Source organism: Pantoea sp. X-Soil-TKNS-1211, from assembly GCF_059730495.1.
In genome coordinates this window covers 288,358-346,028 of the sequence record NZ_AP035955.1, presented here as the reverse complement: position 1 = coordinate 346,028, position 57,671 = coordinate 288,358, and the positions used below count along the sequence as shown (strand labels likewise).

Genomic DNA, 57,671 nt, shown 5'->3' with positions numbered 1-57,671 from the left:
GCGTTTTGGTGAGATCTTTTCGTATAACGATCAAACCGCCTCGTTCAGCCTGGAGGATGTGGAGGGGTGATCCGGCAAGAGCACTGGTGCTGGTGTTCAAAAAAGTTTTGCTATAATATCAGTATGTCTTTTATAAAAGACATACTGATATCGACTAAGGAAAGTAACGGTGAGGTATACAGCAAAGCAATATCAGGACAGTGAGGGTAATTTGCCTTTTTCTCAATGGATGGGGGCGCTTAAGAAGAAGGATAAGCAAGCGGCATCCAGGATTGATATCAGGGTCGACCGGGCTGAAAATGGCAATTTTGGTGATCATAAATTTGAAAGGGAAGGGGTATGGGAAATGCGACTGGATTTTGGTCCTGGTTACCGTATTTACTATGCTCTTGATGGCAAAGATTTGATTATTCTGCTGATTGGTGGAAACAAATCCAGCCAAAACAAAGATCTGAACAAGGCTATCGGGTATTGGAAGGATTATCTGGAGAGAAAAGAAAATGATCGATAAGCAGCGAGACAACCCGGCTGTCGCCAGCGCAGTCAGCCACGATGAATTAATGATCGCAGCACTGAAAGACGATCCAGAATATGCCGAGATTTACCTGCAAACCGCGTTAGAAGAAATTTATGAGGAAGGTGGGATTGCCGCGTTTCTGACCGCATTACGTCGTGTTGTTGAGGCGCGTGGCGGGATTGGTGTGATAGCGTCTAAATCGGGTCTTTCACGCCAGCAGCTTTATAAAACGCTTTCCGAAAATGGTAATCCGACACTGACCACGCTGACACAGATTACACGTGCTGCGGGTGTAAGACTGGCACACCCGCGTTAAAAGAGTCGTTCAGCCTGGAGGATGTGGAGGGGTGATCCCGGTGGCTGATTTGTGCTGTCCGCCAGGCCAGTTAACGGTTTATACCGCTACCCGATGCCACCGGTTCTTCCATCTCCATTGGCTCGGTTTTTATATTAAGTTGGTCCTTATTAAAGAAGTATGATCCATACGAAGTGAGTAGCATATCGTTAGGGTAAATATCTTTCACAGAAACATAAAATATTATTTTTTTATCATATCCCACTGCGACCATATTATTTTCGCTAATTGCCGCTGCCTCGCCCAATTTTCCGGTATTGATATTGACTATAATATTTCTACTCTTGAATCCACTAATGACCCTGTTGTGGCTGGCACCCCAGGAATAAGTGTATTCCCGCTCATGCCCTAACTGACGTAATGATGTACGCACTTGTTGCGGCGTTTTTAACCCGATGCCCGCATAGGGTCCCACAACCTTAAATTTCGGGAATGGGTCTTTGCCTTTATAGTAGACACCTTTGCCGACATTAATAATCTCTCCGACTTCATTTTCAACAGAAACTTCTTCTAATATAAATTTATTATCCAAGTCACTCCCCAGATTCATCTCATTTACAATCATCCAATCCATTTCCTTCTTCAACTTACCTTTTATTTTCTCCACCAAAGCCTTCGGCATATCGTTAAAATAGCGATGGAGTTCGGACCACCAGACTTTTTTGGTTTGTAACTCCCGGTAATGGGTAATACCCAGCCACTCCTTGGTGATGCTTACGGCATAATTATTTTCAGCTCGGATGATCGGCAGGTGATTGTCAAAGTTACCCATGGTGTCCAGTGCCGGGGTCGGTGAATCCTGTTCCGCCGTGATATTGCCTTGTTCATCAAGAACGAGTAATTTCACCGACCCCTTCGACGGTACAGCCTCGGTTTTCACCTCCAGCAGATCTATCGCGATGCTCAGATCGACCGGATCGATGCCATAATGTTGCGCCAGCTGCGGAGGGGTGATATCCAGCCAGTCTGGCTGATGTTTATTAATGCGATACAGCATCGCCACTTTGTTCACCGTCAGGGTGTCATCAAGTGGCAGTTCACTCACGCGGTCAACCTGTTCCGGCGTCAGATTAGCCGTGAGCCGCGTCTTTTCCTTGCGCAGATCGCCATAGTTAAGCTTATGGCGCACCGCCAGCTGTTTCAGGCTGATCTTCGGCCATTCCGGCAGATAACGCTTTTCCAGATAAAACTTCGCCACCTCCGTCCCGGTAATGTCTTGCCTTTCCAGCAACCGGGGCGTGAGATAATCAGCTTGCACCTTGCTCAGGTCGGAGGTGTCTGACAACAGAATGGCGTCAAACACATCGGCCAGTAGCACATTTTTCTCCCTGGCTAACTGCCCCACGCTGATATAGGGCCATTCTTTCGTCTTACACCAGTCGAGGTAAAACTTCGCCAGCGCTTGTGGATTGGCATCCAGGGTAAACCGCGCAATAAATTGGCGTTGAACCGGGCTCAGCTGCGGGGTCTGTCGCCAAAATAGGTCATGACCTAGCTGGTAGGGATCGAGGTTAAACTTATGCACCAGATGCCGCTGGAAAATACCGATATCGTTCAATGCCAGCAGGTTGTCGTGATAAATCTTCGCTGCTCTTGACGTTGTCATTGGTGTGGTCAGGGGAATGCCGCCAATCTCGGTCTCTCGCTGGATGACGTCATTCAGCACCTTTACCTGCTCAGTATTGAGGGACAAATCCGTGGGCTCCAGCGCTGCCTGCAATTTTGCCGGTGATTTATTGAAATATTTTCCCAACACGCTCATCGGAATATCCGGCCAGTCTGGTAGATAGAAATTTTCCTGTATCTGATGTTGGACCATTTGCAGCGACTCGTAGCGAAAGGTTGAAGGTATAACTCGATTAAAATAGACCTTTTCATAATGTGTAAATTGTGCGGGCCGGAAACGTTGTTTGGCATCTTGTAATGTCTTCAGATCATAGCCATAGAAACGCGCCTGCATGGCTTCATCGATTTTTTTCTCATTCAGGAATGCACCTTGTTTATAAGAGAACTCTGCCAGATCATCAATATGCGCCCCCTTTAGAGGCAACCTGTTATTCAGCATGGCTTTTAAATTTGATTCATCTTTTACCAGGGCGATGGTAACTTTCAGCGCGCTATTCGTCATGCCGTAATAATTCGCCAGCATTGGTCTGGAAATATGGCGATTTCTCAATTCTTTATCTTCCGTTTCCGCCAGTGTTGCCACGTCCCAGGGATCAATCTTCGTTTCTTCATTGAGCGGTTTTGGCAGCTTACTATTGATCCAGATTATATCCTTCTCAGCCCACTCGATTATTTTGCCTCTTTCCGCTACCCGTGCGTTAGTTAAAACACGAAGCGAATAACCGTAATGCTTGGCCAGACTTGCATTGGAGATTTGGTTATCTTTTAATAGTTTCTCGTTATTCAGTGAGAATTTCGCGACTGACAGCGCCGTCCTTGGCTTACCTTTGTCGAGTAATGGCAGCATATCCTCCACCAACGCTTTTTGCGCCGCCGACAGGTTGGGTACGGCAGCCATCTTTGCCGCCTGGTCCATCTCTTTTTCTGTTAAATTAAAATATTCCAGCACCTTTTCCCGCGTCATTCCTTCCGGGAAAGGGCTATTTATTAATGCCAACAGCGCTTCAGCGCGTCCTTTACCTTCTGGTATGTTTTGCAACTCGAACCATCGTATCTCTTCAGGCGGAAAGACCCGCATTTTTTTCACCCGTACGCCACCGAGTAGCCTGAACCTTTGGCTCTCGGGACCAATCAACTGCGCGGTCTGAATAAAGCCCCGGGTCTGGCTGTCATAGCGATAGGTGTTTCTGCCGCTATTACGCTGTGCGGCGCTGCCAATCGGCAGGTACGCGGTGACAAGCTGGTTATCCTTGTCATCGCTGAGGTAGATTTTCTCGAAGGTTTCTCCCGCGTCGGGTTGACGTGCGTTGAGTTCGGAGACCGACAACCTGACCAGTTTCCCGGCATCCAGTATGAAACCCTGGTCAACCCGCAGCCGCGGTTTACCGGTGATGGCATCAAACTTCGGCACTTCATACCAGTCATCGTTTTTAATGACGGGGATATCAGCGATGCGAATACCCTGATCATCGGTCAGACGCACGTACAGCCAGTCATTGTTAATATCGCGGTAGAGATTGTCGGGCGTACCTTCCTTCACCACCTTCTCCAGTCGCGCATTGAGACTACGCTCAGCAGGTGTCATCAGCCGTAGCCTGCCGCCGTCGCTGAGGTAGTATTCTGGCGCATTGCCGGACGGAATCTTGCGGGCGTAGAGATCCGCCACCTGACGCACCGGCAGTGGCGGATCGTTCTCCGCGTTCTTGATCCACAACGCTTTGGTATCGCTGCGCGCAAACAGGTTTTTTAAGCCGGGTTGCGGCGTAGTTTCCAGATTTTTTTCAATGAATAGCTGTTCCATCGCGCGCTGAAAATGTTCTACCTCCGGTGGTTTCTCCAGGTGGGAGGTGGACCTGCGCATATTGGTTATCGCCTGACCCAGCATATCGGTGTCTTGCTGGGTTAAATTCTGTTGAATCAGATGCTTCGCACCCAGCGACATGGTTGTTTGCATGAAGGTAATAAATTCCACAAATTCCGGGCCTTTGCTGCTGAAAGCAAACTGGAGCGCGATATCCGCCAATTTGGCAAACCACGCGCGTGCCGTGTGGGGTGTAGGAAAGTCCCCGGTGAGGAGAAAATGCCCCAGCATCTGCTGCGCGTCAGCGTCGCCGACGGTGGCGCGCACGGTTAAATTAATCGTTTCAAAAGGGTTGCCCATCGCGTGGACGAGGTACCTTAAAATCATACCTAACTGCTCACGCGCGGTCAGTGAGGGGCGGTCTGCCGGGTCTGGTTTGGAAGAGAGCACCGCATAATGGGCGGGTAACGCCTCGCGGGTATTTTTAACGGGTAACGCCGCTTGCTGTTGCCGCCATACCACCGGCACCGGTGGCAACATGCCTTGTGGGTCGATAATCGCTGGCCACATGGTCACCCGGAAAGCAGCGACATGGCGTTGGAAGGGGACTTTTTGACCGGCGATCCACAGGGTGTCCGGCGTCAGGTTGTCACTGTCACCGGCAGCCAACGGGGTTACACCAAACAGCCCCAACTGACCACACCATCTGAAAAACTCCTGCTGATGGAAATCGTTGGGGTCGAGTCGCCACTGCCCATCTTGCCCGCGCACCAGTTCCAGTTCCGACAGGTGCAGCGGTTTATAGCGCTGGGCGGGGCGGGGTGTCGCCGTCATAGGTAGTTTCTGCGGATGGGCATCCGCGTAGTATTTTCCGTTCCTCTCGCGGACCGGATAAGGGATGCCCGCCACCGGCGCCCATATTTTGTCGCCGTTGCGAATCAGACCATCTCCGTTGCTTTGGGAGTAACCGGTCATCCTGCCGGTTGCCGCAAAATGTTTTTCCAGAAATTGCAGCAGCATGGGGTCATCCTTTGCCAGCCGGAACTTACCATTTGCATCTTTTTTGATTTCCAACGGCTCCTCTCCCTCCTGGGTCAGCGCCATCGGCAGGATTTCTTTTAACACCAGCGGTTGATAGCGCACCTCGTAGCGCAGGCTGCCGGAGGCGTTGGCCGCCCGGATATTGAACACGCCGGATGTCGCGCCCGGTGCCAGCGGTTGGTACTGTGTACCGTTAATCGGCAACAGCGGCGTTTTCAGGGCATAGTTTTCCAGGCGCACGCTGTCATGCTGTTCAAAACTGATGCCGTCTTTTTGCCAGGTCAGGTGGTAAGGCGGTGTTGCTGTCGGAGCGGGTGTGGTTACGGTGGTGCGCCGGTTTTCCTGCTGCAACGCCCACGCGATGCGCATGGCTTCTCGCTCGGCGCTATCAATCTCCCCGCCTGCGGTTGGCAGCGTGGTGTCTTCGTTACCCATCACGCCAAACCATGTTTGCGGCTGTCGCAGCAGGGTGTCAAATGCCTGATCAGCGGAATGCAACCAATCCGGCCAACTCAGCGCCGACGGCTCGGCGATGATCTCCTGCACGTTATGGTCCGGCGGGATCGGGGCAGCGGTTTCTGGTTCCACCGCCTGCGGGCTGGCAACCGGTCGCAGTGGACACATATCCTGTCCGCTGGCTCCGGGCATCGGTGTCGGCGCGCTGACGGGGCGGGTAAAAAGGACCACCTGGGGAAGGTTCGTGGCGGTTTCCCGTTTATCGAGGCTGATAATGACATTGGGTTTCCCGGCGGGGCGTTCATTGCTGAACCACGCCAGTTGATCCCCGTTGCGGGTTTCCACCTGCCACCCCTTCACGCCAGGAGCAATAAACGTGTGATTCCCGGCGGTCAGCGATACCGGCAGATCTCTGGGGCAGGTGAGCAGCAACACGGTAATCTCCTGGTTGGCACCCAGGCTCAGTTTATCCCCTGGGAAGGGTGTCAGCTTCAGCCCGCCGGGTAAGTGAATGTGAGCTGGTGGGGCAAAATCCATGTAGCTGTCATCCTCCACCGGTTCATGGTGATCATCACTTTGCCACGTAGGTGTGGCGTTTGCGCCGCGTGGGAAGGGCTGCCATTGCTGCACCTTTTCGTCTGCCGCCTGGCTGAGCCAGGGCAGGGTGTCCTGTAACAACACCAGCACCGCGTTATGTTGCGGCAGTTGTGCGACGCCGCCCTCGCGGCTGAGCATGATCTGAGCGAATCTGGCGATGGCATAAAACAGGGAACTGGTGGTACCAGCCAGCTCGGTTTGCAGTAGCGCGATGCTGGAGGCATGGGCGGTATTCAGAACACGAATGCGTGCATCCTGCCATGAATGCGGCAGGCTGAGCTGCTGTAACGTATCAATCGCTGGTGCGAAGACCAGCGTAAAGGGGGAGGCAATGCTGTTTCCCAGGCGAACAATTGCGGCTGTTATCTGTGATGTCGCACCGCTGGCCGTACGCATGAGCTGAATAGCCAATGCCGCCTGGCTGCCCAGGGTTGAAATACCGTGCATGGGAACTCCTTTCCCTGAAAATTAAATTTAATCCGTTAAATCGTTTGATCGCGCCCGACATATCTCCAGGAGAGAGCGCAAATCGCGCCGCTACACCATTTTGTTTGCTGCACGGAGTAACTCCTGTCCGGTTTTAATCACCAGCGGGCAGCGTTCAAATAGGGTCGTCAGTTCATGTGTGAAACGCTGATACAGCGTGGTATTTAAATTCTCGGCCAGAGCTATATTCGCTTTACACCTTGCCACATCTTTCAGCAAGCCGGGTATCGGTGTTTCCCAATCAGGATTTGCATCAAGGGTTAAAAATCCCTCGCCCGGAACAGGCACGCCAGAATTATTGATTTCTCCCACCGCAACATTAACCTCGCCCGCAAAAATATTTCGCTTGTTCTCCATTTTTATTTGATGGTTGACATTGATGATATTGTTATAAGTAATCTCAGCCGTTAGCTCCGCTTCTTCGGAGGTGGTGCATTTTTCGCTATTTAACGGGATCTCCAGTCCCAATTGACAATCCACATCCGCCGCACGTTCTAATTGATAATACGTTTCCAGGTTTTGTGCAGTATTTTCAGGTGATATATTTTTTACCTCAGGTGAGTTGATCATGTTTGCCATTTTTTTTAAGTCAGTCACCTTATTGATGCATTTTCTTGCATGGTCAGATTTTTCCTTCCTGGCATTTTTTTGTTTCATTCTCTTGCGCTGTTCTTGTTTAGCTGTTCTTAAATTCTCCCTAAAAACAGGTCCGCTGGTATCTTTCATTTTCGCCACAAAATCGGGTGTGTTTCCCAGTGATTCAATATTTGTGGCTGAATTAGCCGCATAGGTTGGCTGCATTGGGCTGCCTATGACGGGATGGCTGAACGGATTATGTTGGATTGATGGAGCGATGAAAGAGGTTTGAAAACCTACAGCGGGCATATCGCATTCTCCTGAGTGATGTACCTGATAAATTATAGATTATCAAGAAGATAAGCCACCTGACTTTTCCCTGACATTTAATCATTAAGAGTGATTAAATGTCAGGGATGAGGTCGACCCATCGCGGATATACCGCCCCTCAGATCAGATTCCTGAGATTATTGTCAGTCTCTATAATCTTATAACAATGATTAATGATTTTGTTAAAAGCACTGTGTAATGATTCAGGCAGTGATGCCATTGCTTTTCGGGCTGCGGTGATGTTTTTCGCGCAGAGCAATTTGTCATTATCTAAATGTTGCGATATATTTTTGTCGGAAATATGCATCTCAAGATTGTCAAAGTCTTTGGCCCATATTTTCAGGCCAGAGGTTTCCAATTGAGTGATTAATTTTTTGATTTCTTTAACCGATCTTTTCCTGTTACCGAACTCATTATTTTTGTCGAAACAATGTTGTATAGCATCACGATTCTTTGCCGTCAGCGTTACGGCCTGTTGTGTATCGCTGAGGGGGGTAAGTTGCACGGTTTCCGGGCAGACAACATCGCAGTTGGTTTTGGTAATCAGCATGTCAACACTTAAATCAAACAACTGTCGCTCAGTTTGTTCCGTTGCCTGGCCATTTTTCGCTGCCTTAGCGATTTTATTTGCATGGTTATGGTCTTTTCTCGCATCATGTCGGCAATTTTTTTTACTCTGTTTTAGAAAGTCGCTTTTTTCTTTCCTCATTTTTTCAGCTGATTTGATAAATGCAGGCCCGGTTTTATCATCATAATGCAGGGTAAATGCGGAAGGGGTGAAAGCCGTTGTTATGTTGGCAAGCGTTGCAGGATTATTCGTTACGTTAGCCAGAAGATTAACGGGGAGTGTGGCTTGAATTTCAGGAAGTAGCCAACTGGTGTTGGCGATGGGAGTCGAATTGGCCAATGCTGAGACGGATAGCATAATATATTTCCTTTATCAGATTTATTGACGTATCGCGGCAAAGCATAAGTCAACAACCTGATCGCTTTCGTGAGTTTTCCCTGAAATTTACTGCGCCTTGCGCTCTCGCAATGCGCGGATAATCGCCGCCTGCATCACCTGGGCTGATACCGCGCTGATAAACACCGTGGTGTTTTCCATTGTCGCGCCTTGCACGGGTAGCACAATCACGGTGGGCAGATTGCTCAGGGGTAACTTCTCTGCCAACTGCGCATTGCTGCGCAGTACTCGCCGGGCTTTGGCGATCGCCTGCTGCCCCGGTACGACCACACGCAATGCTTTCACCACCCGCGCAATATCTTCTACCGTGATCTTGCTTTGGTCCTGCGCCACATTAAACATCGCCTGATGGTAACGCCGCCACAGCGCTTCACCCTGTTGTTGCCACAACGCCACGCCAATTGCCGAGGCAGTTTCCGAGACTGACCAATCCGCACCGGCCATTGGCCAGTCGCGAAAAACAAAACGTACCTGCGGGTAATCGTGCATCATTTGCGCCAGTACCGCGTCCATTTTACCGCAGGGCAGGCAGCGATAATCATAAAATGCCATCACCACCACTGCTGCGTCATCCGGGCCGGAGCGGGGGGCGCTGTTGCCCGCCAGCAGGGTCTTACGCTGGGCGATCACGCTGCGGGTTAAGGTGACGATTTTTTCGTTTTGCAGCTGCATCTGCCATGCCTGCCGTTTCTGCTCCATCTGGTCAAGAATTTCCGGGTGGGCGAGCAGGTAATCGCGGGCGATTTTGCCAATTTGTTCCTGCTGCTGCGGGCTGAAGGCGGCCTTGTTGGCGGCGAGGGCAGGTAGCAGCATCAGCGCCGACAACACCACCAGCAGCAGCACCCGGAGTTTATTTATTTGCTGCGACGGGCGCGTTGGTTTTGAGATACACCGCATAACGTGTCCCCATCACTTTTCCGTCACCCAACCAGACATCGTCATACAGGTTTAACCGTGCGTTGCCATTGACGAAGGTATAAAAGAAACCATTGGCCTTGCCGTTGGCGACATAATCACTCAACACGAAATTGCCTTTGAACGTCTGGCTAACAAAACTCGCCGCCTGACGTTCAAAATCCTGGCGCAAGGCCTTTTGGACACTGTCGAGGTTGCTGAACACCTCGCCCTGATGGAGAGCCAGCAAACCCGCCAGCATATTGACCGTCACCACCGCCAGCGGGGTCAAACGCAGCAGTTTGTCACCGGGCTGCGGATCGTTGGCCTGAATCCCGGCCCCCTCCACCAGTGCCCCTTCGGTAAAAAACGTGGAGGCGATAAAGGCGGCACAGGCGGTCGTCAACGCCTGCTGATTGGCGCTGGCGAGAAAACGAAATCCACTGTCCTTTGCCGCCAGTTGATCTACCTGAATACCTTTGTCAGTAAAAAAGGTGTTTAACTGCGCCTGACTTTGTTGACCGCTGGCAAACAAGCAGACCTGATCCATGATGGTTTTATTGCGTTTGCCATCAAACAGCGGCACCAGTGAGCTGATGATTTGTTGCATCACCGGCAGAGAGGAGAGTTCAATATTATGCGCATCCGCACCCGTCGTCTGCGGGTTACACCCCAACATGCTTAGGGCGAGGGCGCTGCTACACAGCCATTTGTTCATCGCGTTACCATTGATAGCCGACACCCAGCGAAATACCGAAATCGCTTTCATTGTTGCCTGAACCCTGCAATTTGGTGATCCATCTGCCGCTACCGGAAATCGCTGAGACGCCCACGGCGATAGCGGATTTGTCTTCATAGCCGCCTACCGCCACGCTCACCAGGCTGGAGGCAGGTTCCCAGGCTTGTGGCAAACCGGCCATCGCCATCGCCGACGCCACGCCTGCCGTCAGTTTGTCGTCCAGTTGATCGACACGTTTATTGATGTTGCGGAACGACTGATTATTCGCCGCCTGCACCTGATTTAACTGGTAAACATTGACGGCATCGGTGTCATTCACCCCGGAAGCGACATTGGTGATACGACGTTCATTGCCCGGCGCGCCCACCGACACGGTGTTGACTTCACTGGCGATGGAGTTAGCGCCTAACGCGACCGAATTGCTGGCGGTCACGCTACTGAAGGCACCGAGTGCGGTGCTGTTATCACCCGAGGCTGCCGCGCCATTGCCCACCACCGTGCTGTTGGCCCCGCTGGCGAGAGTATCGTTGCCCAACGTGGTGCTGTTGAGGCCGGTACTGCGCGCATTGCTGCCCACGGCGGCGGCGTTGCTGCCGCTGGCGGTGGCAACGCCGGAAGCATTGACCGCCAGTTGATCGATATTTTGCGGTTCAATTTGCAATGCCTTGATTTGCCGTACCGTCACCGCATCGTCATCGCTGACCCCATCGCTCAGTCCGGTCAGGGTACGCGTGCCCTCGTCGCCGGTAATATCCACGGTGTGGCCGCCGGTTTCACTGGCGACATCCACGGTGCCTTCGTCAGTCGCCTGCCTGACCAGGCTTTCGCCGAGGTTGTTGATGTTCTGGTAGATATCATTGATGTTGGTGGTGTTCTGCTCCACCTGTTGATTGGTGACAAACAATTGGCTGCCATTAACGGCTTCACTGCTGCTGGCCGTCACCGCCCCGTTCGCCACGCCGGTCAGCCGCCGATTGCCGTCACTGCCGACAAAGGCTACCTCGCTGCCGCCGCTGGTGGCCGCGACAGTCACTACGCTGCTACTGGATGCCTGGCGCACCAGACCCAGCGATCCGGTGTTCACATTGTTGATCAGGTTAGTGATATTGGAGGTATTGCTGGTGGTGGCGGTATCGAGCGCGCTGAGGGCGTCACCGACATTATTTCTCACGCTGCCCTGAATGTTATAGCCTGGCTGTACCAGATTGCCGTTGACATCCACTGTCGATCCGCCTCCCAGCGCACTGGCGACACTCTGATTCGCAGTATAGAGCTGGGAGCCATTAATCGCCTGATTACTGGTTTCACTGACTTCACCAGCGGCGACCCCGATTAGGGTGCGCGAGCCATTACTACCGGCAAAGGAAACGCTGGTGCCACCGGTAAAGGCGGCGACGGTGACCAGGCCGTTGGCATCCGGCTGCTGTACCAGGCCGATTCCGCCCCCACTGATCGAATCTGACAGGCTGTTAATCGCCTCGTTACTGGCGAACAACTGAGAACCGTTAACTGCGTCGGTACTGTCGGTGCTGAGACGTCCGGCGGCGAGGTTGGTCAGGGTGCGTTCGCTACCCGGTGCACCGATGCTGACGGTGCTGGTTGGGTTAGCCCCCGCGAAGTTGCGATTGACGTTGGCAATGATGGCAGAGGGCGTAGCGACCGCCGTTTCGGTCACGGCCCCGGCACCCAGCGCCACATCGTTATCATGGTTGGCGATGGCTGCGGGGCCAATAGCCACGGCATCAATGCCCGTGGCGGTGGAGTCAGTGGCGGTTGAGTTAGCATGGAAATAGCGGGTGCCGGTGGTGGTCAGGTTAGCAAGATCGTTGGCGGTTTCCGCCAGAATCTCATTGGTGGTGAACAGTTGACCACCATTGACAGCATCGGTACTGGCCGATGCGACCAGACCGGCGGAGACGTTGGTGAGACTGCGGGTGCCTTCGGTACCTGCAAAGTTGATTTCTGTACCACCGGTGTCTTTGCCTACCGTAATCGAGTCGCCAAAATCCCCCTGCTGCACCAGACCCTTATCACCGTTATCGAGGGTGTTAGAGAGGCTGGTTATCGCCAGATTGCTGGCAAACAGCTGGGAGCCGTTGACGGCGTCGGTACTGGTGTCCATCAGCCGACCGGCGGCCACGTTGGTGATGGTTCGCTTTATGGATGCCGAGCCAACGCTAAAGTTGCTGCTCGGGATGTCTCCGGCGAAATTGTAATGCTGATTATTTATCTCGACCGAAGGCGTGCCGATCACCGGGCTGTTCACGGCACCATACCCGATCGCCACATCTCCTGCGCTGCTGGCGACCGCCCCGGCGCCAATCGCGATGGCATTAGTGCCGGTCGCTACTGAGTCGGTGCCCGTCGTGCCGGAGTTGACGTGGAAATAACGGATGCTGCCAGAATTAATGTTAGTGGAGAGGGCATTGATCGCCTCATTGCTGGCAAACAGCTGGGAGCCGTTCACCGCATCGGTGCTGCTGTCGCCGAGGCGTCCGGCGGCGACATTGGTGAGGGTGCGTTCGCTGCCCGCCGCACCGATGCTGACGGTGCTGACCGGCGCGTTCCCGGCGAAATTATGGTTCACCCCGGCAATCTGGGCGGAAGGGGTCGCCACCGCAGCGGCGGTGACGGAATTCGCGCCGAGCGCCACATCCCCGTCGTTGCCTGCGGTGGCGGCGGTGCCGATGGCGACGGCATCAGCACCGGACGCGCTGGAGTCGGTGCCTGTGGTGCCGGAGTTGGCGTGGAAGTAGCGGGTGCCGCCGGTGGTCAGGTTATTCACGGTGCTGCCGAGATTGGTAACGTTGGTGTTGGTGGCAAACAGCTGACTCCCGTTGACCGCCTCATTGCTGCCTGCGGTGAGGGCACCGGCGGCCACGCCGATCAGGGTGCGGTTAACGCCCTGACCGGCAAAGTTCACCTGGCTGCCGTCGGTATCTTTGCCGACAGTGATCGGCTCACCGGCAGCAGACTGCTGCACCAGGCCGACCGTGCCGCTGTCGATATTATTTTGCAGCGTGGTGAGGTTATTGGTGGTTGTGGTGACGTTGGTATTGGTGGCAAACAGCTGCCCGCCGTTAACCGCCTCGGTGCTGCCTGATGCGACGGCACCGGCGGCCACGCCGGTCAGGGTACGATTACCGGCCGTCCCGGCAAAAGTCACCTGACCGCCGTCGGTGGCAGCGCCGACGGTGATCGGCTGGCCCGCCGCCGACTGTCTTACCAGGCCGATGCCCCCGGAGTTAATGGTAGTGGAAAGGGTATCGATCGCCTGATTGCTGGCAAACAGCTGGGAGCCGTTGACGGCATCGGTGCTGTCGACATCGAGGCGTCCGGCGGCGACGTTGGTCAGGGTGCGTTCACTACCCGCCGCACCAATGCTGACGGTGCTGAGCGGCGCGTTCCCGGCGAAATTATGGTTCACCCCGGCAATCTGGGCGGAAGGGGTCGCCACCGCAGCGGCCGTGACCGAGTTCGCGCCGAGCGCCACATCGCCGTCGTTGCCCGCCGTGGCGGTGGTGCCGATGGCGACGGCATCATTGCCCGCCGCGCTGGAGTCGGTGGCGGTGGTGCCGGAGTTGGCGTGGAAATAGCGGGTGCCGCCGGTGGTCAGGTTATTCACCGTAGTGCCGAGACTGGTGACGTTGGTGTTGGTGGCAAACAGCTGGCTCCCGTTGACCGCTTCATTGCTGCCTACGGTGAGGGCACCGGCGGCCACGCCGGTCAGGGTGCGGCTGCCATCGGTTCCGACAAAATTGACCTCACTACCGTTGGTGGCGGCACCGACGGTGATCGGCTCGCCCGAACCGGCCTGTTGCACCAGCCCGATATCGCCGGAAGAGATAGTGTCGGAAAGGGTATTAATCGCCTCATTGCTGGCAAACAGCTGGGAACCGTTGACCGCATCAGTGCTGGACGCGGTGAGGCGTCCGGCGGCGAGGTTAGTCAGGGTGCGTTCACTGCCTGATGCGCCGATGCTGACGGTGCTGGTCGGGTTCGCTCCGGCGAAGTTGTACAGATTACCGGCAATATTCGCCTGCTGGGTGGCAAAGGCGGTGGCGGTGGTGGAATTCGCGCCGAGCGCTACTGAATTACTATTCGCAGCCGTGGCGGCGGCACCGATGGCGACGGCATTAGTGCCTGAGGCGGTAGAGTCCGTGCCTGTCGAATTGGCATGGAAATAGCGGGTGCCGTTGTTGGTGAGATTGGTCACCGAGGTGTTCAGATTATTCAGGCTGGTGTTAGTGGTGCCGAGTCCGGTATCCAGCGCGCTGAGGGCGCTGCCGACATTGGTAAAGGGCGTGCCAATGGTGTTGGGCAGATTATAGGATAACCCGGTGATCGCCCCATTAGCGCCAACAGTTGCGCTGCCGCCCAGCGCGGTGGCAATGCTCTGGCTGGTGCCAAACAACTGGCCGCCGTTGACGGCCTGGGTGCTGCCAGCGGCGACGTTGCCATTGGCAACACCGAGCAGCTGGCGATTACCGGCAGTGCCGGCAAATGACACGGTAGTGGTGCCTGCGGTGGCGCCGACGGTCAGGCCGCTTCCGGTGACTTTTACCGGGCCAGCGGTGCCGTTATCCAGCGCCACTAACGCTGCCCCCACCTGAGTATAATTGGTGCTGGAGAGGCTGTAGGTTGGCGTGGTGACGGTACCGGTAGAGGCATCAATCGATCCACTCGTTGTTCCGGCTCCGCCATTTAATCCGTTAAGCACCGAGTTTAGTTGACTAATATTGACAGCGTCTGTCGCTGCTGTTCCTGCGGCCAGGGAGGTAATCTTCTTACTGGACATCACCAACCCGTTGACAGAGTTTACAGTGAAGGAGTTGCTGTTAAGGTTTACCGCATCACCGTTAAGCGTTAGCCCACTGGTGTTGGCGATAACCTGGCTGGTTGCTGCGGCGCGACTTAAACCGCCCCAGCTCAATCCCGCTGAAATATCACCGGCCCACGTCATACCCCGGGTAGAGCCGCTAAATGCTGACATGTAACCAAATTGAGGACCTGCGACACTGGTCACGGACGCGCCCCATGGATCACAAACAGTCGTGGGGAGAATCGCAGTATTTAACACACCCGCGTTCATACAAATGGTTTCAGCGGTAGTGGTTGATTGTATGCCTATGTAAGGTGAAGCATTGTTCTTGGCATCGCTATAGCCAGGTGGCAACGCGGCGATCAGCAATAATGTAATTTTCTTAAATCCAGTGTGTTGCGCGTTTTTGCACAACTCACCCACAACCACCCAGCAGCGCTTTGCAACGCTCCATACGCATTTATAGATTTTGTTCATTGATTTTCCCCTCGTGAATAATCTGCAACCAGGTAATCCGCTTACTTAGAAAGTCAGCCTTATACCTGCCTCAGACCGGAAAAAGGGGAGCAGGAAGGAATGTTTTTGTAGGTTTTATGTAATCATTGCGTCATGTTGCGTTAATTATGTGTCGCGGCATGAATTGATGCCAGACGGAAAATGAAATATTTAAAGCGCAGCGAAATAAAAATTAAAAATAATTAATGCTTGGCGTCCTGTTTAGGGTTGAATTCGGTAGCGGCTTTTTGTGATGCAGATCGCTTAAATAAAACTATTTTTTGAAGAAAACGAAAAAAGATGCACCAGAGCAAAGAAAGCGAGCCGTAAATATGCCCGTGAAATCGTAGGATTAAACGCGGTAATTATTTTAATGATAAGTTTTATCCTGCATGTTGAAATACATTTGCAGTTCACAGTAGAGAAAGTTCCAGGTCATTGTAAATTTGAATTTCTTTAATTTGTTTTATCATTTTACCGGTGATGAAGTTGACGTAACCGGTTGCCGAGGGGAGCGTCTGAATTTTTGCCGTTACGCAATGCAGGTTTCTGCACATTCTATCAACACTCACGGAAGGAGTTTACACTTACCTATGCCCGCTATCTCAGCCTCGCATCTGACCCGCGCTTGCGGTCAACACATTTTTAAACTCGATAAAAAGCAGGGAAATAAAAATAGACAGGATGAGTGGATCAACAAACTGGCGGCCCATCGTGGTGTACATGCGGAAAAAACTGCTTGCCGAAGCGATTATTTTTGCTGCCACTACCATGGTTTGTATGGGAAGCGTAACGGCGACAACCGCAAATAAAGCCGAAAGTCTTAGGCTGAAAAAAAATATCAAGATGCTGGGTAACCGCTCCCATCAGAATAACGTCGAAAGCGCTGTGCAAAAAGAAATGACCAGGCAAGGTTCAGGCGGCACGGTAGCTAAACCTGAACACCCTGCGTCACCCGCCACCTCGGCTGAACAGGCGCTAATTGTAAATACCTCCGCACCGCTACTGGCGCGCTCAGGCAGATCGCTCCCGTTACGTTCCTTTCCTCAATCCACCAGCACGATAACGCCTGCTCCACTCGATCATGTGGACATCGTCAAGTTGCCACGCTACGTGATTAAAAAAATAAACTCTTTCAACGATGCATTAGCCAGTATTAGCGAAGGTGGGGCACATCCGTTTCGATCCCTGGAGAACTTCTTAGTCAAGGTCTATAGCCTGGTAACTGATAAAGAAATTGATCACCACACCAGGACGTTATTGAATCAAATCGCTGGCGTGATTGATGATATCACTGCATTAATTCCTGACGTCAATTTAACCCGTATCCCGTTCAAAATGACGCAGATGATGTCCAAACCCGACACGCTGCCCAACGCGGATGAGTTAACCGGTATGCTGAATGATGTTAATGCGCTAAAAAGTTATCACACCCAGGAAACGTTTCCGCTTACTCATGCAAAGCCACCGAAAGGCGCAAAGTCGGGCACCCTGGCCATCACCGATCGCCACGGAAAATCGCATAGCTTGCCGGTGAGTTGGTATCAAAAAAATGACCTTCCTGACGGTGGGGAATGGAAGATTCCACTCAGAGGCTATCGTGCCAGTAAAAAAGAGATGCTGATTGAACAGAATAACGGATTATACAGCTCGCTCAATAACCATAATTTTATCAAGATAAAAAAGCACTTTTATCCGGTCGAATTTATTAAAGGGCAACCGGATAATGCTTTTATTATCAATCCGAACCAACGTAATGCGCTTCCGGTCGAACGCGTGCCAGGAAATATTCATGAATGGCGCGTGGTCCACGGCATGCGCAGTAGCAAAAAAACACCTGATACGCCAACCATTGAATGGGAACATCGCCTGGCTTCTGCCTCCACCTCGCATGATCCTGAATTGGCGGTGCCTGATGCCACCACCGGAATTGCCACCATTGACGGCGAACAATATATCAAAGGGAATTATGGTATGTATAAAATTGAATACAATAACGATATCAAATCCTATGTGGTGAAAACCGGTGATGGTCTGGATTATCCTATCTCCTTTAATAAAGACACTTTTAGTTGGGAGACGAAAATGATGCATATCCAGGCGCATCGCTATACCTCAGGCAAGTTTAAATTACTGGATAATCGCCTGAAAAAATCAATGATAGAACAAGAACTGCGCAGAAGGGACGTAAGCGAGAGGCTGCGCTATCCGGTTAAAGCCGGTGATGTGATAAAATTACAAGGGACCGAATATATTTTCGAGGCCGATGGTTTTACGGAATTACGATCGGTAAATTATAATAAATATGTTAAATTGATGCGTGGAATCAAGGGGGCGGAGCAAAATATAAAATTTGCGCTGGAAGCCATAGCCCAACCAAACCATCCTCAGGTAAAGAAAGTAATTAGCGAACATTTTTCAATTCCTGAATCGGCCATTACTAATAAGCTGATTAAGGAAGTAAAGAGTAATTTGTTGGCGCTACAATCAGGAATATTATGGTTACGCCGTGGTGAGTTCAGCATTATGACGCTGAATAATTTGCCGGGAGTGAGAGGGCGCTATGATGGCAGTTATCTTCCTGAATATAATAAAGTTGTCGTATATGATATCGCCTTCCAGGAAGGTAAAGAGGCGATTGTGCATATGATTAATCATGAAGTGTCCCACCATAGTGTCACCGATCCGGAACAGCCTTTCAGGACCACGGTAGACAGTTATTATCGCCCACGTCACCGTGGTGATAATGTTCATAAGAGTCTTACCAGGGAAGAACGTGCTGGTGTCATCTATGACGATGGTGGCGAGAATTTTATGCGCAGAATGAAAGCCGATAATTTAGGCATGGCCTGGGAGACTTATGACAATGATCCTAAATTACGTATAAGGACCGAGCTGGAAAACCCGGACTCGATTACGGACCTGAATAAGGGGTTGGCAAAAGTGGTGCATCCGCAAGAGATCCCCACAGGTGACAGAAGGAAAAGAAACGTCATCTTTGGTGGGCGATGATCACCCCATACAGCTCACGCAGGTTTTTAATAGATCTCTGCTGGCTTAGGTTTGCTGCTTCTAATCCAGGAGAACAACCATGACACTCTATCAGGAAGATTATCGCTATGCCGTTCCCGGCATCCGCAGCGTTAAGCATCTGCAAACCGGCAGCCGCCAGCAGCAGGTGCGTTATCTACCGGAGCTGGAATTACGTAACGGCACAACAGCACAACCGCTGCGGGTGATCGCAGCAGGGCACGGCCGTATCTATCGGGAAGGCAACCACGCACTGACGCACTTTAACCTTTGCGACCGGCTCGGCAGCGTCAGTGGGGTGGTGAATGTCAGCGGCAGCCTGGTCAGTCAGGAAATCGGGTATCCGTTTGGTGGCACTGCCTGCTGGTTAACCGGCGCAGAGGCGGGTGCGGCGGTTAAATTTCAGCGTTATTGTGGTAAAGAACGCGATGCCACCGGGTTGATCTTCTATGGCTGGCGTTACTTTGCCCCGTGGAAGATGCGCTGGCTGAACAGCGATCCGGCAGGAGCCATTGACGGGCTAAATCTGTTCCGTATGGTCGGCAATAATCCGCTGACCCTGGCTGACCGGGATGGAAGACTAGGGGAAGATCCGCCGGTAGCGACAACTCAGGAAACCGCGGATATGGTGCAACGTCAATCGAGGCCATCGGTAATCGTATCCCAGCCGCAACCGGTGATACAGCAAAGTGTGATCGTGTCTCCCAATAACAATCCGCAAAAAACGCAAGTGCCGCCATTGCCTTCCTTTCAGGATACTGATCTACCCCAGGCAAGTACTTCTGCTGGGGCACCCATCGCAGCGCCTGCAACCCGTGCAGATTCCCTGACGTGCCTGGAGTGTGGAAAACAATTAACCACGCACAAAAACCTGAAGAGACATGCAGTGGTCCATCAAGACCGTCAATATGAATGTGATTTTCCTGGATGTGGAAAAATATTCAAACATAACTTTCTGTTGACCAGGCATAAGCAGATTCATACTACTGTAAAGGCGTTTAAATGTGACTGGCCTGGATGTCACAGTAGCTTTAAAACCAGTGGAAATCTTAATCAACATAAAAAAATACACGAACCCGGCATAACATTTTCTTGTTCTGTGCCAGGGTGCAATAAAATCTTTCCCACTCAATATAGTTTTAATAAGCATACCAAGCGAGGGCATGTAGCGACAAATCCCGCGAGGAAACATTTTGATTATATTCAGAGTTTAACGAAGCACCTCCCGGGAAATAAACAGCAATAGAACGTATCCCGGTCAGGCGTTTTTTAGTCAGGGGTGCCTCGTTTTATCACATGTTCATGTTTTTAATAGATTAATGCTGGTTTACCTTTGCCTCCTTTTATACAGGAGAGAGTGAATGTCCCAAGTTCTTGAATATTACCGTTATGCCGTCCCCGGTGAACGCAGTATCAAACGCCAGCAAACCGGCAGCCGACAGCAACAGGTGCATTATCTACCGGGGCTGGAAGTGCGCTGTGGTATCACTCCACAACGTTTGCTGGTGATTGCGGCAGGGCATGGCCGCATCTATCGGGAACAAAACCACGCCCTGACGCACTTTAACCTCAGCGACCGGCTCGGCAGTGTCAGCGGGGTGGTGAATGCCGCCGGCAGCCTGGTCAGTCAGGAAATCGGGTATCCGTTTGGCGGCACTGCCTGCTGGCTAACCAGCGCAGAGACAGGCGCGGCGGTTAAATTTCAGCGTTATTGTGGTAAAGAACGCGATGCCACCGGGTTGATCTTCTATGGCTGGCGTTACTATGCACCCTGGCGCATGCGCTGGTTGAACAGCGATCCGGCAGGCACCGTTGACGGGCTAAATCTGTTCCGCATGGTCGGCAATAATCCGCTGACCTTATGTGATTGGGATGGAAGAGTGGGGGATCAGCCGCTGGATTTGAGTCAGAAAAGTTCGCGAAAAAGGCCGGGATCAGAGGTGCTAATGGATGGGCATCCTTCCTCGAGGTATCCAGAGCCACAATTGGCCGTATCACCGGGTACGCTGGCTTTAAATCCTGCTGCTGCCCCGGTGGCAAGTACCTCATCTGATAGAGCAACAGAAATGCCAGTCACCAGCGAAAGTCCTCTGACTTGTAAGAATTGCGGAAAAGAGTATGCGACGTCGCAGGCAATTCGGGAGCATTATCCTGAACATATCGGGGAAAAAATCATATGTCCTTTTCAAAAATGTAAGAAAGAATATAAGCAACTTGGGCAGTTGAATAAACATATCAGGTTGCATGCGCCAGTGAGAGACATCGCTTGTGAATGGCCTGGTTGCAGCAAGAGTTTTATCAGTTTATCTGCTCTCAAGACACAAATGCAGGTTCACATTCCTGGAGAAAAACATATTTGCGATGTGAATGGATGCCAGCGGCGTTTTAGCAGACAGAATGATTTGGTTAAGCACCAAAGAAAGGCACATGGAATTTCAACGGAATTTAAGTGCGATTTATGCCATAAAATCTGCAAGGGAAAACAATCTCTGGCAAATCATAAAAGGAGTAACCATCCATTTCACTAGCGTATAAACCAGGGCGGCAGCGGTCAACGCCGCCCACAAACCCGGCAACCAAAAATGGGCGAGTAACAGCGTGGTCACTGATGCCGTGTTCCGCTACAGTACCGTTATGCAAAAATGATAGCTAAAAGGCAAAGGAGAAGAGGATGCCGGAAAAGAAAGCCAAGGCCACGAAGAATGTTACACCGACCCCGCATGATCTTGCGTTTAAACAATTTCTGACCCATCCCGATACCGCACGGGATTTCATGCAACTGCACCTCCCGGCAGACCTGCAAGCCGTCTGTGACTTTACGACCCTGAAGCTGGAGTCGGGAAGTTTTGTCGAGGAAAACCTTCGTCCCTACTTCAGCGATGTGCTTTACAGTCTGAAAACCACAACCGGCGATGAAGGTTATATACATGTGCTCATTGAGCATCAGTCCACTCCGGACAAACATATGGCGTTCAGACTTTTTCGTTACGCGGTGGCTGCCATGCAGCGCCACCTCGATGCCGGGCATAAAAAGCTTCCGCTGGTGATTCCGGTATTGTTTTATACCGGCAGGCGCAGCCCTTATCCGTATTCGACTCGCTGGCTGGATGAATTCAGCGATCCGGTTCTCGCCGGAAAACTCTACAGCGGTGAATTCCCGCTGGTTGATGTGACGGTCATTCCTGATGAAGAAATCATGGGCCACCGCAGTATGGCCGCACTGACTCTGCTGCAGAAACACATTTATCAGCGCGACCTGACAGATCTGCTGGATAAGCTGGCCACTTTGCTTCTGACAGAACACATAACAGGACAGCAGCTTTCTTCGCTGATAAACTATCTTATCCAGACAGGCGAGTCGTCAGACGCAGAAGCCTTTGTACGCAATCTGGCACAGCGGGTGCCGCAACATGAGGATGAACTGATGACCATCGCGCAGCAGCTTGAACAGAAAGGTATCGAAAAGGGTATTGAACAGGGTATTGAACAGGGTATCCTGCTCGGTGAACAACGAGGTATCGAGAAAGGCAAACTCGAAGTTGCCCGTAACATGCTGCAGAATGGAATAGATCGCAATACCGTCATGAAAATGACCGGTCTGACTGAAGACGATCTGGCACAGATTCGCCACTGATCCAGTCTTCTGTGTCTTCTTCCTGCAAGTATCAGTTCCCTGGCAAAATAGTCCAACTGTATTCATAACGAGTATCGCCCCGCATCTGGAACGGAACCATTTGAACCAATCTGACAGATACCTGAATAAATAACCGGTAACTGTCAGATTAGAACTGAGCGATATCGTTCAGACCCCCTTCAGCCGTGCTTTACCCCGCGCCATCTTCTCTTCCTTGATACCAAAATAGCGCACCACCTTACGCAAATCCTCGGCATCGGATTGGTGACGTGCTTTTTCCCGCTGGTATTGTTCGGCTTCGGTCTCCAGTTGTAGGATATTGCGCCGCATGGCCGCCTCCAGCAGGCGTACATCATACACTTCCTGTGTCACCACCACCTGTTGCAGCGTGAGATGCAGCATGGCCTGATCAATGCTGAGTGACGCTTGCTTACGCACCTGTTCATTTTCAGCGATTTGGGTTTCAAGACGGGCGATGTTTTTTTGCGTTTCCTCCAGTTTTGCCAGACATTGCATTTTACGACGACAGTTCAGTTCCCCGAGTTTAGAAAAAAGCGTGCGCGACATGTAGCATCTTCTCCAGAGTGGTTTCCGGCGTTTCGCTTTCAGCAGAACCCTGCTGCAGGAAGGCCATCAGTTTGGCTTTATGCTCAATCACCTTATCGGTGAATTGATCATGGCCGGTTTGGTATTCCCCTAATTCCAGTAGCAACTGCACCTCATCCAGCCGTTGCAATGCGCGACGTAAAATGCCGGCAATCTCCTGTTGCTGCGGTGAGGTGATACGGGAATACAGGCGGCTAAGGCTGTTCAGAACATCGATGGCAGGGTAGTGATTAGCGGCGGCGAGTTTGCTGGAAAGGTAGATATGACCATCAAGGATCGAGCGGACCTCTTCACCGATAGCATCATGTCCATGTTGCGATTCGAGCAAAATAGTAAAGAAGGCGGTGATCATACCGCGATCTTTGCCAGTACCAGCACGCTCCAGTAAACGGGGCAGCTCGGCAAACACCGACGCCGGGAAACCCGATGCTGCCGCAGGTTCCCCGGATGCAAACCCCACTTCGCGCAGGGCGCGGGCATAGCGGGTAATGGAATCCATCAACAGCAGCACTTCACAACCGGCATCGCGGAAATACTCGGCAATGGTCATCGCCACCAGCGCCGCATTTTTCCGTTCAATCGGCGGCGCATCCGAGGTGGCGTACACCAGCACGGTTTTTGCGCGCTGATGGGGCTGCAACCCATGCTGGATAAAATCCTGCACTTCCCGACCACGTTCACCGATCAGCGCGATGACGATCACCTCTGCGCTGTCGCGCTGGAGTAGCGCCTGGAGCAACGATGACTTCCCCGCCCCCGCAGGAGCAAAAATGCCGACGCGCTGGCCTTTGCTACAGGTCATCAGGCCATCAATAGCCCGCACGCCAGTATAAAAGGGTTGGTTGATCGGTTTACGTCGCAGCGGATCCACCACCGCACTCTCAACCGTGCGTAATTGCGGGGTAAAGCGCGAGGGAACCGCTGGCTTGTCTGCCACCATTCGGGCGCAAAGTTCCCCGGCACCGTTATAAATGCTGCCAAGGCTTTTCTCGCCGACTTCGACACATAATGGGCGTCCGGTTGGGAACACCTGCGAGCGGCCATTCAACCCTTGCCCATCGTCGAACAAACTCACAATCGCGCAGCCGGGTTTAAAACCAATCACCTGGCCGCGTCGCCAGGTTTCCGCGCGGGCATCGGCGTGGATCAGGCAGATTTCGCCCAGCCTGACGTGCGGGAGTGGCACTTCCATAATGCCGCCCTGCACCTTAAGCGGACGGGCGTAATGTTCGATAAAGTTAAGCATGGTGTTGGCTTACCCCAGCCGACTGAAACGATCTTGCAGTCGGGTGCACAGCAGAAAAAAACTTTCCAGCAATGACTCAAAACCGTCTTCCTGTTCGAAGCAGTTTTCATCCACCAGCGCTTTCAGCTCATAACCTTCATCGCCATGCCCCAGTATCGGTTGTCCGGTAATGACGGAAGGCAGAGCCTCCTGCAATTCCAGCCATAACTCAGTTCCCCAGGAATCCAGCGTGTCACGGTTCATCCAGGTCAGACGGCTCCAGAGCCATACGCGTTCATCAATCAGCGATAAAAACATGCTCGGAATATTTTCCAGACCAATTTCAATGGTGGAGTGAGAGTCAAATTGAAATTCTTCGCCTTTATAACCCATTTTATCTAACGAACGACGTAACATCTCTGCGAGATCAAATTGCATTGCTTTTCCTTATTCGTAGTGGCGCGATGGATTGCGCAAGGTTGGTTTTACAATAAATTTGCGGGTGAAAAGGTGTTAACTGCTTTGTATATCCAGTTTGCCAGACAAGCCGGGGCGCAAATGAAAAGGCTGTGCGTTGTAATACTGGTCCACGCATGACTGGAGATCGCCCGCCAGTGAACTTTGCACCCGAATGGATTGCCCGGAGATACGCCAGGTGACCTGTGCCGATCTATCATCAGACCAGCGGTAATAAACCTGTGGCAGCATGCAACGAAGAATCACCTGCTGGATTTGCGCAGTAATTTGCGGGTCATAGGTTTGATTACCAGGTTCGTCCACCATGGGCTTATGAGATGAACAGGCTGAAAGCAGCACGCAACATAAAAAAACCATAAAAAGAGTATTTTTCATTGGATATCTTTTATTTTCAGTTTGTCCGATTATTCGCCGCACAATTATAAATAACTGCCGTTAAATCAATCTGATATTACCCTGATAATTGGCCGTGCAGGCTTGTGGCGCATTTCTGAAAATTTACTATGGCGTGCTCAATCCCGCAAAAAGTCAGCCAATAATATGCAGCCGAGAAAATTAACCACTTTCACCGCCAATGATGGGCCAGTGATCAAAGCCGCCAATGCTCCGCGTCCTGCGCTTGAAGATGCGCTGGATCACTTCAAGCGTTACCTCTCACGCCAGCTCCGTAACCAGGATAAACAGGTCGAGGATCGCTATCAGAAAGGCTTTGAACAGGGCAGGAGAGAGGGCTTCCGCCAGGTGCTGGCGCAGGTGCCGGACACTATCGTGCAACAGCAGCAACTGATGGAAAACTGGTTAAGCTGGCTGAAGACTGAGTTGGAACAACGGTTGCCGAGTTTGCTGATGACACCGGTCGCGCTCGATAACTTTATCAGAACACTGACGCGGGAATTTGCCATCACAGAAGCCACGCTGTGGTTGCCGCGCAATGTGGCCGAGGAAGCCGGTGCGCTTGAGCAACGTTGTCAGGCTTTAGGCATCACGCGCTTTACCCTCAAAATTCACGAGCAAAAGCAGCTGTTCCGGTTGGAAGCGGGGCCAATGGTCTGGGTGTTTGATGCGCGCAAACAGGTGATGCAGCAGGTGGTCTGGCAACTTGGTAAACCGGGACAGTAGCGGTATTTCGTTGATCAGTCGTTACGGGGGAATAATGCGCATTCACATTTTTAAATCAGTTTAATTTCAGTTTTTCATGATTTATTCGCAGCATTATCACTCCGCACATATAGTCCGTTTCCCCGCGTTTCGGAACAATCCTAAAACTCTGTCGTGAGGCTCATTTAACGCCAGCCACGACCCTTTGTTTTATGGATTGAGTATTAGATTATGACGGAACATACGATCTCTCCCAGGCTGCGCTGGCAAACCCTTTTTGTCTTATTTCATTATCTGTTTTCCCTGCTGTTTTTTTCCTTACCTGCGCATGCCTTGAATTCGGGAGAGAGCGGTTCACTGTCAAACGTGGCGACCACGGAAGCATCGCCGCTGCGTGACCAGATGGCGCAATTTTGGGGTTCCGCACAACACAGCAACGCCAGTGATGCAGCGCGTGGCGTGGCAAACAGCGCAGTCAACAGCGCGCTGACCGCCGAGGTCGAAGACTGGCTCAATCTGGGGGGCGGCAAAGCGAAAGTCACCCTCGACACCGGTATTTCCGGCAATCATAACCGTGATATTGGCGTGGATTATTTCTGGCCGTTGCTGGATACAGAAAACAGCACGTTGTTTACCCAGCTCAGCTTCCATCGCTGGAACGACCGTAACCAGGTCAATGTCGGACTGGGGTATCGCCATGATCTGAACGAGCACTGGATGGCTGGCGGCAACCTTTTTTATGACCGTGATCTGAGCCGTCGGCATAACCGTCTTGGCGTGGGCGGTGAGTTATGGGGGGAGGGGCTGCGTACCGCGCTCAACTATTACCATCCGCTCAGCGACTGGCGTCTTTCACACGACAACACCTTTAATGACGATCCGTTGTTTTACGATTTATATGAACGCGCGGCGCGCGGCTGGGATCTGTCAGTTGAAACGGCGATCAGTCAGCATGTTGGGGTAAAAGGCACCTGGTTTCAGTGGTATGGCGACAAAGTGGATGTCACCGGGGCACGCAGCCAGGCGAGCCGCGATCCTCACGGTGTGACCCTGGGCGCCAACTGGCAGCCGGTGCCGCTGCTGGCGTTCAACGCTGACCATAGCGTGATCAGCGGGCAGGACGATGATACCCGTCTTGGTCTCAACCTTAACTGGCAGTTTGGCAAAACGCTGGCGCAGATGCTCGATCCCGCCGCCGCCTCGGCGTTGTCATCACTGAAAGGCGCACGTCATGATTTCGTCAATCGTAACAACAACATCGTGCTGGCCTATCAACAGCGTGAGAAAAATCTGCACCTGTATTTTGAACCCACCTCGTTGACCACCAAAGCGGGCAGCACCCCGTTCACGCACGCGGTAAAAGGGGGGCGAGGCGGTTTTATTGTCTATCATTCCAACCAGCCGGATATCGCGCAGGTCGTTAATGAACAGGCGGGCACCGTTGCCTCGCTGAGACGCGGTGAGGTCATCATTTCGGCGGAAGAGTATCAGGACGCCAGCCGGCAAAAACTTTACGACCGTGCTGAATATCGCCTCACCATCCAGCCTGGCGATTTTGCCCCGTCGGTGACGGAGGTGCGTATCGAGGGCGAGGCCGCGATTGGCAGCACCCTCAATGGCAGCTACACCTGGATCAGCAATGAAGGTGAAGACGAGGGGAAAACCGTCCAGCGCTGGTATCGCCAGCATGCACCGGAGGATGTACTGTCCACCAGCCATCAATACCAGCAGACGGCAGCGGATGTTGGCAGAACCCTGGTATATGAAGTGACGCCGGTGAACAAGGCGGGCTTGCGCGGCCAACCGGGTAGTGCACAGCAGGACGGCCCACAGTTAACGCTGAATAACCTCGAGATGGCCCTGTTGCAGGGCGGTGGTGAGCAGCAGGCCAATGGTCAGATAAGATTCAAAGCGGGTGAAACCGGCATGTTGTTGTTTGAGGCCACGGTGCTGGATCAAGACGGCAAGCCGGTAGCGGATCAGCCGGTGTACTGGTCGCACAGTAATCCGAACCTGGGCAAGCTGGATGAAACCCGGCAGATGACCAACAGCAAAGGGCAGTCGTTGGTGAAATTCAGCGATATCACGCGTGGTGGGGATGACGTGATCGTTGCTTCGCTGTTGCCGGAAGCGGGTGTCGCCAGGACCTTAGCGGCGGCGGAAAACACCCATACCAAAACGCTGCCATTAAGCATCAGCTTCAGCACGCTCAGCAACGTAACGATTGTCAACCCGCCGCAAAAAGTGACGGTAGGGGCGAATACCGATTTCACGGTGCTGGTGACCGATGAGGAGCATCAGGCGCTGGAGAATGTGTCGTTACAGATCACCAGTCAGGGGGACACCCGTACCCATAACACCGGGAAAGACGGTAAAGCGACCTTTACCCTGACGGCACCGCTCAGCACCGATCCGGCGCAATGGACGGTAAGCGCTGTGTTAACGGAGAACAGCGAGAAAGGCGATCAAGCGCAAATTGGCTTGCTGGCGGATAGCGCCAGCGCGCAGGTCATCAGGCTGATAGCCAATCCGTCCACCGCAGTGGTGGGGGCGAAGGTGGTGCTCACCGCCAGTGTGAGGGATAAACACGGTAACCCGCTGCCTGGAGCCGAGGTGGCATTCCTCAGCGCCGCGACCGATGGCACGCTGCTGACGAAGCAGGCTACCAATGAGGAAGGCGTGGCGGCCTTCCCGGACTATAGCCAGACAGAGGCGCAGGAATTCCATCCGGCGGCGCGGGTCGGTGCCGGCCCACTGAAAGCAACCACCGTCACCTTCACCGCAGATAAAGTGAAAACGCTGACACTGCAACCTAACTTCAGCGGTGAGTTGTTGGCGGATGGCAGCACGGTGAGCTGGACGGCAACGGCGAAGGATGCGCACAACAACCCGGTGCCCGAAGCCGCACTGCTCTGGAATGTTATCGGCCCAACAGGGAAGATCACCCCGGAAAAAGACGACATCACCAACGATAAGGGGCAGGCGCTGGTGACGTTCGCGCTGCCGCAAACTCAGGGCAATCTAAAAGTCGAAGTGGCATCGGGCAATGCTAAACAGCAAGATAACGTCCCACTGTCTCCAGTGCTTATGTTGGCTGCGCTCGAGCCGAGTAGCAACCAACCGCTGGTGGGCAGCCAGATCACGCTGACGGCGCGTGTCACCAATCTCACGGGTGATCCGCTGGAAAATGTGCTGGTGGACTTCACCAACAACCAGAATGCGCGGATGACGGAAAAAAGTGGCGTCAGGACGGATATCAACGGCCTGGCGCAGGCAGCACTGGAAATTGTTCAAGGCCAGGAACAGGGAGCGGCGGGCGACTACGAGGTTAAAGCCACCCTGGCGGCGAAACCGTCAGAAAATAAAACCACCACGGTAAGCTGGCAGATTGACAATGCTGCGGCGCGCGTCACCCAGCTCCACGCCAGTCCGGGCAGCGCGTTGGTGGGCAGCAAGGTGCAACTGACGGCAACGGTGAAGGATACCTTCGGTAACCCGGTGAAGGGGGCGCAGGTGGAATTCCTTAGCGCCGCCGGCAAGGGTGCCGTGCTGGCCACTCTCCCCAGCAATGAGCAGGGACTGGCCGTCTGGGACGACTATTCCCAGACTATCGCGCAGGTGTACCAACCAGCGGCGCGCGTGGTCGATGGTGCGGCACAGGAAACCCGCGTCACCTTCACGGCGGAGGCTGTTGCCAGCCTGACGTTAACACCGGATTTCAACGGCGATCTGCTGGCAGATGGTGTGACCGAAGCGAGCTGGACGGTCACGGCGCAGGATAAGTACCAAAATCGGGTGCCGCAAGCCGCGCTGACGTGGCAAGTGAGCGGTCCGGGCGGTGACATCTCACCACAGAAAAAAGATGAAAAGACCCAGGCCAACGGCACAGGTCAGGTGACGGTCGTCCTGCCGCAAAAGCACGGGGCATTAAGGCTTGAAGTCGCGTCAGGGGCAGAGAAAACAGAAGACAGTGTGTTACTGCAACCGGTGCTGACGCTGAAATCACTGACGGCGGATAATCCGTATCCGCGCATCGGTGGTCAGGTAACGATGACCGCGCAGGTGACCAACCTGGCGGGTGATCCGCTGGAAAACGTGCTGGTGGACTTTACCAACAGCCGCAACAGCCAGATGACGGAACAGCGCGGGGTTAAAACCAACGCCAGCGGCGTCTCGGAAGCTATCCTGCTCATCATCGCTGGTCAGGAACTGGGCGCCGCCGGTCACTATGACGTGACCGCCACCCTGCCAGAGAAAACCTCGGAGACGAAGACCGAAACAGTGACCTGGCAGGTTGATACGGCGGATGCCAAAGTGACTGAGTTGCAAGCCAGCCCGACCTCAACGGAAGTGGGGAGCAAGGTTCAGCTGACGGCAACGGTGCAGGATGCGTTCGGCAATCGGGTGAGCAATGCGCAGGTGGAGTTCCTGAGCGCCGCCGCCAATGGTGACGTGCTGACCACCCTCGCTACCAACGATCAGGGCGTTGTCACCTATGCGGATTACAGCCAGAAAGTGGCGACCAGTTATTATCCGGCGGCGCGTGTGGTGGGCGGCACGGCGATGGCTACGCGCGTGACCTTTAATCCGGGGGCGGTGAAAACGCTGGAACTGCAACCTGACTTCACGGGTGATTTGCAGGCGGATGGCAGCAGCCAGGCAAGCTGGACGGTGACGGCACAGGATGCACATGGCAATTTGGTGCCTGACGCCGCGCTGAGTTGGGAAATCATCGGCCCGACGGGCAACCTCACGCCGTCGAAGGATGACAAGACCAACGCGCAGGGCAAGGGACGGTCGACGGTAACCTTGCCGGGGGAGCAGGGCGAGCTCAAAATCACCGTGAAATCGGGCAATGCGCAGGATGACGACAGTGTCACCCTGCTGCCGGTGCTGAAGCTACAATCGCTGGTTCCCGATACCGATCAACCGGTGGTGGGGGGCAGCGTCACGCTTACCGCGAAAGTGGTCAACCAGGCGGGCACGGCGTTGGCAAACGTGATGGTGAATTTCACCCATGATCATAAGGGCGTGATGGAAACCGCCCCAAACATAAAAACCGACCGTCACGGTGAGGCAAAGGCCACGCTGAAGATCCTGACAGGTAAGGAGCTGGGCGCACCGGGCAACTATATCGTTGAGGCGACCCTACAGGACAAAACCTCGGAGTACAAACAGGCGACGGTGAGCTGGTTACCGGGCACCGGCCAGGTGACGACGTTAACCGCAAACCCGACTGCCGCAGCGGTGGGTACTGACGTGCAGTTGACGGCGACGGTTCAGGATCAGTTCGGTAACAAGGTGCACAATGCTGCGGTGAATTTCCTCGACAGTGTGGCGGGTAGCCCACTCGGTGACGCGGTGAACAGCGATGCTCAGGGTGTCTCAACCTTCACTTATCAGCAGCCGACAGCAGGTGCCTATCGCCCGGCAGCACTGGTGGGTAACAACGGCGGCAAGGATACGCCAGTCAGTTTCTGGGGAACGCCATCTATTGAGTCGGTCAGTGTCACGCCGGAGGGTGGCGTGGTGCCGGGCACGGCATTAACTGCCACCCCGCAGGGATTCAATGCGCAGGGCACCGGTGAGGATGATTCCAGATATCAATGGTATTACCGCCGAGGAAGCCAGGAGTGGCAACAGATTAATAAAGCGACGGACAAAATCTTCGCACCGACGGCCAGCTATGTGGGACTTAAGGTGCGGGCAGGCGTGAAGCCGAAAGGCAGTCAGCAAATCATCGAAGGCGAGGAAAAATATAGCGATGCGGTGTCCGTCTACGGTACGCCATCCATCGAATCGGTTAGCGTGACGCCAGCGGGCGACGCCCAGGCCGGTGCCACCCTCACCGCCACCCTCAAAGGTTTTGATGCCCAGGGGACCGGCGAGGACAGTTCGACCTACCAATGGTACTACCGGAAGGGCAGTAATACGGACTGGAAAGCGATCAATGGCGCGACCGGCAAGACCTTCCCGACGCTGACCTCGAATGCGGGTATGGAAATCCGGGTGGTTGTGACGCCGAAAGGCAGCCTGAGCGAGGTTGAAGGGGTACCGAAGGAGAGCAATGCGGTTCAGCTGTACGGTAAACCTACCATCACGGCGGTGGCGGTCACACCGCATGGCTCGGTAAGAGTGAACAATCCACTGACCGCCACCTGGCAGGGTTTTAATGCGCAGGGTACTGGTGAAGATGCGTCGCGATTGCAGTGGTACTACCGTGAGTCAACCACAGCGGGTTGGATCGCCATCGACAAAGCCAACGGAAAAGCCTATACGCCGGATAACGTCCGTATCGGTCAGCAGGTGCGCGTCGGCGTAACACCGAAAGGCAGCGACCAGGCGGTAGAGGGCACTGAAATCTACAGTGATCCGATCAGCGTATACAGCATGCCGTCTATTCAGTCGGTTACGGTGACACCGTCCGGGAGTGTGGCGCAGAGCCAGACGCTGACAGCCACCATCAATGGTTTTAACGCGCAGGGCACGGGTAACAATGCGTCTTTGTATCAGTGGTACTCCCGCCCGAGTTCGGATCAGGGGTGGACAAAGATCGACAAAGCGGAACAGCAAACTTTTGCTCTCGGTAACATCCAGCCAGGCGCTCAGGTACGCGTTGGCGTGACGCCGAAGGGCAGCGAGCAGGTGATCACCGGTGTGACGCAATACAGCGATGCGGTCAGCGTGTATGGGAAGCCCAGCATAGCGTCGGTGACCGTTGCTCCGGGGAGCACCGTGGCACCGAATAGAGCACTGACTGCCACCATTAATGGTTTTAATGCGCAGGGCACCGGAAGCAACGCATCGACCTGGCAGTGGTACTGGCGAGGTCCGGGTGACAGCAAATGGACCAAGGCGGGACGGTTCGATGCCACACAGCAGGTCTTCACGCCTGATGCCTCCTATGACGGTTACGAGGTTCTGGTCGGCGTAACACCTAAAGGCAGTGAGCAGGCCCAGAAAGGCGACGAAGTCTTCAGTAATGTTGTCAAAATACAGGAACCGGTGACTTACAAGATCACGCGTATTAAACATTATTATTTCAACAATTTTGTCGCCCCTTGGGTCTATGAACCGGTGGTAAAAGTTGAAAACAACAAAGGGCAGCCGGTGTCAGGTGTGGAAATCTGTTTTAAAATTTATCGCGGTTCGATACCGATGCCTGATGGAGTGCCGACTTTACCCTCGCAGGCTGACATGCGCAAAATGACGGGCAGTGATGGTGTCACTGAAATTGAGCGAGTAACGGGTTCGGGAACTCAGAAAGTCCATTTCCGCGCATGGATCTGTTCAACCAATAAACTGCCGACCAGTTCCGCCTATATGGGCGGTGGCAATAAAGATTGGTACGACGCACCAACTGACTGGCAAACCGTGGTTTCAGCCAATTGAGTTATTGCGATTGAGCGTTCTTTAGCAGCGCCGTCCGGCGGGGCGGCGCTGTTTAACATGACGTGATAATCCGGTTTGATATGCAGAAATATTTGGCATATGCTTAAGCATATGTTTTGTTGAGGTGGTATCATGGAAAAAACAGCTAAGATTTTCAAAAATGGCAGAAACCAGGCTGTTCGGCTGCCAGTGCAATTTGAATTCGACACCGATACCGTATACATCCGCCAGGAGGAGAACGGAGACGTAATCATTTCCCGTTATCCCTCCCGGCAGGATAACTGGGACCAATTCCTCTGCGACTTAGAGACCACGCATTTCCCTGATGATTTTTTAAGTGAGTTAGAGCGTAACCAGGAAAGTCATGTACGCGATCCGTTTACCAAGGATCACTAATTAATGTATATGCTTGATACCAATACCGTCAGCCATCTCTTGCGTCAGAACGACAATGTTATTAAGAAGCTAAAAACTATCCCACCAGCCCAAGTCAGCATTTCCAGCATTACTGAGGCAGAGCTGCGTTATGGTGTGGCGAAGAGGCAAAGTAAAGCATTAGAAAAAATAGTTGATGCATTTTTGAAGAAAGTTACCGTGCACAGCTGGGACAGTAAGGCGGCGGAGACTTATGGTGAGTTACGTGCTGCCATGGAAAAAAGTGGGCGTGTTATGGGAACAATGGATCAACTGATTGCTGCCCATGCTGTCAGTAAAGGATTGACTGTCATTACCAGTGACGTTGCCTTCTTGATGACGCCAGGGCTGCACGTGGAAGATTGGAAAAATCCACAGCACACCTAACCTGAGTTTTATGTAAATCGGGGACAAAGTTGCATACGCTTGCAACTCTGGAGACAGCTGTTACCTGATTTGCACGAATTGGTAACGGCGCGATTTATCGCGCGTTTTTCAGTCATTTCATGGCACACCAAACCCACGCGATAAATTGCGCCGCAAACGGTCTACGCAAGAAATAGTCAGCAGGATTCAGGATGTTCTATAGGAATTTCTCAGCATAACTTCAGCATATTCATAATAAACTCGCGTGATTATCACTTCGAAAGCATAGCCAGCTAGACCTAAGTACAGAACAATCGCATCACCGAAATGGCCTGACCTGATTGTGGACAGGTTATGAACCTTAATGCGCCTGTTTGAGTAATGAGCTATGACTGAACGGACATCCTCTCCTGCACTTCGCTGGCAAAGCCTGTTTTTCTTGTTTCACTATTTGTTCACGTTATTCATCTTTTCACTGCCAGCACCTGCACGCGGGGGAGATCTTCAGGCATCACTGCCCGATTTACATACTCAAACAACCGTTCTCCAGGCAGATCCGCCGGAAACCACAACGGATCAGAGGGGTGAGGAAAACTCGCCACTGCGCGATCAGATGGCGCAATTCTGGGGTTCCGCTCAACATAGCACTGCCGGTGATGCAGCACGCGGCATGGCAAACAGCGTAGTAAATAGCGCCCTGACGGCTGAAGTTGAAAGCTGGCTTAATATGGGCGGGGCAAAAGCGCGCGTGACCCTTGATACCGGCCTCTCCGGCAATCATAGCCGGGATGTCGGCCTGGATTATTTCTGGCCGCTGATGGAGTGGGAGGCCAGCACCCTGTTTAGTCAGCTCAGTTTTCATCGCTGGAATGGACGCAACCAATTCAATGTCGGGCTGGGTGTGCGCCATGACCTGAATGAACGCTGGCTGGTTGGTAGCAACGTTTTCTACGATCGTGACCTGAGCCGTCGTCACAGTCGCCTCGGCCTCGGTGCTGAACTGTGGGGAGCAGGGCTGCGCACGTCTGCTAACTATTACCTACCGCTGAGCGACTGGCGTCTGTCACAAGATGATCACTTTAATGACGATCCGCTGCGTTTCAATTTATACGAACGGCCGGCGCGAGGTTGGGATTTGGCCGTTGAAGCAGCACTGAACCAGCATGTCGGCGTGAAAGGGACGTTCTTTCAGTGGTATGGCGATAAAGTCGATGTAACGGGTAGCCGCAGCCAGGCCAGTCGCGACCCGCGCGGTGTCACGCTGGGCGCGAGCTGGCAACCCGTTCCATTGGTTAGCCTGAATGCCGATCACAGCACCATCAGCGGGCAGAATGATGACACCCGGCTGGGACTCAACCTGAACTGGCAGTTTGGCCGCACGTTGGATCAAATGCTGGACCCGGGCGCGGCAACGGCGTTGTCGTCGTTGCAAGACGCTCGCCATGACTTCGTCAGCCGCAACAACAACATCGTGCTGGCCTATCAGCAGCGCGAGAAAGGCACGAAACTTTACTTCAACCCCACAGCATGGATAGCGAAAGCAGGCAGTGCCTCTTTTACCCACGTGGTAAATGGCGGACGCGGCGGTTTTATCGTCTATCACTCCAGCCAGCCAGATATCGCGCAGGTGGTGAATGAACAGGCGGGCACCATAGCGCCACTGAAACGTGGTGAAGTCACGATTTCCGCTGAGGAATATCAGGATGCCAGCCGTACAACGCTCTACAGCCGCGCGGAGTACCGTTTGACCATCCAGCCGGGAGATTTTGCCCCCTCAGCAACCGATGTAAGCATCAGTGGAGAATCAGCGATCGGCAGCACACTCAGCGGCAGTTACACCTACGTTGCCAACGAAGGAGACGACGAAGGTGAGTCGCTGCAACGCTGGTATCGTGCTGAGACACCCGAAGAAACGCTTTCCACAAACCATCAATACCCACTGACGGCGGCGGATGTCGGTAAAACGCTGGTCTACGAAGTGACCCCCATAAACAAAGCAGGTTTGCGCGGCATGCCGGGCAGTGCACAACAAAGCGGACCGCAATTGATCCTCGATAGCCTGGTCATATCCGGTGTCAGCGGGGCGGGCGAGGTGTTACCTGATGGCCGGGTGAAATTCAAAGCAGGCGCGTCCGGCACGTTATTTTTCGAGGCCACGGTGCGAGATAAAGACGGTAAACCGATGCCGGATCGGGCGGTGTACTGGTCGCACAGCAACACGGCATTGGGCGAACTGGAGCAAAACCGTCAAATGACGGACAGCAAGGGGTTATCGCTGGTGAAATTCAGCGATGTGAAGGACGACGGTGAAGACATGATTGTCGCGTCCCTGCACCCCGAAGGCAGTGCGCGCACCTTCACTGCGGCAAGTGACACGGATAGCAGAAAATCCCTGCCATTAGCCGTGACTTTCAGTGCCCCGAGCCAGGTAAAATTTATTGACCCACCGAGACAAGCGACGGTGGGAACAGACACCGTATTTGTTGTGCTGGCTATGGATCAAGACGATGTGGTGATGGAAAACACCGCGTTACAGATCACCAGCGCGGGGAACACCACCGACGTTAAAACCGACAAACAAGGAAAAGCGCGCTTTACCCTGACTGCACCGCACAGTAGCGATCCGACGCAGTGGAGGGTGAGCGCGCAACTCCCCGGCAGTGCAGAGGTCGGGGATGAGGCGGTGCTGGCGTTATTAGCCGACGCATTATCCGCACGAGTGGTAGCCTTACAGGCCGATCCGGCCACAGCGGTAGCGGGCGAGAGCGTGCAACTGTTGGCGACGGTACAGGACAAATACGGCAACCCGGTGCCTGACGATCAGGCACGGGTCAGTTTCCTCAGCAGCAAAGCGGGTGCGCTACTGGATGAACCTGTAGCTACTAATGCGGCTGGCGTGGCCACTTATCCTTATGTTCAGCTCACTACGGGAACCTGGCATCCGGCAGCGCGTGTCGGTGGCGGCGCGGAACAGGATACGGAGGTGACGTTCACGCCTGGCGAGGTGAGCCGACTGACGCTGCGGCCAGATTTTAGTGGCGACCAACAAGCGAATGGCAGCAGCGAGATTGGCTGGACGGTGACGGCGCACGACACACACCACAACGTGGTTAACAATGCTGCGTTGACGTGGGAAGTAAAAGATCCTGCCGGGAATAAGCTTCCCATCAAGCAGAAAAATGATTTCACCAACGCGCAGGGCGAGGGCAGTCTGTCGGTGGTGGTGCCGAAAAACCACGGTGAGTTGACCGTTACGGTATCTTCTGCCGGTCAGCAGGATCAGGCTGGCGTAACCTTGCTACCGGTGCTGAAGCTGGCGGCGCTGGAAAGCAGCAGCGCCACGCCAGTGGTGGGTAGTGAGGTCACGCTAACCGCAACCGTAACCGATCTGGCAGGTACGGCGCTGGAAGGTGTGGTGGTGGATTTCACCAACGATCACAACGATCTGATGACCGAGCAATCGGGCATCAAAACCGATAGCCGCGGAAAAGCGCAGGCGCTACTGCGGATTAAGCCCGGTAAAGAGCAGGGCGCGCCAGGCACTTATACGGTGACAGCCACGCTGCAAGAGGCAACGTCGGAAACGCAAACCAAACAGCTGGACTGGCAGGCAAACGCCACTGAGGCACAGGTGATAGCGCTGCAAGCCAACCCAACCTCGGCGGTGGTGAGTAAGAAAGTCACGCTGACGGCGACGGTGCAAGATCCACATGGTAATCCTGTGCCGGGTGTGCAGGTCGAATTCCTGAATGATGCGGCAGCGAGCGCACCGTTGATTACCCTGCCGACCGATGCGCAGGGTGAGGTGGCTTACCTGGATTATTCGCAAACCACGGCGGCAATCTATCACCCGGTAGCGCGCGTGGTCGGCGGCAACGTGCAGGAAACGACGGTAACTTTTACGGCGGATCACGTCACCACGCTGCAACTTAACCGCGATTTCACTGATAGCGTGTGGGCAGACGGCAAATCGCAGAAACGCTGGACAGTGATGGCAGCAGACCAGTTTGGCAACAGGGTTGCGGCCGCCGCGCTGGCTTGGGAGGTGACAGGCCCGCAAGGCCAACTCACCCCGGAACGACAGGATAATCAAACCAGCGCCACCGGCGAAGGGGAGGTTATCGTCACGATGCCCGAAAAGATGGGGGAACTGACGGTGAGCGTCACCTCTGGTAATAAACAGGATGACGACAGCGTGCCACTGCAACCGGTGCTCACCCTGGTCTCGCTGGAAACCAGCACGGCGACGCCGGTGGTAGGCAAAGATGTCACCCTGACGGCAAAAGTGACCGATCTCGCTGGCACGAAACTGGAAAATGTGCCGGTGGACTTTACCAATAATCGTAACGAGCTGATGTCGGAGGCGCTGAACGTCAAAACCAATGCCAATGGCATGGCGCAGGCGATAGTGAAAATCCTTAGCGGTAAGGAAGCCGGTGCGCCGGGCCTCTATGAGGTTACGGCAACGCTAAAAGATAAGCCCGAACAACAACATTCGCAGCAGGTGAACTGGCAGGCGGAGACTAGCACGGCGCGCGTCACTGAACTCAACGCCAGCCCGACGTCGGCTGCGGCAGGCGCGAAGGTGACGCTTTCAGCCAGGGTGCAAGATCAGTACGGGAATCCGGTGGCGAATAAGCCGGTAGAGTTCCTTAGCGCCGCCAGCGGGGGAACGCAACTGACGTCACTGTCCACTAATGAACAAGGTGAAGTCGCCTGGGATCAATACAGTCAGACCGTCGCCGGTGACTATTATCCTGCGGCGATCATTCCGGGAAGTACCGCCAAAGAGGCCAAAGTCACCTTTCAGGCCGACAGGAACAGTGCACATGTGACCGATCTGGTGCCAACGCCAGCACTGGCGCAGGTAAATACCCCTGTCTCATTGCAGGCGACGGTGAAGGATCAGTATGGCAACCGGGTCTACAGTGTCGGGGTAAGGTTCCTTGATAAACCAGGCGGCAGCACGATACAACAGTTGGCTACTGATGCGAATGGTGAGGTGACCTGGCGCGGCTATACGCAGGCTACGGCGAAAACCTACACGCCAGCAGCGCGCATGGGTGACACGCCAGAAGTGGTGACTGAGGTCAATTTTTACGGCGTGCCCACCATCAGCTCAGTCAGTATTTCGCCGAATGGCACGGTGGCACCGAACCAACAATTGACGGCTCTCTACTATGGCTACAATGCGCAAGGAACCGGCGCAGCGAACCTCGTTTATCAATGGTACTGGCGTAAAGAGGGGGAGAGTGGCTGGTCGCCGTCGGGGCGTGACGATGCGAAACAGAAAAGCTTTACCCCCGATGACACCTATGATGGTTATCAGGTGCGGGTTGGCGTGAAACCCAGAGGTACTACCCCGGCCGTTGAGGGAACGGAGGTCTATAGCAATCCAGTGAGCATTCGTATCCTGCCACCGTCGGTGACAGATGTGACGATCAGTGGCAGAGCGATGGTCACTTATACGCTAACGGCAAACTATAGCTTCCAGGCTAATGGCGGCGCAGCGGAGTCTGGCACCACTTTCCAGTGGTATCTGGATGGATCGCCGATTTCGGGTGCGACCGGGAAGGATTATACGGTGCTGCGTAACAATCCCGGCAAGACGGTGACGGTAAAAGTGACGCCGAAAAACCAGAACGGCGTGAGTGGGACTGGTGTAACCAGTTCAGCGACGGCTAAAGTCGAACCGACCATACTACCTCGTGCGGCTTTTTATGAACCGAGATGTACGACTAACCCACCGCCGGAAGGAGAGGTTAGTTGGAATATGACTAATGTGGGTGATGATGTGCGATTGTATGCTTATTATGGTCAGGAACGAATCGCCTTGGCAGAAAGTGGCGTTATCACAGGACTACCGATTGAACGAAATAGCACCCTTGAGTATGAACTTTATTTCAGAGACGGTTACGGCAATACCACCAACCAATCGAAGGTTAAATTTACTGTGCCTATTATGGGAACGGTTGCCTGCCAGGCCGAACTGACAGCCAACGGCACGCTTACGCGCTGGCCGGACTAGGCTCGCAGAATCTGTAGCGGCGCGATTTATCGCGCTCTTTTCAGGCATTAGCATGCTCTGTCAGATACGTGCGATTTATCGCGCCGCTACGTTGCGAGCTATCCACTTTCGCTACAGCTCATCCCTGAGCGTGAGTCACTATTCCACCTGTTCCCAGGCCTGACTGGCTTCATCCTTCGCCATATTTTTTCCACCCGGTTCATAAGCTGGATGGTTGATATTACACCATCCGCCTTGCGGGAACGGACGACAACGCCACAGATTACCATCGGCACCTTTGACCACGGTTTCCCCCAGTTTGTAGTTACCGATACCTGCGGGCCAGGTTTGCACTTCACCATTATCCGGCCCTGGTCCCTGCTCTGGCTCATCCGGTTTCATATATTCCATATAGCTGGTGTTGCGCGCATCTTTCACCCAGACGAGGTTTTGATGGATACGGTTTGGATCGCTTTCAAAATGAATCTGGCCGTTATTTTTCACCCCGATTTGCAGGTGTTTAGTCTGGCTGTTCAGGGCGTTAGCCAGTTCTTCCGCCCAACGGAAGTTGTTTTCATTACCAGCGGTGATGGGGATATTAATATCCACCAGCTCCTGTCCACTGGCCTTGCTGCCATCCATTAAGCGGAAACGAATGCGATCGCCTTCTTTGGGAGCCGGGAAGGCAGGATTAATAAAGGCTTTTTCTTCAATCCATTCATCAACCGGTTGTTCTGGTCCACCGGGATTTTCCGTGTTGTCGAAGCGGATATCACTACAGTTGAAGAATCCTTCATTACCGGCATCAATGCGTTGCCAGACACTGTAAAGAATGGCGGTACCGGTGCGGTTTGCCGGGAGGGTAAGGGGAATTCTATATTCCTGATAGGTTGATCCCGCTACTGGCGATGGCATTTCCCCGCTGGAGATAAGCGTTAAATCATCCCAGTGCAGCGCGCGGCCTTGAAAATTTGCATCCTGACGGGTGATATAGACGCGGTAAGTCGCGGGATTATGTGGTGCGGTGGCTGCCCAGGTAAGTTGAAGTGGCTTTCCTGACTCGACATCGGTCATCTTCCAGCCGGCATTTTGTGGTGCATCCAAACCGAGTTTTTTCTTATCCCCTGCGGCACACAATGAACCGTTTGGCACCGCTTGTTTAACGCTCTGGTCATCGTCGGGGTCTTTCGGATTGGCCGCGACTTCAGCCCACTGCACAAACGGATATTGTTGCGAGATTTGTAAACTGGCTCGACAGCCAGCATTTGGCACGTTTTCTATTGGTCCCCAAATCGCCCCATCCTGATAACATTGTAGCTGACGCGAAATAGGGTAAGAAACAGCACCGTGACCATAGGCTAATTGGGATAATAAAAGCGTGGTGCAGGCAATTATTGCTTTTCGCATGGTCGAGTAATTATTGATTATTTTCATGGTATTAATTCCTGGAGTATCCAGTCGGGATGTAAGATCAATACGGCGTGAGTGATTAGTTTGCGAATTAATAGTCTGGATAGTATTCGCGGAATTACCTCCTAAAGAAGGTATAGAGCGGAAGTGGTTATTTTTCCAGCAAGAGAAAAAGAGTTGTTAATCGAAGCGTAAATAAGGCGGTTGAATTTTGCTATATTGCATAACGCAGGGTTATCGCATTGCGTTTTTTTTACAAAAAAATGATTTAATTTCGGTTGAAGGAAATAAACGAGGCGGTTTCATTTTTTTAAAGGAAAAGGCTGAGTTTATCTTTCAGGGCAATATTATTCTTTATGCGCCGCCACTTTTACAGACGGCACACAAAGTTGCCATCACTCGCTTTCCGTTCCACCCGGTAATGCCACCGATTTTAGCTGATTCCGGGCATCCCACGTCATCGGTTGATTGGTGTTGAGCACCAACAGGTTGCCGTTAGCATCAAAAAAGTTATCTACATCTTCCGGTTTAATACTGCCGGATGCATTCTGCTTGACCGCGCGGTTGGAGGTGGGCGAGACGACCATCTCCATCGTGTAACGTTTGTTGCCGTTATCGCCACGATGGCGCATCACGATCAGGTTATTGCCTTCATCATAATCATATTCGCGGGTGTAATTAACGCGCTGAGCCGCATCCGGTCCGGTTAAGGGTTCGCGTTCAGGCAGGTCCGGTCCCTGAATACCCGCTTTTATGCTCTCCTGACCGGTAGCTTCAATCAACTGATACAGGCTGTCGTAGCGGTAGGTGCTTAGCCCATCCACGCGCTGATTGCGGAAGAAGGTGGTCGGTTGCGCGGCATCATTCTGCGTTACCACGTTCCCCGCTGGATCGTAGCCGTAAAGTAAATCCTGAAGCACCGGGCCATACTGACGGCCCTGTTGACCGGGCGCGCGCGCCAGAATACGCAACAGACGTTGCAGCGCGGGACAATATTCGCGCCAGGTCGTGACGTTATTGCCTGCCACCTCGCGACACGGCTGGTTAAACACATCATATTCCGTCGATAACAGTACCGGAATCAGCGTTTCGGGTTGATCATCCTGCGCCGCCAGCGTGACATCGCAGGAGAACGGCAGGCCCAGCAGGGTATAACGATGTGCCTGAATGTTGCCGCAGGCATCGGTCTGGCGGATGATTTCACCGCCGGGGGCGTAGTGCCAGCGCGTAGTAAAGCCCTCGGTTTCACATTGTGCGTCACGCTCGGCAATAGCTTCCGGCCAGTCAGGATCCGTGATCTCCGCGAGCAGAAAATGGCGGGTTTCAGCGCTGGCTTTACCCTGCAAATTGAAGCGTGGGGTCAGCACATAACCGGCCGGATCATCATGACGAATCAGCTGACCGCGCGCATTATCGGCCGCGGTGATATCACCATAGACATAGCGATCAACGCAGCCTTCCGCCGCATCATGCAGTTGTTCGAATATCGCCACCGGGCGTGCATATTCATCATATTCACAGCGGGTAAAGGTTTTGCGGCTGTCAAAGGTCAGAAAGCGTTGATTGATGCTGTCGTTGAGTGTCAAACGCGCACCGGCATCGACGCTGTCGTTACGTAGCTCACGGCCACTCAGGCTATAGTGATAGCGCATATTCTCTATCACAACTTTTTCAGATTGCGCGCGCAGAAACTGGCGTGGATCGATGCTACTGCTCAATTGATTGCGGAGATTAAACTGATGGCGGGTGATACGCGGGGTCGGGTCCTGTGTGCTATCACGGCGATACCAGTCAACTTCGCGTACGGTATTGCCACGGTTATCCCGCACCGCCAGTTTAGGGGTGAAGGTATCAACGGTCATGTCGGTCATGTTCAGCTCCTGGAACGAATAAAGGAGGCCGAAACATAACTTGCACCCTGTCCGATTAACACCGGAGTGGCGGAAAGTTTAAAATTAAATGACACTATTGTTTCTTTTTATGTTTTTATTGCTGCCTTGTGAAGAAATTATTAATCTTTAACTTTGGCAGTTAATAAGATTATCATTTTCTTTTTGGTTTTTTCTCATGTCAACGCTGAGTGACTTCATTTCATTTGGCTATAATTTAACTTGAATTTCATTCCCCAGGAGATGTTATGTCTGAATTTGGTGTGTTTGCAATTGACTTCGCTTTTATTGAGCCCCGACACGACAATATGGAACCGCCAGCTTATAGCATTGCCGAAAACATTAAGCTGCTGAAAAATACCGTCGGCGAAATGACTTCATTTTTAAATCGAATAAAAGACCTGGCTCTGGCGCCGGTCAGATTACCTTTTGCCCTGCATGATGTATTTTGCCAGATCCTGAATAAAGCTAACGCGGGGTTGAGAAAAAAAACGCTGGATAAAATTGATAACATGCTTAAGGATTGCATCGCCAAAGGCGAGGCGGCGAAGGCTGCGGTGACAGCGGCCTTGGCAACGTCGACGCGATGGTCTCCAGAGCGAATCGAGGAAATTATTACCGCAGCATTGGCCTGGGGGGCAGCGGAGCATAATCGTGAAGTGACAGAGCAAACGATCAATGAAATGTCAGAAGAAAAAAAAACCGCCGAATTTTCTGAAGAGCAAGAACAAGAGTTGAAAGATCTGGAAAATGAACTCAAGGATCTGAAAAATCAATGCGAAGAAACATTCGCGAACATGACAAAGTTGAATAAAGATTGCAGTGAGTCTGCCAGACTAAAAAACCTCGATATCATTGGTGCTTTCTTACAAGAGTATCTGGATTTTAAAACCACCGTTTTGCTGCTCAGTTTTGCCTGGTCGTTTCCCTTTGAACGCGTCACAGCGGTATCGGGTAAAATGGGCCTGCAATTAAGATTAGTCGTGCCGGGCAGTAAAAACCCCTTTAGTCCTTTTGGCGCAAAGGACAGACCGCAAAGAATTACCGTGGAAGTCTGTGGTTATATTGAAGCGGCGGTGTCGAAGACCATCAATATTCTTAAGCAATGCTTTGACATCGCACCCTCAACGGCGGATCTCTACTTTCAGATCAGGGGGATTAACCGGCGAAGAGTCTTTGCCAGTGCGAATTTTGAATTAGACCAACAGCAAAAATACCAAAAGTGTCCTGGGATCACCATTACGCTTGAGAGCGTGTTACGTGCCTATGCCATTGCAGGTTGTCATGCCTTCGAAGGGAAGGGCGTGTCGTGCTCCACGTTTACCGGACTGGGTTCAGATAAACACAGTTACTCATTAACCGAGGAGTGGCTCAAACTGGCGCTTATTTTTCTCGGCACCGTGAGTTGCGGATTTGTCGCTTATAACTATGCTGGCGACAATAACATCGACAAACTGATGGCTGGCATTGGCAGCATGATGTGTTCGTCCCACCTGTTAACGACAATTTTGCCGGCGCGCAATCGCACCGATATGAGCGTCATTACCTCGGCACCTGGCATTAAAGCGGGGGTCATTGATCATCAAGGCACTAAACTTGAGACGACGGTGAGTTTAAGGGGAATCAATAAAATAATCCCCAAATTCACCTGAATCATCTCTGGGGGGAACAGCCAACGGCCTCATCTGCGGCCGTTGGCGTAAATCAAGGCTGAGAAATAACTTTGGTCAGTGTCACCGCTGGTTCATCGAGCCAGAGGCCAGGTGGCATCGTCGCAGCCATACCCGCCTCGGCGTTAACATCATAGCTGTTGATGATCCTTTTGTTGCCTTCCTGGTAGCCAAAAGTGATGGTTTCCTGCAACGTATGGGTTTGGGACTCGGGCTGCAAGCCGAGCGTGCGTGACATGAACCCGAACATACTGGGGCCGATGGTGCCATTGCTGATATTCATCACTACAGCGGCGGCGTTATTTATCGGCGGGGCGAACTCTCCGGCGGATTTGGTTAGTCTTGCGCAAAGAAACAGTAAATTATTCACACTAATGCTGGCGAGAATAGTATTGAGCAAGGAGGCTATTTCGTATGACGGCGTGCCAATCGTGGCACTCAACGGCGGTATCATGATTTTTTTCGGATCATCGTGTAAAGGTTTATTGATGCAATCCGTCAGGGTTACTAAGCTGCGGAAGAATAATTCCGCAGCGGCTTTTTTGTAAGGAGTGACTAACAAGGGATTATCTGTCGGCACCGAAAGAATAACAAAACCGAAAACATATCCGCTAAATTTGAGAGACATCTGCGTCGGCAGGGTGATTGATAACTCACGGGTATCGGTTGAGTTTGGTGCAACATGATTTAACAGATAATCAAGGATGGGGGGAATGATAATATAACCTAACATCTTACCAGGCTCACCCACATACCAAGAGGCTGCCGCCGCCACCGCGATTGGGACCGCCTCGGTGGCAATCATTTTTGCTTTCTCTGCCGGTGAGGCAGAGAGGAAGGTCGGCCATTTGTTGACTATCTCATAGGATTTTTGTAGCACTGCCAATAGGTTAGCAGCACATAGCAGATAGCGGGCAACGTTCAGGGGTAACTGTGAGGTGATTTCTGCCGTTAACGCACCGGCAAAGGCTACCCCGGCGGCACGACCACTGGGGAGTATATTCGCCACCAGTTGTGAGACGGTGAAGGGTGTCGCGGTGGCAGCAGAGGCGGTGTTTGACGCGATATCCAGAGAAACATTGTGTACCGTGGCTTTGCCGAAAGAAGACATTCCGGGAAACAAATGTGAGATGTTGATGAGCGAAAGTTGTAATGAAGAGGGTAGAATAAGAAAGTTCATAATAAACCTTAATAAATGGTAATGGGGGAGGGAAATTACCCCTGTCGTGTAATGTCATTGTTATATTTCAAATGTGTGTTTTGGTGTTGTCATTCCTGCAAACGTGGCAAAAGATAACAATATTTATTCGAGCGTTGGAATAAAATTATTATGATTTTTTTATTTGCACAAAATCAGAAGTGGAGAAATAAGATTTTTTTGATGCTGGTGGAATTAAATCATATATTGCTGGCTGAGTTTTTTGTTTATTTAATCATTTTTATCGCAAAAAAACGGCCTCGTAAGAGGCCGTGATTACACAGAAACTAACCTTCCGCCTCCGTCAGCGTTGCCAGCACGCCGTTGGCAAACTGCTCTCCGCCATTCAGCGCGCGATAACGAATGCGCAGAATAAGATCGGTCATGCGGCTCAGCAGTTGCTGCTGCTCAAGGCGATTAACGTTGGGGAATTGCAGCTCCCAGCTGGAATGTACCCCATTACCTTCGAACGGCAGGTAACGCTCATCGTTCAGATTCTCGACAAACAGCCCGTTATCTTCAAAGCCGCTGGAGAGGATCACTTCCTGTGAGGCGCGCAGGTTTTTGTAGATCCCCGGATGGTTGGTGTCGCCACTGTGCAGTTTTTCCCACGCCGCCAGATCGGGTTGCAACAGGAAGTTGCTGCCGGTCTGGGTCAACTGGGCGCAGACGTTCTGGTACGGCCCAATCACCGCCGGGATCGACAGCGCCACCTGGATCAGACGACGCTGATACAGTCCCGGATGGCGCTCGGCAAACAGCGCTTCCGGCAGCGTAAACGGGATCTTCAGGCTGGTGCCCTGGAACGTCCCGGCCTCAATCTGGGCGATCTGCTGTGCCACCGTCTGCCAGCTGCCGTTCTGCTCCAGCAGCGATTTCAGCGACAGGGTGTGGGTCAGCTCCAGATGGCGTTCATAGCGCAGCAGGTATTTCTGCTCCATCTGCAACAGCGCCAGTTTCAGGGTTTCACCGCTCAGCAGGCCATAGCTGGTATCGTTCCAGCCGCTGTTGTTGAGCAGCGACGGTTCGCTGAACCAGCCGGTTTCACAACGCCACGCCGCTTCGGTGGCAAGGCACAGGCTGAGGGTGGCATCCCACGCCTGATAGAACAGGCGGCGCAACTGACCGATCAGCCACTGATACAGCTGGGTTCGGGTGACGCGCTGGCTCCAGAAATCGAGCAGCTCGCTGACCTGCTGCTGCTGGCGCTGCGTCTGTGCCAGTTGGTAACGGTACTGCGCGTTCTGCTGTTGCTGCGCGGCGATTTGTGCCTCGATTTGCTGCCCGTCTTTGTCGGCCAGGGTGCGTTGCAGCTGCCAGTCCTGGCGACGGCGGGCGAGATCGGCGTAGGAGCGGGTGAGATCGGCCTGACCACTCAATGCGGTGCCTACCCCATTGAGACCGTAACCGATACCGAACAGTACCTGCGACGCGCCGGGCGTACCTACCGCCAACCCCGCAATATTGGGAATACAGGCGGCGATAGAGCCAGCAGCAAAAAAACCACTCGCTCCGGTAAACGTCGCGGCTGCCGCCTTGCGCAGTTCAATATCCGTTTTCTCCTCAGCAATAAACCCGTCCTCATCCAGTCCCTGGTAGTGATCGTAACGGGCACGGGCGGCTTCGCGGGATTTTTCCAGCGCCGTCAGGCTATGGTCGCCCATCTCAATCGCCATTTTCTGCAACGCGACGGTGAAATCCAGCAACTGCTGCTGATGGCTATACTGGAGTTTTTCCAGATCCAGCCCGTCTTTGCGCTCCAGTGCGCCGAGCAGGCTGTTGCCGAGCTGGATCAGCATTTCGGTGGCGCGTAGCGCCCGTTCATGCATCACCGGGTAGCGGAACGGTGGCACCGCCAGTGTCTGCTGCATCGTGTTACCTGCCGCGCCCTGGCCGCTGGTCAGCGCTTTTCGTGGATCCGCCGGATCGACTGGCGTGTCATACAACGGCAGACTCATCGGCCTGCCATCCAGCGTCAGCAGGTTGCGCAGGTTGTACAGACGGGTTTGCAGTTGATCCCACATCTCAACTCGTAACCGGTTCTGCGGTTCGCGGAACAGCGTGTCGCGGGCCGCGGGGCTGAGGTCATTTTGCTGCAACGGTTGCAGCGGGGCATCGAAGTGCGTCTCCAGTTCACGCAGTTCGCGGCTATTGCTGCTGGCAAGATCGGCCAGCGCGATCGGCTGCCAGCGTTGTGGCAACACCTGCTGCGGATTTTCGCCGAGCAGTGCCAGCGCCTGCATATAAAACTGCTTCGCTTCGTTCAGACTGTCACGGGTCAGTTCGCGATACAGCGTATCGCCGCGCGCCATCAGGAAGCGGATATAGTTATAAAACAGACCCTTGCAGTAAATGATCGGATGGCTGAGCGCCAGGCTGTCGGCGTCATTCGGCAGCAGACGTCGTGCCGGGTCATGGGCTTCTGCCAGCGCGCGTACCTGGAAGTAGCGCCCCTCTTTCTGCTGCGGGGTGAACAGGCGGTTATGCCACTTCTGCGCTTCCTCAAAGCTCAATTGCTCGCTGTAGGTGTTTGCCACCAACCACGGCAGATGCAGAAACAGTTCGTAAAAATGGCGGCCATAGGAGCCATAGAAGTCGATCGGTAATTCCTGAGTATTCGGATCAACCTCAACCTCAACGTCACTGTCATTGCTTTCATACAGCGGCGGCTCTTTGAGGTTCTGTGTTTCCCAGCTGAACAAGCTTTCCATGCCCTGCTGGGCATAAGGAATAAAACGATGGGCAAATGAGGTGGTGAGAATGTAGTTACGTTTTTTACCCTCATTATCGGCAGGGGTCTGCATATAACGAATAGCTTCCCCGGTTGACGACTCACCCTCGATCATTGAGTCCAGATTCTGTTGTACCAGTCCGCTGAAGAGATAACTTTCGCCAGGCTTGCCATCAAGCAGGGTATCAACGTTCACATTTTGCTGTACCAGATAAGGGTAAGGTTCGTAGGAAGTGCGGTTACGATAGAAAGAGAGGTGCATGTCAAACACAGCCTTGGTCGTCAACACTTCGGGTAACATATTGCGTTTTTCACTGAGATAAAGGCCCCAGGTGACGCGTTGTGGCGAGTTATCAATCACACTCAGGCATATCCCGGCATAATGAATAGCGGTGTCGGATGTCGTCTGATAGTAAGTTTTGAAATAGCTCGCCACCAAAAAACGGGCCTCTCGCCCGGCAATGGTATGTTCAGCACAAATCACCCAGCTCTTATCCATGCACTGTTGAGCCAGGCGCAGCACAGTATTTTTCACCACGTTATTAGCGGCATCGCGCGTTTCATCGATCTCATACCATGCAATGTACAGACGCCCCTGATAGCATAACGGGCGGATAGCCTGGTCACCGGCATTGCCAAACGACAGGTTGATTTTTTCCCAGTCGCCCCACGCGTTCACCGAGGGCGCGCTATCACTGCCTGCGGTTTCGCGCAGGTCCAGGCTGCGGATGTAGTACGTTTTCGGTTCGGTGCGGGTGCGGCCAATAAACCAGAACCGGGCGGTGCGATAGTCATCACCTTCCTGGAAGGCGCTGAGGATTTGTAGCGAGCCGATCTGCTCAAAATCCTTGAGATAGTTAAGTACCGCGTCCTGGATCAGGGCGTCCGTGAGTTTGCCCTGTTGCAGTTTTTGCTGCAGATCGGTGAACAGCGGTGTCGGATGCTGACGCATCTCCGGGTCAAGATAGTTTTCCGGCTGGCTTTCCAGCTTACGCAGGCCGGACCACAAGGCGTAGCGATGCTGCCAGCCCTGCCAGGTTTCTATCTCCCCCGCCGCAGCCTGCAAACCCGGCTCAAGGTTCTGGCAGATACGTCCCAGATACAGTTGCAGGCTGGCAATGGCTTCCGCTACCCGAGTGGTGGTGATTTTCTGCGTCACCAGTGGATCGATCAGCAGGCGTTCATAGGCGGCAATGACGCCTTTGATTGGCACCTCATATTTCAGGGTGTGATTTTGGCGGTCAATATACAGCGCCACCAGACAATCGTGTTGTTTCTGCGCTAAGCGGGTCAGAAAGGTTTGCGTCATCAGATGTTCTCCAGAGAATTAGCTCGCAGGGTGTGAAGCAGGGTGTTGGCCAGTTGTTGACGCGCGGTCAGGCTGGCTTCCGGCGCGAGGCTGGCGGCGTTGATTACGGTGGTAAGTTCCAGGCCGCTGCGACGGGTGAGGTTGCGCTGACGCAGTAAGCGTGCCAGACCTGCAAAGGTGGTAAGGCCGCCCTGTTGCAACGCATTTCGGCAATCGGTGTCGCTGAAGCCAAACAGCGCTTTCAGTTGAGCCACGGCGTTGTCATCAGAGGTACGGGACAGCCAACTGAGGATCAATGCTTCGCCGTTCTCTACGCTGTCGCGCAATTCGGCGAAGCAGCACAGATTCCAGATCAGCGCCTGGGTCAACCTCGGCGGGGTGGATTGCCAGTCAGCGGGGCGCTCGCACAGTGCGCGAATCAGCTGCTGGCTCAGTTTGAGGCCCCCGATCAGCATCACATAGCTGGTGATGCGTGCCACCAACTCTAACGCGGCGCTGGAGGTGGCAGTGGGTGACGTGGTGAGCGCCACACTTAACAGTTGATACGGTGTGGCTTGCATCCACTGGAGCATAGCGCTGACAACCGGTTCCGACTGACCAAAGTGTGTCGCGACCGCAATGCGGGCGATGTTGTGCTGATTATCCAGTTGCGTGGCGAGGGCGGTAGCCAACGTCTGTTGCAGGGCAGCGAGGTTGTTGAGTTTCAGCTCTGCGGTGGCGCTTATCACGGCCGCAGCGATGTTGTCCGGCGTTAACTCCGCGCTCAATAACCCACGGCTGTCCACCATATCGCTGAGGATCTGCGGCCAGTCGAGTGCGCTATCGTCGTTATCCGTGAGCGGCAACAGCAGCGATTGCAGCCAGTCGGCAGTGACTAACGCCGGTGTCACCGTCTGCACCAGGCTGGTAAACCACTGGCGGAGCGGGTCGGTATCCGTCATCGTTGGTTTTTCTGCCAGCATAAAGGCCAGCATAGAAGGACGGGTATTGATCTGTTGGAGAAAGTGCGCCTGCTGCTCCAGCCGAACCAGTATATCAAGGATGTCATCTTTCCCCGCCAGCGCCGCGTCAATGTTAACCGCTCCGGGTTCACTGGCGAGGCGATAGTACAGGCGCGGCTTACCGGCCAGTTGTTGCCAGATGTTGGCAGCATCGTTGCCTGGTAGGCTGACCAGCGCCATTCCTTCGGCGACGTCGTAACCCAACAAACGAAACAACGAGACAACACGGAAAAACGCTGAGACCACATACAGTGAACGACGCAGCTTACCAGTGATAACCTCAGTGCTGCCATCCGCTGCGACGCCCGCTGCGATCCACGGTTGCAGGGCGGCTTCCAGCTTCGGTGCCAGCAGGCGATAGCTGTCTTCGCTGATCTTCAGACCGGCGCACAGGCGTTTGCTCCAGGCGGGTAATTCGCCTGTCGGGCTGTGCTCGAACAGCACGTTATCAAGGCGCAGTTTCTCATCGTCGCTGCACTGCTGGTTAAACAGACGATCGTAAAAGGAAAGGGCCGGTTTGATGCTGAACGGGCTGATCTCATCGATCAGCGCGGCGAAGTGTTCCGCCGACAGCTGATAACGGTCGCGCCACTGCTGAAACACACCCAGTGCACGCAGCGCGCCACCGCTAATCGGCATATCGCCCTGCGCGCCCTGATACTCTGCGCGGTAGCAGGCAGCCAGCAGCTGATCGAGCTGCACATTATTCAGCTCCAGCGCCTGTTGCAGGCGCAGGAAGCAGTGCAGACGATTGAGCATCGCCGCCGGGCCAACCAACTGATCATCCTCAAGGGTGATCGCCGGGCCGTGACCGCCATGCAGCCAGACGGCACCGTACTGCCAACTGCTGGGGAAGGTACTGCCATCGAGGGGTATTACTGACGGATAGGTATCCGAGACGGAAGGGACGGCATCCTGGAGGCAAAGCTGTTTTTCCAGCTCACTGCGTGTCAGCTGACAACTGTCCAGCAGCGGTGCCAGCGGCAGTCGCAGCAGTGGGGGGGCCACCACCTGATCATACACACGCTGCCCATAGTGTGTCTCAGCATAAAGACTTGCCAGCTGCTGCGTAGCCCGTTTATTGCTCCCCTGGATAATCACCGCATAGCGAAATTCCGCGATATCCTGCTGTGAATAGAATTCGCGGGCACAGAAACGAATTTCCCCCATCCATGCTGCGTCCGGGTCCATGTCTCCGGGGCTGGCGGTGTCCAGTTGCAGTCGCAACGCAATTTGTCGCGGTTGTTCTTTACGTGGCCTGCACACATGGATCGGCAGGGGGAGATACGGTAACGTCTCATCGGGCGACCCTAGCTCATACTTATGTCCCACCAATTGCACCGTCAGTGGCTGGTCGGTGCCGATAAGCGGTTGGCAAATAAGGGAAATGATGCTCGGGCGGCCCGTGTCGTCATTAACAGCCTCAATCAGTTCCCCTGCCGCAGGGCGACATTCAACAACATTTTCCTGCGGGGGGATAATGAATGCGCGATTCCAGCCACTGGCGCTGGCCTGTGCGGGTTGCAACGGGTCGATGCTGGTGATGTCAGGACCGTAGAAAGCCAGCAGATCCACGAGCTGTCCCTCGTTGTCCTTGATATCGTGCTGATTACACAGCACGGCGGAGTACCACACCGGTTGTTCGCGACATAACATCATCAGTTCCGGTGCCAGCGCTAAACCAGCGCGTTGCGACTGGCGCAATGCGCGCGTGGCGTCGGCATCGGTGGGGGCCGCGAGAAACGTTGGTTGGGGCATGGTTTCCAGCACCACCTCGTCCCAGCGGGTTTTCAGTGCCTGCAAACCGAGGTGGGTGATGTCGGCGGCATTATCCCACGGCAGGATAAAGGGATAGCGGTGGCTGGCCAGCACCTGCGTCAGCGATTGATCGCTGCCGAGCTGGAGGTTTTGTTGCAGGATCTCACTCACCAACTGTTGCGTCGGTAGGGCGGTGTTGGCACTGTCGGCGTCAATCAGCAGGCTGGCGATGTCGGGACGGCGCTGTGCCAGTTTCTGTGTCTCATCGCTGGCACGGGATTCAATGTCCAGTGCCAGGCGGTACAGATGGTTGAGATACGCCACCGGTGAATCTACCGATTCGATGCTGTCCGGCGGGCAAAAGGCGTTGCTGTCTTCCGGGAACAGTTCCGGCCAGGTGGCGCGTTTGATGCTGCGTGCCAGCGGCGAGAGGGATAATGTGTCGCTGGCGTGATGGTTAAGATGGTGGCGGGTGATCTGGCTGGCACGGCTCTGGGCCGCCAGGTAAAACGCCGTGATGGTTTCCGGCGGAAAACGGTCCTGATAGTCGTGAATCAGCTGCGCACAGCTTTTATTCACCACGTCGAACACTGAGGTGACGCCAAAGTCGGCCATCTGTTGCTGGAGTTGTGCCAGCAGGTCCGGCTGTCCAGGTAAATTACTAGTCATCATTGGGTTCCTTTGTTACTGAGGGGCGTTGTGCCTTAAGGCAAACGGGAACCAGGGTAATCAGAACCTAATTGCATAAATACTGTCCAACCGGCATGAACAGAGATGACGAATAATGGGGGACTATTTTTTCGAACCTGACTGATGGAAAGCGGGTGTCAGACATGGAATAAATACGGCGAGATCATCACGGGCAATATTGGTGCCCGGTGACGTTTTATTTTCTCCAATTTACGTTGAGAATATATTTATGAAATTTCAAGCGGTGCAACGCGTTATTTTAACCGCTGCAACATTAACGTTATTATCCGGCTGTACCCTTCAGGCTTCAGACCTGGTGGATCCCCGTTCCTGTAACCCCAGCACCAGTTTTACCCGTGGCATGAACGATGGCACAGCGGGTGGTCGCATGGACAGTGACTATATTAATTTCTGCCCGGAAAATAGCCGTAATGCCATGCAGCAGGCGTATCGTGATGGTTATATGCAGGGACGTGAAACCCGTCGTGAGGATGAACGCAGTGAACACCCGGCTTCATCCGCGCCGGACGTGAATATTAATGTCGGCCATCAACGCCCCGGCAACGGGAAACCAACAGGTGCCGCCACCGAGCGCCAATACTTCTGTAAAGTCAAAACCTTTGGCACGGAATATTCCGCTTTCGGTCGCACTGAGCTGGAAACGCGCCTGACGGTACAGAAAAAATGTGAGGCAGGAAACGGTCAGGACTCCATGTTCTGCCGCGCAGAGAAGATTGATTGTCAGGTGAATAAATAGTGATACCGTAATGGCGCGATTTATCGCGCCGTTACGGATATAGTCAAATCACTGGAATGAAATATCGACATGCGTCAACGGACTATTGGCCTTGACGAAGATGCTATTGATTTGGTCTTTTTCGGGATAAACATTCCCGTCATCGTGCATCGCACCCGCGCGAATTCGGGTATGGGTGCCGTTGATCATTTCAGCCACGTAATAACTCCACTCTTTCTCTTCCCCCGCCGGGAGCGAAATATGGACTTCCCGTGCCATCTGCTCCCCTGCGTTACCCAAAAAACGCACTTTAATGGTTTTACCCACGGGGGCGATCAGCGGTTCGCCGTCGTCCAGACGGTCAATTGTCGCAATCTCTTTGGTCCATTCGCTGTTGGTGGGAACAGGACGACCAATTTTTGTGTAGTCAACATCGATATCAATCACATTATAAATACGGTCGTGTTTGCCACTGGCACCGGGAACCATTTCCGCCACCGCATAAATTAATTGATAACCCTGGCTGTCGGGTAACTGGCAGCGATGGGTGACCAGTCCCTGTACAGGATCATTCGTACCGTTCTGTTCGCAGAAAGGCTTACTGGCGAAGCTGTCACGCGTTAAATGGTTGGCCTTATCCAGCCTTTTTTGCCAGTCCGGTTTGGTCAGATAATATTTGTAACCTGCCACGCGGGAAGGCGCAGTGAATTGCCAGCTGATATCGAGGTTGCCTTTTTCCAGCGAATTTTTTTCCCAGCGGGTAGCGCGCTCGCTATTTAATGACGAAAACTGCAACAGGCCGCCACTGGCCAGTCTGCCATCTTCCGGGAAATCACCGGAAAATACGGTTGGATTGATCACACGGTCAGCGATGTAAACCGCGTCATTATCACACTGATTATTTTTTCCTTGTTTGCACATTACCGCTCGTGAGGGCGGATCCACCACATAGCCCTGTGCCCACGCCACGCTGCTCGCCAGTAAGCCAGCCAGGGCAATGGCACCTTTATTGAATTTCATACCTGTTCTCGTCGGTTGTTACGCGCAGAATAAATAAAAGAATTTTCCCGCGATTTTGATGAATGAAGTAGCCAGGATAAATGAGTAATTTCTTTCGCAGATTGAGATGCGGCGTTTTTAATATCAGGAGTGCCGTTTCAGGTTAATTGTGCAGCCATTCCTGGTGGTGTGAAGAAAATCCTTATTTGGCCTGGAGGAAAAAACCTTTATATTCCGCCCCGAATTCATAATGAATAACTAATTAACACTTTCCCTTACACATTCACCGGCAACGGTGTGGATATGGATTCATTTCTACTTAATATCAATGAGCGAAATATGAAACTTAATAAACTGGTTTTTGCAGTGACAACGCTGCTGGTCAGCGGCGCGGCCTGGTCACACGGTTATCTGCTGGAGCCACCGGCGCGTGCGGTGCTGTGTGATAAGATCAAAGCGAACCATGGTAGCGATTATCCCACAGAAAAAATGAATACCGGCTGCGGTAACATTCAAGACGAACCGCAAAGTCTGGAAAGAGGAAAAGGTTTCCCTCAGGGAGAATTGATTGATGGCATGATTGCCAGTGCCAATGCGATCCGTGGTCCTGAATTAGATGCACAGAGCGAGACGCGTTGGCAGAAAACCCCGATGTCTGCCGGTCAGCATCAATTTACCTGGTACTTTACTGCCCCGCATCCGACCACCAAATACGAATATTTCATCACCAAAAATGACTGGAATCCGAACCTGGCGCTGTCCCGTGCTTCTTTCGAATCCACGCCATTCTGTACCGTGAATCGCAGTGGCGAGCGTCCGGGCCAGACCGACAGCCATAACTGTAACGTTCCGGCGCGCGAGGGCTATCAGGTGATTCTGGCGGTTTGGACGGTGAATGACACCAGTGCGGCGTTCTATAACACCGCTGACGTCGAGTTCAGTGGCAACAACATTGGCGGCGGGGATGATGACGGTTCCCAGGAACAGCAGCACCCGCCGGTGATCAATTTGGCGCAAAGCAAAATTGTGGTGGAGAAAAACAGTGCTAACGCGGCTTACGCGATTGATGCATCCAACACACAATATGCCACCCGTTATACCTGGGAAGTGATTGATGGCTATAGCAACTTCCAGTTGCAGGAAAAATACGGTGCTACCACCACGCAGAAACTGGAAGGGTCAGATATCACTATGCCACTGGCATGGGTTGCGGCTAACCATATTGGGACTGGCACCTATCGTCTGACTGCGTCAAACGATTACGGCAGCGTGTCGAAAGATATCCAGGTAGAAGTGAAGGATTTACCCGGACATGAAACTCCGCAAGGCAGCGCCTGGGTGGTGGGACATGAGTACGAAATGGGTGACATTGTGACGCATGACGGGCGAACGTATAAGTGCGTGAACGCACACGACTCACAGAGTGACTGGGCGCCGGGCGTGGCCTGGAGCCTGTGGCAGCCAGTAAACTAATTTTTCTGAGTGCAACCAAAGCGTCAACAGCTCGACTGTTGACGCTTTGGTTGCTGCTACTGCCGGATGCGTTTTACCTCGCGCAGTGTCTGGCACAGATAGCGTTTATCATTATTCGTCAGCTGATGCAGACGCAGCGACTGCAACGCACTACACGCTTTGCTACCTGCTTTGGGGTCAATGCGTAGATCCCGCGATAACTGACGCAGGATCTCGCTGCTGATGCTGTTAAGCTGGCTGCGGGTTTCATCCAGCGAACGCGGTGGGGTTGGGCGGTTGGGGTCTGACAACCAGTCGGCACGATAGCGGTATTGAATCGCTTTAGCGACATCCATCTGTGCCTGAATAAATGGGGCGACTGAGTCCGGGGACAGGCCCAGTTTTCGTGCTTCAGCCAGTGAGCTATCCAGCACCCGTTTTTCCTGTGGCAAGTCTTCCACAGGCTTGTGATTGGCCGCTTTCCATGCCGCCACTTCTTTCATCATCGACAGACGTTGACCCACCAGCCCGCCAACCGACGTGGCACTGGCACTCCAGGAACAGGACGCCATTAGCGCCAGCATGCCCCACATCCATTTTCTACCCTGATTTTTCACTTTTATTACCTCTCCCTGAGTGTAGTGATCTTGACGCCTTTCCCTATCAAACGGTCAGGCGGGAATAATTTACCTGATGGCGGGAGGAACAGTAAATGCATGAGATGCCAGGAATGGGCGCTCTGTCGCTATTGTGACTCTGAGCGGCTAAGTCCTCCAATCAGCGATGGCTGTCCGGCAATGCGCTGCAACAACAACACACAATGCACCCGTTCCCCGGTCAACCGTTGTACCCATAACGGCTGGCAGAACTGCGAACGGGT

The 57,671-nt window shown here is 53.3% G+C and carries 33 protein-coding genes and 1 pseudogene (2 of these 34 only partly in view); 15 read left to right on the top strand and 19 right to left on the bottom strand.

Annotated features, from left to right (window positions below; translation table 11 throughout):
* The 3 genes from AC6I8W_RS24860 to AC6I8W_RS24850 form a co-directional block, all read left to right on the top strand.
* A protein-coding gene (locus AC6I8W_RS24860) for an ABC transporter ATP-binding protein (protein WP_497839090.1) crosses the window boundary here: on the top strand, nt 1–70 show its end. 1,217 nt of this gene lie to the left of the window's left edge; the window shows 70 of its 1,287 coding nt (coding positions 1,218–1,287); the start codon falls outside the window, past its left edge; its stop codon occupies nt 68–70.
* Nucleotides 71–169: 99 nt separating this feature from the next.
* The gene (locus tag AC6I8W_RS24855) at nt 170–511 is read left to right on the top strand and encodes a type II toxin-antitoxin system RelE/ParE family toxin (RefSeq protein WP_497838905.1); all 342 of its coding nucleotides are present in this window, start codon (nt 170–172) and stop codon (nt 509–511) included.
* The gene (locus tag AC6I8W_RS24850) at nt 501–833 is read left to right on the top strand and encodes an addiction module antidote protein (protein ID WP_497838904.1); all 333 of its coding nucleotides are present in this window, start codon (nt 501–503) and stop codon (nt 831–833) included. The genes AC6I8W_RS24855 and AC6I8W_RS24850 overlap by 11 nt, the downstream gene beginning before the upstream one ends.
* 70 nt (nt 834–903) lie before the next feature.
* Here AC6I8W_RS24850 and AC6I8W_RS24845 read toward each other — a convergent pair whose 3' ends face one another.
* The 7 genes and pseudogenes from AC6I8W_RS24845 to AC6I8W_RS24815 all read right to left on the bottom strand — a co-directional run.
* A complete protein-coding gene (locus AC6I8W_RS24845) occupies nt 904–6,840 on the bottom strand; it encodes an SET domain-containing protein (RefSeq protein ID WP_497838903.1) in 5,937 nt (1,978 codons plus the stop codon).
* A gap of 90 nt (nt 6,841–6,930) precedes the next feature.
* A complete protein-coding gene (locus AC6I8W_RS24840) occupies nt 6,931–7,764 on the bottom strand; it encodes a hypothetical protein (RefSeq protein ID WP_497838902.1) in 834 nt (277 codons plus the stop codon).
* 139 nt (nt 7,765–7,903) lie between these two features.
* Nucleotides 7,904–8,710 carry a hypothetical protein gene (locus AC6I8W_RS24835; protein ID WP_497838901.1) on the bottom strand — a complete coding sequence of 269 codons (807 nt, stop codon included), beginning with the start codon at nt 8,708–8,710 and terminating at the stop codon, nt 7,904–7,906.
* A gap of 87 nt (nt 8,711–8,797) precedes the next feature.
* On the bottom strand, nt 8,798–9,646 hold the full coding sequence (locus AC6I8W_RS24830; RefSeq protein ID WP_497838900.1) for a DsbA family protein: 849 nt from the start codon (nt 9,644–9,646) through the stop codon (nt 8,798–8,800).
* The gene (locus tag AC6I8W_RS24825) at nt 9,600–10,412 is read right to left on the bottom strand and encodes a hypothetical protein (protein ID WP_497838899.1); all 813 of its coding nucleotides are present in this window, start codon (nt 10,410–10,412) and stop codon (nt 9,600–9,602) included. The genes AC6I8W_RS24830 and AC6I8W_RS24825 overlap by 47 nt, the downstream gene beginning before the upstream one ends.
* Nucleotides 10,366–15,408 (bottom strand): YadA-like family protein, encoded by a 5,043-nt coding sequence (locus AC6I8W_RS24820; protein WP_497839089.1) that lies wholly within the window; start codon nt 15,406–15,408, stop codon nt 10,366–10,368. Before AC6I8W_RS24820 ends, AC6I8W_RS24825 begins: the two co-directional genes overlap by 47 nt.
* Before the next feature lie 201 nt (nt 15,409–15,609).
* Nucleotides 15,610–15,681, bottom strand: a pseudogene (locus AC6I8W_RS24815) (ESPR-type extended signal peptide-containing protein); the annotation flags it as partial.
* Between the two features lie 702 nt (nt 15,682–16,383).
* Between AC6I8W_RS24815 and AC6I8W_RS24810 the strand changes: the two are divergent.
* From AC6I8W_RS24810 to AC6I8W_RS24795, 4 genes are all read left to right on the top strand, one after another.
* Nucleotides 16,384–18,711 (top strand): hypothetical protein, encoded by a 2,328-nt coding sequence (locus tag AC6I8W_RS24810; RefSeq protein ID WP_497838898.1) that lies wholly within the window; start codon nt 16,384–16,386, stop codon nt 18,709–18,711.
* Between the two features lie 79 nt (nt 18,712–18,790).
* Nucleotides 18,791–19,975 (top strand): RHS repeat-associated core domain-containing protein, encoded by a 1,185-nt coding sequence (locus tag AC6I8W_RS24805; RefSeq protein WP_497838897.1) that lies wholly within the window; start codon nt 18,791–18,793, stop codon nt 19,973–19,975.
* A gap of 115 nt (nt 19,976–20,090) precedes the next feature.
* Nucleotides 20,091–21,257 carry an RHS repeat-associated core domain-containing protein gene (locus AC6I8W_RS24800; protein WP_497838896.1) on the top strand — a complete coding sequence of 389 codons (1,167 nt, stop codon included), beginning with the start codon at nt 20,091–20,093 and terminating at the stop codon, nt 21,255–21,257.
* 143 nt (nt 21,258–21,400) lie between these two features.
* Nucleotides 21,401–22,363: an Rpn family recombination-promoting nuclease/putative transposase gene (locus AC6I8W_RS24795; protein WP_497838895.1), complete on the top strand. Its 963-nt coding sequence runs from the start codon at nt 21,401–21,403 to the stop codon at nt 22,361–22,363.
* A 168-nt stretch (nt 22,364–22,531) separates the two neighbouring features.
* On the opposite strand, the gene AC6I8W_RS24790 is transcribed toward AC6I8W_RS24795, so the two are convergent.
* The 4 genes from AC6I8W_RS24790 to AC6I8W_RS24775 all read right to left on the bottom strand — a co-directional run bounded on the left by AC6I8W_RS24790 (nt 22,532) and on the right by AC6I8W_RS24775 (nt 24,977).
* On the bottom strand, nt 22,532–22,930 hold the full coding sequence (locus tag AC6I8W_RS24790) for a hypothetical protein (protein WP_497838894.1): 399 nt from the start codon (nt 22,928–22,930) through the stop codon (nt 22,532–22,534).
* Nucleotides 22,908–24,215 (bottom strand): FliI/YscN family ATPase, encoded by a 1,308-nt coding sequence (locus AC6I8W_RS24785; protein ID WP_497838893.1) that lies wholly within the window; start codon nt 24,213–24,215, stop codon nt 22,908–22,910. The genes AC6I8W_RS24790 and AC6I8W_RS24785 overlap by 23 nt, the downstream gene beginning before the upstream one ends.
* 9 nt (nt 24,216–24,224) lie before the next feature.
* On the bottom strand, nt 24,225–24,632 hold the full coding sequence (locus AC6I8W_RS24780; protein ID WP_497838892.1) for an InvB/SpaK family type III secretion system chaperone: 408 nt from the start codon (nt 24,630–24,632) through the stop codon (nt 24,225–24,227).
* Between the two features lie 75 nt (nt 24,633–24,707).
* Nucleotides 24,708–24,977: a hypothetical protein gene (locus AC6I8W_RS24775; protein ID WP_497838891.1), complete on the bottom strand. Its 270-nt coding sequence runs from the start codon at nt 24,975–24,977 to the stop codon at nt 24,708–24,710.
* Between the two features lie 234 nt (nt 24,978–25,211).
* Between AC6I8W_RS24775 and AC6I8W_RS24770 the strand changes: the two genes are divergently transcribed.
* The 5 genes from AC6I8W_RS24770 to AC6I8W_RS24750 all read left to right on the top strand — a co-directional run bounded on the left by AC6I8W_RS24770 (nt 25,212) and on the right by AC6I8W_RS24750 (nt 39,969).
* On the top strand, nt 25,212–25,790 hold the full coding sequence (locus tag AC6I8W_RS24770; RefSeq protein WP_497838890.1) for a hypothetical protein: 579 nt from the start codon (nt 25,212–25,214) through the stop codon (nt 25,788–25,790).
* Between the two features lie 210 nt (nt 25,791–26,000).
* Nucleotides 26,001–33,161 (top strand): inverse autotransporter beta domain-containing protein, encoded by a 7,161-nt coding sequence (locus tag AC6I8W_RS24765; RefSeq protein WP_497838889.1) that lies wholly within the window; start codon nt 26,001–26,003, stop codon nt 33,159–33,161.
* Between the two features lie 132 nt (nt 33,162–33,293).
* Nucleotides 33,294–33,557 (top strand): antitoxin, encoded by a 264-nt coding sequence (locus AC6I8W_RS24760; RefSeq protein ID WP_497838888.1) that lies wholly within the window; start codon nt 33,294–33,296, stop codon nt 33,555–33,557.
* A 3-nt stretch (nt 33,558–33,560) separates the two neighbouring features.
* The gene (locus AC6I8W_RS24755; RefSeq protein ID WP_497838887.1) at nt 33,561–33,962 is read left to right on the top strand and encodes a type II toxin-antitoxin system VapC family toxin; all 402 of its coding nucleotides are present in this window, start codon (nt 33,561–33,563) and stop codon (nt 33,960–33,962) included.
* A 592-nt stretch (nt 33,963–34,554) separates the two neighbouring features.
* The gene (locus AC6I8W_RS24750) at nt 34,555–39,969 is read left to right on the top strand and encodes an Ig-like domain-containing protein (RefSeq protein ID WP_497838886.1); all 5,415 of its coding nucleotides are present in this window, start codon (nt 34,555–34,557) and stop codon (nt 39,967–39,969) included.
* A 138-nt stretch (nt 39,970–40,107) separates the two neighbouring features.
* Here the strand turns inward: AC6I8W_RS24750 and AC6I8W_RS24745 are convergent, their stop codons facing one another.
* Nucleotides 40,108–41,382, bottom strand: coding sequence for a lytic polysaccharide monooxygenase (locus AC6I8W_RS24745; protein ID WP_497838885.1), 1,275 nt, complete (start codon nt 41,380–41,382; stop codon nt 40,108–40,110).
* 371 nt (nt 41,383–41,753) lie between these two features.
* Nucleotides 41,754–43,229 carry a hypothetical protein gene (locus tag AC6I8W_RS24740; RefSeq protein ID WP_497838884.1) on the bottom strand — a complete coding sequence of 492 codons (1,476 nt, stop codon included), beginning with the start codon at nt 43,227–43,229 and terminating at the stop codon, nt 41,754–41,756.
* A gap of 266 nt (nt 43,230–43,495) precedes the next feature.
* Between AC6I8W_RS24740 and AC6I8W_RS24735 the strand changes: the two genes are divergently transcribed.
* The gene (locus AC6I8W_RS24735; protein ID WP_497838883.1) at nt 43,496–44,899 is read left to right on the top strand and encodes a hypothetical protein; all 1,404 of its coding nucleotides are present in this window, start codon (nt 43,496–43,498) and stop codon (nt 44,897–44,899) included.
* A gap of 52 nt (nt 44,900–44,951) precedes the next feature.
* Here AC6I8W_RS24735 and AC6I8W_RS24730 read toward each other — a convergent pair whose 3' ends face one another.
* The 3 genes from AC6I8W_RS24730 to AC6I8W_RS24720 all read right to left on the bottom strand — a co-directional run bounded on the left by AC6I8W_RS24730 (nt 44,952) and on the right by AC6I8W_RS24720 (nt 53,586).
* Nucleotides 44,952–46,097 carry a hypothetical protein gene (locus AC6I8W_RS24730; protein ID WP_497838882.1) on the bottom strand — a complete coding sequence of 382 codons (1,146 nt, stop codon included), beginning with the start codon at nt 46,095–46,097 and terminating at the stop codon, nt 44,952–44,954.
* A 305-nt stretch (nt 46,098–46,402) separates the two neighbouring features.
* A complete protein-coding gene (locus AC6I8W_RS24725) occupies nt 46,403–50,155 on the bottom strand; it encodes a Tc toxin subunit A-related protein (protein ID WP_497838881.1) in 3,753 nt (1,250 codons plus the stop codon).
* Nucleotides 50,155–53,586, bottom strand: coding sequence for a Tc toxin subunit A (locus tag AC6I8W_RS24720; RefSeq protein ID WP_497838880.1), 3,432 nt, complete (start codon nt 53,584–53,586; stop codon nt 50,155–50,157). The genes AC6I8W_RS24725 and AC6I8W_RS24720 overlap by 1 nt, the downstream gene beginning before the upstream one ends.
* A gap of 247 nt (nt 53,587–53,833) precedes the next feature.
* On the opposite strand from AC6I8W_RS24720, the gene AC6I8W_RS24715 reads away from it, so the two are divergent.
* Nucleotides 53,834–54,361, top strand: a complete 528-nt coding sequence (locus tag AC6I8W_RS24715) for a hypothetical protein (protein WP_497838879.1) — start codon at nt 53,834–53,836, stop codon at nt 54,359–54,361.
* Between the two features lie 48 nt (nt 54,362–54,409).
* Here the strand turns inward: AC6I8W_RS24715 and AC6I8W_RS24710 are convergent, their stop codons facing one another.
* Nucleotides 54,410–55,360 carry a lytic polysaccharide monooxygenase gene (locus AC6I8W_RS24710; protein WP_497838878.1) on the bottom strand — a complete coding sequence of 317 codons (951 nt, stop codon included), beginning with the start codon at nt 55,358–55,360 and terminating at the stop codon, nt 54,410–54,412.
* A 318-nt stretch (nt 55,361–55,678) separates the two neighbouring features.
* Here AC6I8W_RS24710 and AC6I8W_RS24705 point away from each other — a divergent pair, with 318 nt between their 5' ends.
* Nucleotides 55,679–56,812, top strand: coding sequence for a lytic polysaccharide monooxygenase (locus tag AC6I8W_RS24705; RefSeq protein ID WP_497838877.1), 1,134 nt, complete (start codon nt 55,679–55,681; stop codon nt 56,810–56,812).
* A 56-nt stretch (nt 56,813–56,868) separates the two neighbouring features.
* On the opposite strand, the gene AC6I8W_RS24700 is transcribed toward AC6I8W_RS24705, so the two are convergent.
* Nucleotides 56,869–57,408, bottom strand: a complete 540-nt coding sequence (locus AC6I8W_RS24700) for a chorismate mutase (RefSeq protein ID WP_497838876.1) — start codon at nt 57,406–57,408, stop codon at nt 56,869–56,871.
* A gap of 128 nt (nt 57,409–57,536) precedes the next feature.
* A protein-coding gene (locus tag AC6I8W_RS24695; protein WP_497838875.1) for a hypothetical protein crosses the window boundary here: on the bottom strand, nt 57,537–57,671 show its 3' portion. Its footprint extends 897 nt past the window's final position; 135 of the gene's 1,032 nt are visible here — the last part of the coding sequence; the start codon falls outside the window, past its right edge — the gene reads right to left on this strand; it ends in the stop codon at nt 57,537–57,539.

What these genes read in the sequence shown, in the direction of transcription:
- AC6I8W_RS24850 (WP_497838904.1), top strand. Translation starts at nt 501, where the DNA reads ATGATCGATAAGCAGCGAGACAACCCGGCTGTCGCCAGCGCAGTCAGC.
- AC6I8W_RS24845 (WP_497838903.1), bottom strand. Translation starts at nt 6,840, where the DNA reads ATGCACGGTATTTCAACCCTGGGCAGCCAGGCGGCATTGGCTATTCAG.
- AC6I8W_RS24840 (WP_497838902.1), bottom strand. Translation starts at nt 7,764, where the DNA reads ATGCCCGCTGTAGGTTTTCAAACCTCTTTCATCGCTCCATCAATCCAA.
- AC6I8W_RS24835 (WP_497838901.1), bottom strand. Translation starts at nt 8,710, where the DNA reads ATGCTATCCGTCTCAGCATTGGCCAATTCGACTCCCATCGCCAACACC.
- AC6I8W_RS24830 (WP_497838900.1), bottom strand. Translation starts at nt 9,646, where the DNA reads ATGCGGTGTATCTCAAAACCAACGCGCCCGTCGCAGCAAATAAATAAA.
- AC6I8W_RS24825 (WP_497838899.1), bottom strand. Translation starts at nt 10,412, where the DNA reads ATGAAAGCGATTTCGGTATTTCGCTGGGTGTCGGCTATCAATGGTAAC.
- AC6I8W_RS24810 (WP_497838898.1), top strand. Translation starts at nt 16,384, where the DNA reads ATGAGTGGATCAACAAACTGGCGGCCCATCGTGGTGTACATGCGGAAA.
- AC6I8W_RS24805 (WP_497838897.1), top strand. Translation starts at nt 18,791, where the DNA reads ATGACACTCTATCAGGAAGATTATCGCTATGCCGTTCCCGGCATCCGC.
- AC6I8W_RS24800 (WP_497838896.1), top strand. Translation starts at nt 20,091, where the DNA reads ATGTCCCAAGTTCTTGAATATTACCGTTATGCCGTCCCCGGTGAACGC.
- AC6I8W_RS24795 (WP_497838895.1), top strand. Translation starts at nt 21,401, where the DNA reads ATGCCGGAAAAGAAAGCCAAGGCCACGAAGAATGTTACACCGACCCCG.
- AC6I8W_RS24790 (WP_497838894.1), bottom strand. Translation starts at nt 22,930, where the DNA reads ATGTCGCGCACGCTTTTTTCTAAACTCGGGGAACTGAACTGTCGTCGT.
- AC6I8W_RS24785 (WP_497838893.1), bottom strand. Translation starts at nt 24,215, where the DNA reads ATGCTTAACTTTATCGAACATTACGCCCGTCCGCTTAAGGTGCAGGGC.
- AC6I8W_RS24780 (WP_497838892.1), bottom strand. Translation starts at nt 24,632, where the DNA reads ATGCAATTTGATCTCGCAGAGATGTTACGTCGTTCGTTAGATAAAATG.
- AC6I8W_RS24775 (WP_497838891.1), bottom strand. Translation starts at nt 24,977, where the DNA reads ATGGTGGACGAACCTGGTAATCAAACCTATGACCCGCAAATTACTGCG.
- AC6I8W_RS24770 (WP_497838890.1), top strand. Translation starts at nt 25,212, where the DNA reads ATGCAGCCGAGAAAATTAACCACTTTCACCGCCAATGATGGGCCAGTG.
- AC6I8W_RS24765 (WP_497838889.1), top strand. Translation starts at nt 26,001, where the DNA reads ATGACGGAACATACGATCTCTCCCAGGCTGCGCTGGCAAACCCTTTTT.
- AC6I8W_RS24760 (WP_497838888.1), top strand. Translation starts at nt 33,294, where the DNA reads ATGGAAAAAACAGCTAAGATTTTCAAAAATGGCAGAAACCAGGCTGTT.
- AC6I8W_RS24755 (WP_497838887.1), top strand. Translation starts at nt 33,561, where the DNA reads ATGTATATGCTTGATACCAATACCGTCAGCCATCTCTTGCGTCAGAAC.
- AC6I8W_RS24750 (WP_497838886.1), top strand. Translation starts at nt 34,555, where the DNA reads ATGGCGCAATTCTGGGGTTCCGCTCAACATAGCACTGCCGGTGATGCA.
- AC6I8W_RS24745 (WP_497838885.1), bottom strand. Translation starts at nt 41,382, where the DNA reads ATGAAAATAATCAATAATTACTCGACCATGCGAAAAGCAATAATTGCC.
- AC6I8W_RS24740 (WP_497838884.1), bottom strand. Translation starts at nt 43,229, where the DNA reads ATGACCGACATGACCGTTGATACCTTCACCCCTAAACTGGCGGTGCGG.
- AC6I8W_RS24735 (WP_497838883.1), top strand. Translation starts at nt 43,496, where the DNA reads ATGTCTGAATTTGGTGTGTTTGCAATTGACTTCGCTTTTATTGAGCCC.
- AC6I8W_RS24730 (WP_497838882.1), bottom strand. Translation starts at nt 46,097, where the DNA reads ATGAACTTTCTTATTCTACCCTCTTCATTACAACTTTCGCTCATCAAC.
- AC6I8W_RS24725 (WP_497838881.1), bottom strand. Translation starts at nt 50,155, where the DNA reads ATGACGCAAACCTTTCTGACCCGCTTAGCGCAGAAACAACACGATTGT.
- AC6I8W_RS24720 (WP_497838880.1), bottom strand. Translation starts at nt 53,586, where the DNA reads ATGATGACTAGTAATTTACCTGGACAGCCGGACCTGCTGGCACAACTC.
- AC6I8W_RS24715 (WP_497838879.1), top strand. Translation starts at nt 53,834, where the DNA reads ATGAAATTTCAAGCGGTGCAACGCGTTATTTTAACCGCTGCAACATTA.
- AC6I8W_RS24710 (WP_497838878.1), bottom strand. Translation starts at nt 55,360, where the DNA reads ATGAAATTCAATAAAGGTGCCATTGCCCTGGCTGGCTTACTGGCGAGC.
- AC6I8W_RS24705 (WP_497838877.1), top strand. Translation starts at nt 55,679, where the DNA reads ATGAAACTTAATAAACTGGTTTTTGCAGTGACAACGCTGCTGGTCAGC.